The sequence below is a fragment of the Prochlorococcus marinus str. MIT 9314 genome, assembly GCF_000760035.1.
GTDB classification, from domain to species: domain Bacteria; phylum Cyanobacteriota; class Cyanobacteriia; order PCC-6307; family Cyanobiaceae; genus Prochlorococcus_A; species Prochlorococcus_A marinus_B.
This window is the reverse complement of sequence record NZ_JNAO01000008.1, coordinates 168282-221824: the sequence shown is the minus strand read 5'-3', so window position 1 is coordinate 221824 and position 53543 is coordinate 168282. Positions and strand designations below refer to the sequence as shown.

Below are 53543 nucleotides of genomic sequence, written 5' to 3'. Positions count from 1 at the left end.
AATTCTTCCTAGCTGTATTCCCAGTTGTTTGTGTATGGTTAACTTCAATGGGTATCTGCACAATGGCATTCAACCTTAACGGTTTCAACTTCAACCAGTCAGTTGTTGATGCAAACGGTAAGATTGTTCCTACATGGGGTGACGTTCTTAACAGAGCTAACCTAGGTATGGAAGTAATGCACGAGCGTAACGCTCACAACTTCCCACTTGATCTAGCAGCAGCTGAGTCTACAACAGTAGCTCTTTCAGCTCCAGCTATCGGTTAAGCTTAAAGTTCTTAAACTTACAAGCCCCCTTTTTGGGGGCTTTTTTTTGTTTAATTTTCAATTGGTTTTATATAATGTTTATATATAAATAAAACATTTGATATTTCTATGAGTAGTAGTTTTGGAAAAATTTTTCGTGTAAGTACTTTTGGAGAATCACATGGTGGTGCAGTGGGAGTTATCCTTGATGGATGTCCCCCTAAGTTAACAATAGATATAGATTTGATACAAAATGAATTAGATAGGCGCAGACCTGGCCAAAGTGACATTACAACACCCAGAAATGAAGAAGATAAAATTGAAATATTAAGTGGGATAAAGGAAGGGTTAACACTTGGAACTCCAATAGCAATGTTGGTAAGAAATAAGGATCAAAGACCAGGAGATTATAATAATTTGGAGCAGGTATTTAGACCTTCTCATGCAGATGGTACATATCATCTGAAATATGGAATTCAAGCAAGTTCTGGCGGTGGAAGAGCCTCTGCTAGAGAAACAATTGGGAGAGTAGCTGCTGGTGCTGTAGCAAAACAATTATTAAAAACCTTCTCTAACACTGAAATACTATCTTGGGTAAAGCGTATACATGATATTGATTCTGATATAAATAAAGAGAAGATTTCTCTCAAAAAAATAGATTCTAATATTGTTAGATGTCCTGATGAAAAGGTATCAACAGAAATGATCGAGAGAATTAAGGAATTAAAGCGTCAAGGAGACTCTTGCGGGGGTATTATTGAATGTTTAGTAAGAAATGTTCCCTCTGGTCTTGGAATGCCTGTTTTTGATAAATTAGAAGCTGATTTAGCAAAGGCTTTGATGTCTTTGCCTGCTACGAAAGGCTTTGAAATAGGTTCAGGTTTCTCTGGAACTTATTTAAAAGGAAGCGAACATAATGATGTCTTCATTAAATCTGCTGATATTAGAAAGTTAAGAACAATATCCAATAATTCAGGAGGTATACAGGGAGGAATAAGTAATGGCGAAAATATTGAGATGAAGATAGCTTTTAAACCTACGGCAACTATTGGGAAAGAACAGAAAACAGTGAATGCTGAAGGAAAAGAAGTTTTGATGAAAGCAAAAGGGAGACATGATCCATGTGTTCTACCAAGAGCAGTTCCTATGGTTGATGCTATGGTGGCTTTAGTACTTGCTGATCATTTATTACTCAATCAAGCTCAATGTGGCTTAATCGATAATTAGTAGTTTTGTTAAATAAATTATATTTATCTTTGATTTAATTATTTTTGAGCCATTCATATATTTTTGGATCAAATTTTTTTTTAATAATACCCTTATCTCCAATCACGATTGCTTTATATCCTAAAGATTTATAAGTTTTTACATCATTGATTGATAGGCCTCCAGCAGCAATGAAATCAATACTTTCAAAGTTGAGTATATCTATGGAACTAGCTTTACTTTTTATTGGATAAATTTTGATAATGTTGCAATTTAAATTTATCGCTTCCTCAAGATCTTTTAAATTTTTAATTCCGGGTATTAATAAAAAATTTTTTGACTTCGAATAATTAAAAAGATCTTTATCCCAAAATTTCATCATAGAAAAATTTAATCCAATTTTTAATGAATCTTCTATTGATTGCTTATTAACTATGGAGGCAGAGCCTAAATTAATTTGTGGAAAATTGAGTTTGATTTCGGATACAAAATCCAACCACTTTTCGTTGTTTGACCAACTTATTTCAATATTTTTTAATCCTAATTTTACTAAGCTACCTAATTCTTCAAAAAATGAATTTCTTATAGAAGTATTTGAGTAAATATTATCTTCCGGTTTTACGAGTAAAAAAAAAGATTCTTTTAGAAGCATGTCAGAAAAAGAATCTTCTTTTATATTCATTTAATATTTATTATTTAAACTAGATATAATTCGCTACTTTAACTTCTGACCGGTTGAGCAAGTCTTGGATATCTTCAGTGTCTATAGTTTCTCTTTCAATTAGCATTTGAGCCATTTCGTCAAGAACAGTTCTATTATCTGTTAATACTTTTGTAGCTCTCTTATAGGCAACATCAACAAGTTCTGAAACTTCTACATCAATTGTTGCGGCTGTGTCTTCAGAGAAGTCTCTTGTAGAACTCATATCTCTACCCAGAAACATTCCACCTTGAGATTGACCTAGAGCGACTGGACCTATTTTGTCACTCATACCGAATTTAGTGATCATTTGTCTTGCTACATTGGCAACTTGTTGTAAATCATTTGAAGCTCCGGTCGTTACCTCTTCTTCACCATAGACTATTTCTTCAGCAACTCTTCCACCAAGAGCTACAGCCATTTGATTTTGAAGGTAAGAACGAGAGTAAAGACCAGATTCCATTCTTTCTTCACTTGGAGTAAAGAAGGTTAGACCTCCAGCTTGTCCTCTTGGAATGATAGAAACTTTTGCTACTGGATCATAATCAGGCATTAATGCTCCAACGAGTGCATGACCAGCCTCGTGATAAGCAACTAATTCTTTTTTCTTGTCACTTATGACTCTATCTTTCTTTTCTGGGCCAGCCATAACTCTTTCAATGGCATCACCGACTTCATCGTTACTTACTTTATCTAAATCTTTTCTAGCTGCTAGTATTGCTGCTTCATTTAAAAGATTAGCTAAATCTGCACCGGTGAATCCTGGTGTTCTTCTAGCAACTTTATCTAAATCAACGTCTTTTGAAAGAGTTTTATCTTTCGCATGAACATTTAATATCTGCAATCTTCCAGCATAATCTGGTCTATCTACTGTTACCTGTCTATCGAATCTTCCAGGGCGCATTAAAGCTGAATCTAAAACATCTGGTCTGTTGGTGGCAGCAACTATTATTATTCCTGAATTGCCTTCAAAACCATCCATTTCGGTTAGTAGTTGATTTAATGTTTGTTCTCTTTCATCATTTCCTCCACCCATACCAGCACCTCTTTGTCTTCCAACTGCATCTATTTCGTCAATAAACACAATACATGGGGCATTCTTTTTAGCTTGTTCAAAAAGATCTCTAACTCTGCTAGCTCCAACACCTACAAACATCTCTACAAATTCTGAACCAGATATTGAGAAAAAAGGTACACCTGCTTCTCCAGCTACTGCTTTTGCTAACAATGTTTTTCCCGTACCAGGAGGGCCAACAAGAAGAACTCCTTTTGGAATTTTTGCTCCGACTGCAGTAAATCTATCTGGGCTCTTAAGAAAATCTACAACTTCTGTGAGTTCTAGTTTTGCACCTTCAACACCAGCAACATCTGAAAAGGTTACTTGTGTAGATGGTTCCATTTGCAGTCTAGCTTTGCTCTTGCCAAAACTCATCGCAGGGTTACCACCTCCAGCATTACCACTTTGGGATCTTCTGAAAAGAAAAAATAGGCCTCCAATCAAAAGTACTGGGAAAATTAAGCTACTTACAGCTTGTTGCCATGGATTGGATAATTTTGTAGGAGTTACAGCTATATCAACATTATTCTCAGTTAATATTTTTAATAAATCTTTGTCAGGGGCTAAATTGACCTCAGACCTGCTCCCATCATTTTCAACAACTTGAGCAGTGGCATTATCTGGAGATATTAGGACTCTACTGATTTCTTTATCTTGCACTGCCTCTATAAAATCACTATATCTCAAGGTCTTTGTAGAACTTTCGGTACTGGGTTTATCAAAAACTGAAGTACCAATGAAAATTACAGTAATAACAGCTAGGACATAAAGTCCTACGTTTCTCCAACGTTTGTTCACGATAAAAAATCTTTAATAAATCTATAATACTAATAATAAAACAATATTAGGAGCGTCTTAGAACATCTACTACACTTTTGAATGCAAACCATTCAGGAATTGGTTCGCCATTCCTCAATTTCTTTCTAAATTCAGTACCACTAAGTTTCATAATTTCATAATTATATTCTTTGGCTTCTTCAGCAGTAATATATCCTTTTTCCTTCGTATAAACTAAATTTTTTGAAGGAACAGTTTGCATCATCAATTCATCTGCACACTCATTAGCAAAATTTTGGGCGTCATATGGACCATAAAAATCTTCACCGGTTGATGACGACTTACAACCAGCCATGTCTCTACCAATAATAAAGTGGGTGCAGCCATAATTTCTTCTGATTATCATATGTTGAAGAGCTTCTCTTGGCCCTGCCATATGCATTGAATAGGGTAAAAAAGCCCATTTTATTCTTTCATCACATATTTCCTCTTCTAATTCTTTATAGGTCAAATATCTAACTTTTCCAGGGATATCATCTTGTTGAGTTGGCCCACAAGTTGGATGAACTAAAACAACTGAGTTAGAGGAGACATTCTCTGAAAGTAAGGCATTAGTAAATAATTCATAATGTGCTCTATGAATTGGATTTCTGCATTGAAATGCAACTACATCATGATTTGATGGCAGTGCAGATCTTACTTCTTCTGGGGTTTTGCAGGGGAATTCTCTAATTGGTAGTTCGAAACCATAAACTCTTCCTCCTATATAAAATCTCCCTCTCTCGTTAAAAATCATCTTAACCGCAGGATGATCTAAAGAATTAGTACCATAACAAAGTTCAGCTTCTAAGGATTTGTCAGGCTCCCATTTAGAGCTAACTTCTAAAACTGCTATTTTTTGTTTTTTAAAAGTAAGCAATATTGTCTCTCCGGCTTTTACTTTTTCATTATTTGAATCAAATACAATAGGCAAGCCAAAAAGCAACCCGTTTGTATTTCTATTATTTTTAATTACCGAATTGTAATTATTTTCATCCATAAAACCTTCCAAAGGAGAAAAAGCTCCAACCATCAAAAGTTCTACATCACATGCATTTCTATCGCTACATTCAAACTCATAAGTAGCTTTCGAGATAAGATCATTTTTAAGGTTTTTATCTTTGATAATTAAATTTTTTAATTCCCCTCCATAAGGCGGTATTAGTCCATTAATATCTGTTTTAGTTTTTTGTTGTAATTCCATTTTTTAAATTGATAAAGAAAAATTTTGAAAAAAAAAGAGGGGTTTTACCCCCTTTTTCTCTTGAGTAGGATTTATGCTTTTCTTCCGTAAAGCTCCCCAATTATTTTTACATCAAGAGGATCCTTTGAACCCATATCTGTATCTGAAGGTTGGATAGCTTCAAAAGTACCAGCAAATTCGTCTGTATCAGAATCTACATTGTTGATTGAAAGAGTAATAACGCCAGTACCATTTACATCAACTTTAATATTTTCTTTTGCAAGTTCTTCGTCATCTCCTCCTAATGCAACTAAACCTTGAGCATATTCAACACCAGTATTTTTAGCTCTTGCTTTAGGATCTAGAAAGTCACCAGTTCTGTAGTTAGGTGTAAATGTTGAACCACTAACCTCAGTGCCTGGCTCAATAGATGAAGGTAAATCAGCTGTGAGATCTTTTGCTGAGAATGCAAATGGCACTTCTAAACCGCCAGGTGTTAATACAGTAATAAGTTGAAAATCAATGCCACCCTTTTCAGTGAAAGTTCCTGAATCTATATCTCCATAAACTTCTGTCACTGTGGTGTTATTTCTGGGACTAATAATTTTTGTAGAAACAAATTCTGCAGCTTTTCGTTTTGTCCCTGGCACTTTTACATAAACTTCTGTTGGATGCATGCATATTCCTTTAAGGCTATCTCCATTCCCTAGAGATATTGATCCGACAAGAGATGAGTCTAATGTAGGGCAATCATTAGCTTTTCCTGTGTTAACAACATCTGTGAATTGTGCATTTCCTCTTTCAGAAAATGCAAATGTTTTAACAGGTACGAAAGCAAAAGTTATACAAATTGAAATAACAAAAGCTAAGAAAGAACGAATTCTCATAATTAAAGTTGCAGTAAAGTTCTGTGACGATAGATTAAAGGTCATCTAATAAGTTCAGTACGGATATTACAGGGGAAAGGACCATAAAAGACAGAACTATTAAATCCTCGAAACAACCCGTAGCTTTTTAGATTTTAAAAAACTGGAATTATTGTAAGCTATCACATTATTTTTAATGATTAAGATTACAAAAAAATACAAATAAAAAATGTTTTTTTATTTTTTTAATGAAATAATTTGGGTTATTAATTTATTTGCTAAATCAATTTTGGATGTTTTGTTAATGTAGTGTTCCATATTATTAGTATCGAATAGCCAACCTTCATTTTGTGCCAAAAAGCCAAATCCCTGACCTTCAAGATCAATTGGATTTGCGAATAGATAATCACAACCCTTTTGGATAATCTTTTCTTTAATTGTCATTCGTGCTTCTTCTATAGATCCTGTAAAAGCACAAAAGCCTACAAACACTTGGTTATCTTTTTTTGATTTACTAATTGTTTTTAAAATATCTGGGACTAGTTCAAAGTTTTGATTCAAATGAGCATTAATTTCATTTTTTGGAATTTTAGCTGAAGTATCAGAGGTTACCTTGAAATCAGATACTGCTGCATTCATGAAAAAATAATCGCAATTTGATATTTCATTGTTAAGTGCCCTAATTAAATCAACACTAGTTTCAATTTCATATCTTTTTATTCCATCAGTAAGATTCTTTTCGATTTTCAGAGGACCATGAACATATTTTACTTGTGCTCCTCTGAACCTTGCTACTTGAGAAAGAAGTAAGCCCATAGCTCCAGAACTTTTGTTAGTAATGTGTCTTGCCGCGTCAATTTTCTCTGAGGTACACCCTCCAGTTATTAAAATTTCTTTATTAAGTAAATCTTTGCGATATTCATTTTCTTTGAGCGAAGCTATAAATTCAAGAGCTAATTGGATTAGATCATTTGGAGGTATCTTGCCGATGCCGATAGCATCGCATGCTAAAAGGCCTTCACTTGGTTGCAAAGACAAAACATTTTCGAAATTCTGTAAATTCTCATAATTTTTTTGGACAGCTTTATTTAGCCACATTTGTGTATTCATTGCTGGTGCAACAATAATTGGCTTTATATTTGCTATTAAGATGCTTGGGATCAATCCCTCAGCATTTCCAGTTACCCATTTTGCTAATGTTGTCGCTGTTAAAGGGGCGATGATTAAAATATCAGCCCAATTACCTAGTTCTATGTGAAGAGGTGTTGATTGTCTGTCAGACCATTGATCATTTTCTAAAATGCAAGGGTTTCTACTTAAAATAGAAAGAGAAAGCGGCTTTATTAATTTTTCTGCATTTTTGGATAAAACGCATCTTATTTCATAATTTTCTTTCGCTAATTGGCTAACTAATAATGGAATTCTTACAGCTGCAATACTCCCCGTTATTAATAAAAGAACCTTTATTTTGGAGTCTTTACTTTTAGTTTTCATCGAAAGGTTCCTGATCGAGAAGATGGATGTAATTAGTTGTTAATTCAGGTCTATTGATTGCAAGAGCCCTTAGTAAGTGCCAGTCTTTTAAACCATCAAACGGAGTATTATAGTTATCTTCCTCTAGCCTTTTAGCGAGCTCAAGGGTCATTTCTTCATCAAAAGAATTTACTAGTTCCTCACTTATTTGATTTTCAGAAATGAATTTCATATCAAGAAAAGCCAATATATTCCAATAATAAAGCTTCAAGTAAATTATTTAAAATTGATATTAGTATTAAGTAAATATATTCAAGGATATGGAAATTTTAATTTCATAATCTTTTCAAATTGTTGTTAGGTAGTTTGTCTTCATTCTCAATCAAAAATATGCAATCTCTCCTTTTCAAAAATATTCTCTCCTAAGATGTTTATGTCAAATTTTATATCATGTCGCAAACTAAAAGGGAGAATGTCATTAGTCACATACGCTATTTAAGACAGGAGCTCAGAGAAATTCATTTAGGAATAAAAAAAGATGATCTTTTTCCAGAACCAAGCGAGTTAAGAGGATTAATGGCTCAGATGGAAGCATTGCTTGAATTAATAGAAAGAAATACTAAAATTCAATCAAACTCCGAAGCAGCTTAGTTTAATACAAAATGGTTGTTAAACCTCAAAAGACAAAATTTCAGCTAAAAATTGTGGAAAATATTCAGACATTAAGTATTTGGGCTAATAATCCATGGAGAAGATATTCAATTTCATTAATTACACTTTTAATTGGCTACTTCATTGGAAGTTCTCTTGGGATGGTAAGTGCTGTTGTGGAAATCATGGATCCTGTAGCTGCCTTCTTATCAGTAGTTTTTATCGAGATTTTAATAGCTCTAAGAAGAAATTTTAGATCTGAAAGGAAAAAGAAATTTTTAGTACTTTTATTAGATTCTTTAAGATTAGGATTATTTTATGGTTTCTTTACAGAAAGTCTTAAGTTGCTATAAATTTACTTGTTGTGTTTCTGTAATAGATAAAGCAAAGCCATTCTTATAGGGATACCATTTGCAACTTGATTATTAATTAAGCAATTAGGATATTGATCTACCACTTTGCTGCTAATTTCAATATCTCTGTTAATGGGACCGGGATGTAGAATTGGAATTTCTTTTTTATTTAAAGATAATTTCTCTGGGGTTAAGCCATAATCCAAACTATATGAATCAATGCTACTTAGTAAATTTTCCATCATTCTCTCTTTCTGGAGTCTTAAAACAATAATGGCATCTGCAATTTTTATTGATTCTTCCAATGATCTAGAAATTGTTATAGAACCTCTTGATTTAACAGGATCTTCTGTTTGATTTGGCGCGGGGGTTTTTAAAAAATTGATAAATTCATTAGGTATTAATGTCTTAGGACCACATAAGATTATATCGGCGCCGAATGCACTCAAAGCCCAAAGATTTGACCTGGCAACTCTTGAATGATTAACGTCGCCAATTATTAAAATTTTTTTGGAATTTAATACCTCTGGATTCAGTGTTTTTTGGGAAAAGAATTTTATCAATGTATAGATGTCAAGCAATCCTTGGCTGGGGTGACTATGTAATCCATCTCCTGCATTAAGAACCGAGGTCTTGGCATTTATTGCATCAAGTTTTTTTGCGATCTCAAAGGTTATGTAACTTGATGAATGTCTGATAACTAATGTATCTGCCCCCATAGCGGAATAAGTTATGGCTGTATCAATTATTGTTTCGCCTTTTGTTAAAGAGCTGGAGGATGGCGCAAACGTTTGGACATCAGCAGAAAGTCTTTTTGCTGCAAGCTCAAAACTATTTTTTGTTCTTGTACTAGCTTCAAAAAATAAAGACGTTACCAAAGTACCTTGTAAGGCCGGTATCTTTTTTGTTCCTGCATTCTTTAGTGCATCAAATCTATTAGCTAATTCAAATACTGACTCATAATCTTTAATTGAAAAATTAGCGAGTGTGTGGATATGTTTATGAGGCCAAATTTGCATTACGCTTAAAAAGATAAATGATTATTAAAATTTAGGTGTTCTGTCACCTTTTAATCTTTTACTTACACTCCTACTATTTTTGAGATACCAACGCCATTTTATATTTTTTGCCTTTGATATGCCAATTCTCGTAGTTTGAATAAGATCTTTTTCTTCCAGATTTGAGTCTCGTGGAGAAATCCATAAAGATTTGTTATTAAGAACTTCAAGTGAGTTAAATGAAATGTCTATACTGAATGTTTTTGTTACTAGGCCAGGTCCAGAAGCTAATCTTTCATTCTTATTAGAGATAAAAACTGCTCTTATCAAAACACCGCTCGCAAAATTTTCTTTATCAGTAACTACGTTTAAACAATGATGAATGCCATAAGATTTGTAAATATAAAATGTGCCAGGTTTGCCAAATAATGATTTGTTTGATTCAGTCATTTTGCGGTAGCCATGACAGGCCTCTTCTTCCTGTGAATAAGCTTCAGTTTCAACTATGACCCCTTTAACTTGATCTATCTCATTATTTTTTTTTGTGAGGTAACAGCCTATTAAATCAGGCGCAACAAGTTTAGAGTGCCGATAAAAAAAATTTTTTGGAAAGAATTCTTCTTCTATTTTTAAATATCTATCTAATAACATATTTAGCTGAGAAAAATAATTAAGGCTATTAATTTATATTGATTTTCAAAAAGATGTGATTATTTTTTTAAATTATTTGAAATTCAAAGGATATGTAAATAAGTTGTTCTTAATAAACTATTATTTAATAAGAAAGATATTAAATGTATGCCAAAAATAACTAAAGAGGAAGTAAAAAAAGTTGCTCATTTAGCGAGATTAGAACTGAACGAGAATGAAATTAATAATCACGCACAACAATTAGAAAAGATATTGGATTATATAAAACAACTTGAAAAAATTGATACAGATGATGTCCCCTGTACAACGAGAGCTATAGAAGTTGTAAATGTATTTAGGAAAGACGAAAAGAAAAATTCGGATTGTAATGAAGAACTTTTAGAATTGGGTCCATCTAGAGAAGATAAATATTTTAAAGTACCAAAAATTATTAATGAATGAGTAAGTTAGTTGCTTCCAATAAATGTTTTGTTGACTAGCTTTAATAAAAATTTTTTTATCTTAAAGCCTGGATATAAATTAATGATTTTTCTTATTTTTCCCCTCTTTTTGCTATGACTCCTTACACCTATTAATAAATCATAAATAAAGTTAAAAATGTCTTCTTTACTTTCAAATATACCAACCCTTTGAGGGGAGCCTTTTATATCCAATAAAGGCTTAGTTTTTTCATAAGCTATTTTGTATTCAAACCAAGGAATCGAAGGCCATAGATGATGAATGAGATGGTAATTTTGTCCCATTATTAATAAATTCATAAATTTGCCTGGATAAACTCGAGAATTTATCCATTTATTTCTTGATCGAAATGGTCTATGGGGTAAATAATCAAAAAATATTCCTAAAGTGACTCCTACCATTAATGCTGGGCCGAACCATAAATTATAAATTAAATTCATAAAGTCAAATTTCAAACCTGCCAAGATAATTGTCAGGAATATGGATCTTTCAATCCCCCATTGTAGTAATTCATATTTTCGCCAGAGTTTTCTTTGAAAGAAAAACACTTCATGATAAAAAAATCTTGGAGCAATTAGCCAAATTGGACCAAAAGTACTGACAATATGATCTGGATCATTTTTGGGGTGATTTACGTGAATATGATGTTGTAAGTGAACTCTCGTAAAAACTGGGAAGCTAAACCCTAATAGAATAGCTGAGCCATGGCCCATTGCTTGATTTATCCAGGGAACTGGATGAGCAGCTTTATGACAGGCATCATGAATAACAGTACCTTCAATATGTAATGCTAAAAAAGCAGTTGCTACAAGTAAAGGTAAGGGCCAAACACCTCTATACCATTGCCATATGCTAAGAAAAGCAAGAAAATAACCACCAAAAAATAAACCTAATGTTGGATTCCAAAAACTTGGCGGATCTACGTAATTTTTAATCTCTTTTTGCCAATTAAATGTTTTTGAAGAATTAGTATTTTTCGTTGTATTTTTACTGGTTAAGTTTGAAATCGTTTCTTTTATTCTTTAAATAATATAACTAATATTTTAAGATGATTGCATGCTTAAACATAAAAAATTTCTTTTAGGAGATTTTTAATTCAATTTTAATGTGTCAAATTAATCATCTTAAGAAAAAAAATTTTTAAAATAAACCTCTTTCAATTATTATTTTATTTGAGCGGTCGTGGCGGAATTGGTAGACGCGCGAGTTTTAGGTACTCGTATCTTCGGGTGTGGGAGTTCAAGTCTCCCCGACCGCACTTAAGGAAATTCTGATAGATAGTTTGTTTCTTGATATCAACTCTTATAATTTAGTTGAGCAGTTAATTTAATGAATAGTTTGATATTTTATTTGGGAACTTTTTATATTTTGGTTGGGACCATTTTTCTTACTGTACCTATAATTTATCTCGAGCTCGGCAAACCAAAAGACTTAATAAAAGCTTTTTTGAATTTATTAATAGGTTTGATATTAATAATTAAACATAAAACACTAGATGAATCATTTTTTGTAATTTTCCTTTTTTTAACAGTACTAGTTGTTTTTTATCTAGTAGAGCTTTTTTTATCTAGATGGTACCAATTGACAGATAACGAAAAGAAAAAATTAATTACCTTTTTGGAGTTTAAAAATAACTTTTTGAAAATATTAGAATCCATAAATTTGGTATTTTCTGATTTCACTAAACCTTCAAATTTTTTTAATTTTGGTAGCAATAATAAAAATACAACCCAAAAAAAGTGGGTAAGAAATGATAAAAATGATAATATAAAAGTCTGAAATAAAAATTGGTTATTTGAAACATCCCAAAAAAACTACAGGTCAATTAAGAAAGAATATAATGAAATAGATTTATTTAAATAATTCTTTTGATCACCAATATTTCTTATATCGTCGAATGAAATCTCAAAATAGCAAAGAACAAAAATCAGACTTTTCTTATAAAGAAACTTTAAATTTATTAAAAACTGACTTCTCAATGCGCGCCAATTCAGTTGTACGAGAACCTGAGATACAGAATTTTTGGGCTAATAATGATATTGATTTCCAATTAGGTTCAAACAATTCAGGCGAAATATTTACCTTACATGATGGCCCTCCTTATGCAAATGGAGCTCTTCATATGGGTCATGCACTTAATAAAGTTTTAAAAGACATAATTAATAAGTACAAAACCTTAAGAGGATTTAGGGTTCATTTCGTGCCAGGATGGGACTGTCATGGATTACCTATTGAATTAAAAGTTCTTCAGAATTTAAAATCTGATGAAAGAAAGAATCTTGACACTCTAAATTTAAGAAAAAAAGCAACAGATTATGCCCATATGCAAATTAATAATCAAAAGGAGGGTTTCAAAAGGTGGGGCATATGGGGAAATTGGGATAACCCTTACTTAACTCTTAAGAAAAGTTATGAATCTGCTCAGATTGGAGTATTTGGGAAAATGTTTTTAAATGGATACATATATCGAGGTCTTAAACCTGTGCATTGGAGTCCAAGCTCGAGGACTGCACTTGCAGAAGCAGAATTAGAATATCCGGATGAACATTATTCAAAAAGTATTTATGTTTCATTAAAAATCACAAAAATAGCTGAGGAAATTCTTTTAAATTTCAACCAAGAAAATCTTAATATCAAAAAAGATTTTTTTCAAAATAATTCTTTCATAACTATTTGGACCACTACTCCTTGGACCATACCTGCAAATGAAGCAGTTGCAGTAAATCCAAAAATAAAGTACGTTTTTGCTATCGATGAAGAGAAACGAAGTTACCTTTTTGCAAAGGATTTATCTTCTGAAATAAGTAAGAAATTTAATAAAGAATTCAAGGTGCTTTTAGAGGTTAAAGGTTCTGAATTGGAAAATATTGAATATCAACATCCTACTAAGGATAAAAATTGCAAAATCTTGATGGGGGGGGATTACATTACGACAGAATCAGGTACTGGAATCGTTCATACTGCACCCGGTCATGGGATAGATGACTTTAATGTGGGGCAAAAATATGATTTACCTATTACATGTGTTGTTGATGAAAAAGGGAACTTAAATGAATCTTCTGGACAATTTCAAGGATCTAATGTCCTGAAAGATGCCAATGATTTAATTATTGAATATTTAAAAGTAAATAATTTGCTTCTATTACAAGAAAATTATAAACATAGATATCCGTATGATTGGAGAACCAAAAAACCAACTATTTTTAGGGCAACAGAACAATGGTTTGCCTCTGTAAATGGCTTTAGATCATCTGCATTAAAGGCAATCGAAAATGTTGAATGGATGCCAGAGACTGGAAAGAAAAGAATTTATTCTATGGTTGTTGGGAGAGGAGATTGGTGTATTTCTAGACAAAGGTCATGGGGTGTACCTATTCCAGTTTTTTATAAAAAAAATGGTAATGATATTTTACTTAACAACGAGATAATTAATCATATTCAAGAACTTTTTAGTGAACATGGAGCAGATATTTGGTGGGATTGGGATGTTAAGAATCTTTTGCCTGAAAGTTATTCAAAAGAATCGGATCAATGGAAAAAAGGGACAGATACAATGGATGTCTGGTTCGATTCAGGATCCAGCTGGGCCGCAGTATGTGAACTGAGAAGTGAATTAAAGTATCCTGCAGATCTTTATTTAGAGGGATCAGATCAACATCGAGGATGGTTTCAGTCTTCTTTGCTAACATCTGTTGCAGTCAATAATAAACCTCCCTATAAGAAAGTTTTAACTCATGGTTTTGCACTTGATGAAAACGGAAGAAAAATGAGTAAATCTTTAGGAAATGTTGTTGACCCAAATATAATTATTAATGGAGGTAATAATAAAAAAACTGACCCTGCTTATGGTGCTGATGTTTTAAGGCTATGGGTAAGCTCTGTAGATTATTCAGTTGATGTTCCAATTGGTTCAAATATACTCAAGCAACTTTCAGACGTTTATAGAAAAGTTCGGAATACTGCAAGATATCTCCTAGGAAATATTCATGATTATGATCCTAAAATTGATAGTTTTGAAATTGATCAATTGCCGCTCTTAGATCAATGGATGTTAGGTAGATTAGTTGAGGTCACAGATCAAATTTCAAACGCTTATGAAAATTATGAATTTTCAAAATTTTTCCAAATCTTGCAAAGTTTTTGCGTTGTAGATCTATCAAATTTTTATTTGGATATTGCTAAAGATAGGTTATATGTAAGTTCTAAATCACAATTTAGGAGAAGATCTTGTCAGTTCGTCATGTCAAAAATTGTTGAAAATTTAGCCGTACTTATTTCTCCAGTCCTCTGTCATATGGCTGAAGATATTTGGCAAAATATTCCATATTCAACTAAAGAAAAATCAGTCTTTCAAAGGGGATGGCCAATATTTTCTCAGTCATGGAAAAATCAAACACTTAATGAGCACATTGCAAATTTAAGAAATTTAAGAGTTGAAATTAATAAGGCTATAGAAGGATGTAGGAACAAACAAATAATTGGAGCAGCTTTGGAAACTGAAGTTAATTATTTACCTGAAGATAAAGCTTTAAAAGATTCACTTACTTGGCTAAAAGAATTTGGCAATCAAGAAGTAGATTTATTTAGGGATTGGCTTATAGTATCAAACTTTCAATTGGTAACCGATTTGGTGGAGAATTCTCTGATTATAGATAACAATGCACTTGGTAAAATTCAAATCAACAAAGCTCAAGGTCAAAAATGTGATAGATGTTGGCATTATCAAAAAGAAACTTTTAATGGAATCCAAAATTCCAAATTATGCAAAAGATGTTCAAATATTATTAATTTTGAATTTACTTAAATCCAGTTTTTTTGATTCAAAAAGAAAAATGAGTTTTGATGTTCCCTTATAAAATTTTCTTCTGTTTCTTTGAAAGGTGCTTTATAAAGTTTAAAGTTTGTAATTATATAAGTAAGTGCTATTACTTTTTTTTCTGAATCTATTTCAATTGGATGAGTTGTTGAGCTACTGTAACCTCTGAAAATAATTATTTCTAATTGTTCTTTTTTATTTTTTTTTAGAATGAAACCCTCTAGTTTAAGTATCCTATCAGGTATCTCGGAACTTATTTTTTCAAGACTATTTATTAAATCAATTTTTGCCATTCTCTGAGAAGCAGGAGTTTCTTCCATTTTTAGGTAATTTGATTATTGACCATTGAATAAGGCCTAAAATATATATTAATAATGAAAATAATCCTAAGAATTTTGATATCGGCTGGGTAAAGTTGGCTCCAAAGAAAAAATTAAATAAATTTTTTATAATAATATATAAATTTGAAGAAGGCTGAAGCCATATTGCACACGCATCCGAATTAATAAAAGAAAAGCATTTGAAATTTTGTAAACTCTGAATAAAGAAATTGAGAGATATAAAAGTTATCGTCCATCTCCATATTTTTGTCGTTGTGGTTAGGGAATAAGAAAAATCATATTCTCTTAATTCATCATTAATATCGTTCCAAAACCAAACTGAAATTGTCATTAATAATGTTGAAATATTTGTTATCACAAGAGCATAATTATACTTTCCTATTAAAAGTAGAAGACTTATAAAAAATAAAAGGGATACTTTCCAATAAATTGATAGAAGTTTAATAACTGCTTTATTTCTTTTTTTAATTGACCAGAAGGATAGAGTAAAAGGAATACCAATAAGGAAAATTATTGAAAGTTGAAAGGATAGCCAAATAGAAAGTTGATTAAAAACGTTCAAAACTTTTTCTTTTTAAACACATAATAATTAAACATCAAACTATTACTTTTGAACTTACTATTGTCATAGTTATGAATATTATGCATCCTTATATTATTACTTAGGAATATGTTGATAATTGTATGAGACAGCATGTTAACCCCCTTAGTAGTAATTTCAATCAAATTGAGAGATTACCTTCTTTGAGCGAAATGTTTTGTGATTCTAAATCGAATCTTCATTTGGATATAGGTTGTGCTGCTGGGGAGTTTCTATTTGATTTAGCTTTAGTTAATACCAGCTGGAATTATTTAGGAATTGAAATCCGTGAGAAATTAGTCAAAAGTGCTAAATTAAAAGTGATTGAACGAGAAATCAAAAATCTATATTTTCTATTTGGTAATGCTAATAATATTTTGAATGATGTTCAAAGTGAATTTATTATCAAAAATCTAAAAAGTCTTTCTTTTAATTTTCCTGATCCATGGTTTAAAAAGAGACATTATAAAAGGCGTGTAATTCAGCCAGAATTTATTAACAATCTTTCAAATTCATTGCAAAAAGGGACCTTGATTTTTATAAAAACGGATGTAAAGGATTTATTCGATTATATGGATTACACCATATCAAGTAATTTTTGTTTTAAAACAATAGACAAAAAAGATATTAATTATTCCGAAAGTTTTAATCCAAATAAATTAAAAACTAACCGCGAAAAATATGTGATTGTTAATCAACTTGATATTTTTGAAAAGATTTATATAAAAATTTAATTCAATATTAATTTGTTATTTTATTAATTTCTAAAAAGAGTTTGTTTGTTATTTCGCTTGATAAAGAGTCAACTTTCTTAGGATTTTTGGCCTCAACTAGTACTCTCATAACGGGTTCTGTGCCACTAGGCCTTATATAAACTCTACAATTATCCGAATAAATTTCCTGAAAAAACGCTGTTGTTTGATCAATCAAGATTTTGGTTTTTGGATTTAATTTATTAATATTAAAATCTAGTTTGATGTTGGTTAGTTTTTGAGGATAAGGTTCGAAACTACTTTTAAGCCAGTCATTCAAATTAATATTTTTCTTTTTACAAAATTTAGAAATTTGAAGTGCAGTCAATATCCCATCTCCAGAAAAGTTATTAATTTTTGAAAGTATATGACCTGACTGCTCACCTCCTAAAACTGCTCCTTTTTCCTTAATTGCGTCATGCACATGTTTATCTCCTACATTAGTTCTAAATAAAACTCCACCAATTTTCTTCCAAGCGTTTTCAAAACCTAAGTTTGCCATTTGCGTTGATATTAGTAAGTTATTAGTGAGAATTTTTTGTTCCATAAGTTCTCTACCCCAAAGAAAAAGCATGTGATCTCCATCTAAAATATTGCCTTTTGAATCTATGCCAATTACTCTATCGGCATCTCCATCGAAGCTAAAACCCATATCTGCAGGACTTTCTTTCAATGCTTTTTTTAATGGTTCGAGGTTAGTAGAACCACAATTCATATTAATTTTCAAACCATTTTTAGAGTTATTGATAACTCTTACATCAGCACCAAGAGATTGAAAAATTTTTTTTGCGCATGTTGCGGCTGATCCATAGCATGTGTCTAATATTATTTTCAAACCGCTTAGATTTTCTCCACCCATTGTTTGGATTAGGCTTTTGATATAAATATCGATAAGATCATTATTTGTATTTTGGGGTATCACTTTTCTAGGAACTGAGATATTGAGATTTGAATCTTCAATTAATTTTTGAATTTTATTTTCAAAATATTCAGTAATTTTTTGACCATTATGATCAAAAATTTTTATGCCATTATATTCAGGCGGATTATGACTTGCAGATATCATAATCCCACTACTTAGGTTCTCTTGTTTTATTAAAAAAGGTATGGCTGGGGTAGGGCAGATTCCAAGATTTATAAATTTTTTACCACTATCGTTTATACCTTGAGTTATTGCTTGAAGCAGAATATCTCCACTAATTCTTGTATCTCTTCCTATTATTATTGGATTTTTATTCTCTAAGCTCGAACCTAGAGCATATCCTACTTTGTAGGCTAGTGAATAGGTTATCTCTTCATTAAATCTTCCTCTTATTCCATCAGTTCCAAAGATTGATTGCATAATTAGATTTCAGGAATTAAAGAAATTTTGACAATTATTTAGTTATTATCTTATCAGTTGATTAAAAGCTTATAGATTTAAATTCTCTTTATTTGTTTAACTTATTTAAGATGTTTTTAGTTAGTGATTTCTGAATAGTGCAATCTGAAAGTCGAGAGCAAATTTTAAAGGCCAATCTAAAAACAATACTTATTTTAAGTATATCTATTGTTGTCATTTCACTGTTTTTATTTAGAAATTTCTTGTTTAAATCAACTTATCTTCTAAAGAGTTTTGGAGAATTATCCGTTGACCCCGAAATAGCTTTAACAAATAATAAGCCTACATTTCTAGAATTTTACGCTGAGTGGTGTGAAGTTTGTAAAGAAATGGCTCCACAAGTTTCTGCTTTTAAAGATGAATACGAAAAAGATATTAATTTTGTTTTTTTAAATGTTGATAATCAAAAATGGGGTAACTATATCCAAAAGTTTGCTGTCAACGGGATTCCTCAAGTTAATCTTTTTGATAAAAAGGGTAATCTAATATCTACTTTTATTGGTAAACAAGATGAAATAAAAATAAGAGAATCCATTAATAATTTAAAAAAAGAAGAGAAACCATATGAGGAAATTATTAATGATGAATTTTCAAAAATGAAAGAAAATAAAAATAATGAAGTTAGTCCTCGAAGTCATGGATGATTTTTACCATTCTAAAGATTTTGATACGATGGGAAAACTTTGTTTAAAAATAGACTTGCAATTTTGGGCTATAGACTTGTGTTCTTTTTGGGTGCCGTGAGCTGATCTTAAATGAATGTAATGGATCCACGATCTGCATGATCCAGACATATAGATTCTTGTCGGAGTTGCTAATGGTAAAACAAATCTCGCACATTCTTTGGCAACGCCTTCAGCAAGTAAATCTTCATATAATTCTGAAGCAGCCTGAAAATGTAAACCAATTTTTTCATTGAATCTTTTTTTTAACTCATCAGGAAGGTCAGGAATTGAATTTTGTCTATTTTTAAAATCTTGACGCCTCAACTCTGGTAAGGGAATATTACCCAATTGAGAACTATCAGCATATCTCTGTGAAAATTCTTGGAAAGTAAATGATCTATGTCTTAAAATTTGCGCAGCGATTCCTCTGTTAGTTTCTATTTGTAAGGTCATAAATGATTGTTCAAAAACACTCCAATGTTCATTTTTAATGCAATAACTCAATAATTTCGAATAGTCTTCATTTTCCTGATTTTTTGGATTACTGACTCTTGCAATGTAAGCCATTGTTTTTTCTGCATCAGGAGTTAGCGAAATTAGTTCAACTTTACTCATTTTAGATCTTTGCAAGAGTTACTTTTTCTGGTTGGTTTTGATATTTGCCTCTTCTATCTTCATAGGTTGTAGAACATGGATCACCTTCAAAAAAGAGTAGTTGGCAAATACCCTCTTCAGCGTAAATCCTGCAATCTGCACCTGAACTATTACTAAACTCTAAAGTTAGATGACCTTCCCACCCTGCCTCTGCCGGCGTTGTATTAACAATAATCCCAAGTCGTGCATAAGTACTTTTGCCTATACAGATTACAGTAATATTTTCTGGCACTTTCATCTTTTCTAAAGCAACTCCTAAACCATAGGAGTGAGCAGGAAGAATAAAAAAGTCTCCATCCTTATCATGGTGAAGAACAGTTTTCTCTAAATTATTTGGATTAAACTTTTTGGGGTTCATCACAGTCCCAGGGATATGTCTGAAAATTAGGAATTCTTTAGATGAAAGTCTTAAATCATAGCCATAAGATGAACATCCGTAACTCAACACTGGTCGTTGTTTATTGTCAGGCTCAAGATGTCGCACCAAATTTGATTGAAAGGGTTTAATCATACCTTCCGAAGCTTTTTGATTTATCCAGAGATCATTTTTTAGCATTGTTTTATGAGCGAAGTTCGGTAATTTGGTTAGCCATTAATAAGAAATCTTTAGGTATATCTGTACCAGTAAGGATTACATCTCCTGAAATAAATCGGTTTTCAAGTGTTGAAATCAAATCATCTTTATCGATAATTTTCATGTCAATAGCTAAAAAAATTTCATCAAGTATTATTTGGTCATTCTCACCAGACTGTAGTTCTCTTTTACAAAAATTCCATAATTCAATGGTAGATTCATAAATAGATTTTTTTAAAGTTTTATTATTTTCAATTACTTCAGAATTATATTGATCAAAGGAATGTGATGATCTTACCCAGGTTAAATTACCGCATAGCTTTTCTGCATGATCAACTCCTTGGTTGACACCACCTTTCATGAATTGTATTAGTAGAACTTTCCTACCGAGAGCAGCATTTCTTAGAGAGTCTCTAATGATAGATGTGTAGCTCCCTCTATATGAAGATTGATAGATTTGAATTTGTCCGTTTTGTGGAAATTTCTTTAGGTTAATTCTGTTAGAAGTATTTGTTTTTACAGCATCAAGGTTACCTTTGGAATAGATATGGGATGAACTAATTACCATTATTTAGATTCTTTCTACATGCAGTATAATTAGAATCTAATAACGCTGCATATAGTGTAATTTAACTTAAAAAAGGTTTAAGCAACTTGAAAATAACTGAAAAAAGCTTGCTCATATTTTGATAAGAATTGAAAATTGTTACAGTTGATACAAGATATTTTAGGGTGTCTCCTTAAATTTTTTAATAGTAAAGATATTTATGATACCTGCTTCACGAGGATTCAACCGCTTTAGTTCGCAACAATCCGGACAAAGTAAAATTAACGCTGTTGGAGAACGTTTTCCAATCAATAGAACTTTAATGGAAGTTATTAAAGGTCTTGATGGTGCAAGCACAGAAATGGTTGAGAGATCTAAAACAATATTCTTCCCTGGTGACCCTGCTGAAAGAGTTTATCTTATAAGAAGAGGAGCAGTAAGATTGTCAAGAGTTTATGAGTCAGGTGAAGAAATAACTGTTGCTCTTTTAAGAGAAAATAGTCTCTTCGGTGTTTTATCTCTTCTTACAGGCCATAGATCCGATCGTTTTTACCATGCCATAGCATTCACAAGAGTTGAAATGATAACAGCACCTGCAAATTCTGTTTTAAGAGCTATAGAGGAAGATGCATCAGTAGGACTATTACTTTTACAGGGTCTTTCAAGTAGAATCCTGCAAACTGAAACAATGATAGAAACTCTTACACATAGAGATATGTCTTCTCGTTTAGTAAGTTTTTTAATGGTCCTTTGTAGAGACTTTGGAGTTGCAGGTGAAAAAGGTATTACGATAGATTTAAGACTTTCACATCAGGCAATTGCTGAAGCTATTGGTTCTACAAGAGTAACCATTACAAGATTATTGGGAGATTTAAAGGATTCAGGGCTTCTTAATATTGAGAGAAAAAAGATCACAGTGTTTGATCCAATTGCTCTTGCAAAAAGATTTAATTGATTCATCATAAATTATGATGTACTGAGTATATGCAAAAGTGTGGCTTGGATTTTAATTGTTTTTTTAATATTACTCGGGGGGTTAATTGCACCATTTGGGGATATTCTTGGAACAAGGATTGGTAAAGCAAGATTTAGTATCTTAAAATTAAGACCGAAAAAAACAGCAACTATAATAACTATTATTACTGGTGGATTTATTAGTTCAATATCGATAGGGCTATTGATTTTAGTAAGTGAAGAATTTAGACAAAGGCTTTTTGTTGATATTCCTTTTTTGCAAAAAACTTTAGATGAAAGTAAAAAGGCTTTAATCCCTTTACAGGAAGAACGAAAGGAACTTGAAGGTAAAATTATTCAAAAAGAAAAGGAGTTAAATCAATTAAAAAATAATATTAAAGAATTTAGGAGAGGAAATGTCGTTATTAAAAGAGGACAAACTTTATTTATTGCTGAGGTTGATTCCAGCTCAAATATAAAACTTGACTTAACAAAAATCTTTAATGAAGCTGATAAATTTGTTAGGAAAATTGTTATCCCAAATAATAAACAAGCAACAAATATTCTTTTGTGGAGACCCAGTGATATTACAAAAATTGAGACCATAGCTGCTAGCGGTGGTAACTGGGTTTTACTAATTAAATCAGCAACAAATGTTTTAAAAGGAGATAATTATGTTTTTGTATCTCCAGATTTATTAGAGAATAAATTTATAGTCAAAAAAGGTGATGTTATTACAAGTTCTATTCTGGGAGAAAGTGATTTAAATAGTAAATCAATAAATCTAAAAATTAAATCATTGCTTAGAGAAACAAGAGATGAAATTAAGTCAAAAGGATCACAAGTTAGTGAAATTAATACAAGTGGAAATTTTGTAAAAAAAATTAGAGACTTTCTTAAAGAAAATCAAAATATCAAATTTAAGTTGGAAGTAGTATCTTTAAGAGATAGTAAAACTGTAGAACCTATAGTTGTTGAAATTAATATTTTAAAGATTGCAGCTTAAATGTCTAGAGTAATAACTATTGATCCCGGAAAAAGTAAATGTGGCTTAGTGTTAGCAGAAATAAGTGAAAAAAAAGTTTACAAAGCGATAATTCTTAAAAGTGAATTACTTGGTAATTATGTCAGAAATTTAATTACCGCTGAGGACATATCACAAATTATTATTGGAAATGGGACAACCAATAGAGAGATCAGAGAAAAACTAGATTTTTTTAAAAAAGAAATAATAACTTTTGAAGAAAAGAATACTACCTACAGGGCTAAAGCAAGATATTTCGAACTGTTTCCTATCAGTGGTCTCAGGTTTTTAATTCCAAGAGAGGTTTTTATCCTTAATAAAAACCTTGATGCGATATCAGCTTTGATAATTTTAGAGGATTATTGCAAAATGAAGTTTACTTTAAATCAAAATGTAGATTTTAAAACTTGGCTGAAATAGTGAACTTATACTCATTCCCTGTTTCTAGTTCATAATCTTTTTTCAGTAAAAATTTCAATAAGGCATTCTCAATTAATGCTCTTCCTAAAGGAGGATTGACCTTTAAAAGACCTTTATTAAAGGAGTATGTAAAAGTCCATTTAAATTGACTAGCTTCCACAACCCCCTGAATTTGCTTTTTTGAGAAGCAATATTCCTTAACACTTACATTTGCAATAGTTTCAGGTTTTGAACGCATTTCTTAAGGTTGGTTTTTGTCAAAAGAATTTAATTCGTTAATTATATGTTCTTCTTTTTTAGTATTTAGTTGTTCAAGAGATTCGATTACTCTCTTGTACACTTTATCTAATATTGATTTTTCTTCGATAGAGATATCTCCTAATACATGTGAAATGGTATTGAAATTATTTTTTCCTTCTATTAAGGGAGGTGGCCCAATACCAATTCTTATTCTCCTAAAATTTTGTGTCTGCAATTGTTCAATAATGCTTTTAAGCCCGTTATGTCCCCCTGAGCTTCCTTTTCTTCTAAATCTTATTTTTCCTAGGGGAAGATCTTTATCATCGACTATTATGAAAATCTGATCTAAATTGATTTTGTACCAATCAACTATAGCTCGGACAGCATCACCACTGTTATTCATAAACGTATTTGGTAAGAATAATCTGAAAGTAGAATCATTGATTCGAAATTCTGAACAGGAACTTTTAAGCTTATCTTTTAGTAAAAAATTTGAATTATATTTTTTCGAGAGATGTTGAAGCAGTAAAAAACCTATGTTATGTCTGCTTTTTGAGTATTTTTTACCAGGATTTCCTAATCCAATTAAAAATATTTCTTTCATTGTTTATTTCTAAATCTCTTTTTTTTGAGAATTATGAATATATACAAACTATAACTAATTAATACAAACAAAAATTAAAAAAGATTGTTTGGCAATTTTCACATCAACCAAATAACTTTTTGAGAAAATCTAAAAAATTTAGTTTCCGTTCCAATCTACTGAGAAACCCTGTAGTAGAAGGGATTGGTTATAAATTTGTAGAAGAATAACTAAGAAAACCAAGAGTAGTAGACCAATTACTGTCATTACGGGAACTGCTCCCCAACCAGGTACTACTTTCCCTTGACCTGAATTGCCAATTGCTTTTAAAAGACTTCCTAATGCTGTTTTTTGACCCATGTTAAATTCACAAAATCGGATATTATTTCGCTATTGTATAAGAACTTATACATAAATTGTTTACAAACTTAGCAAAATTGATGCAAACTTTATCATCGGCTCCGGATCCTGCAGTTTCTATAGCTGTAACAATTCTGGCTTTACTTTTAGCTTTGACTGGCTTTGGTCTTTGGACTGCCTTTGGACCTAAAGCAGCAAAGCTTACTGATCCTTGGGATGATCATGATGATTAATTAATCTCGAAAGTATTTCAAAATTTTCCAAAAATACAAAAAGTAAACAATTAACCATAGTTTAAATATAAATTTAATAGGATATTAATCTGTCAGCTTTAGTAATTCCATGCTCGCCTTAAAAATTTCTGTTTACACTATTGTCTTTTTCTTTGTTGGAATATTTCTTTTTGGATTTTTAGCAAGTGACCCAACAAGAACGCCAAACAGAAAAGACCTAGAAAGTCCTCAAGATTAATCTCGTAATTAAACTTTAAATTGATTTCTGGAATTTCAAAAAAAATAATATTTTTCTCTTTTATTTTTATTAATTTCCTACAGCCATCAAAATCAGCTGAATTTGCAAAAATTAATAAAAATATCAATAATCAAAATACCAAAATTCTTTGGTCAAATATCCTTAGCAAAAAAATTGAATCAAGTAATTCAACAAGTTTTAATGATGAAGATTACTATGCTAGTCCATTAAAGAAAAATGTTGATTCTTTTTTAGTTGCAAAAGCCGAAAAGCAACAAGAGTTAATAATCCAATCTGATAAACAGTCTGAAATAAATGATGTTATCTACGCAGAGGGTAATGTATCTGTTTCTTTTAGAGGAAAACTGCTTAGAGCTGATAATTTAATATACGACAAGTTAAATAAAAAAATTAATGCGAAAGGAAATATAGTCTTGGTATTAGGTGATCAACTCTTTAAAGTTTCACAATTAGAATACAGTTTTATTAGTCAAAAAGGTTATTTATTAGATGTAAAGGGTAGTATTAATACTAATAATTTGATTGATGATTTATCTTCAAATTTCAGCTTATTAGACTCTAAAAAGATAGAAAGTTTGTTTGAATTTAAAAAAAAGGAAGTTTTAAATACTCCAGGCGAGATTAAAAATTGGTTATTTTTTACTGATAAAATATCTATAGATGGCCAAAAATGGGAAAGCGAGAAGGCTGTATTTAGTAATGATTTACTTGAATCGAAACAGGTCAAATTAGCCATTAATTCATTAAAAGTTATTTCTGAAGCAGAGAAATTACGCTTTAAGTCATCAATAAACTATTTAATATTTGAAGAAAAAGTTTCAATTCCATTTTGGCTTGGAGATAGAACTTTAACAAAGTCTGGTGAATTCTTCGACTTTGAAAACAGGTGGAATTTAGGATATGAAAACTTAGATAAGGATGGGTATTTTATTGGTAGGAAATTTAACTCTATAGATATTGCTGATGATTTTGTTCTTGATTTAGAGCCGCAATTTCTAATTCAGAGGTCATTAAAAGGGTATACAAATAGTTTTGTAAAGAAGGACGAATCAATAACTTCAAATAGGGTTAAGAGAAATACAAGTTTTGAAGATTATTTTGCTCTAAATTCCCAGATAAAAGGCCCAATAAAAAATTGGGACTTAGAAATAGATAAGAAGTTAAATTCTCTTGATTTTGATAAATTTCCAGATGCATTTAGATTTAAAACTGAATTGAGTAAAGAAATTGATTTTTTAGATTCAAAATGGGAAAAAAGTTTTTATGGAATTTATAGAGAGAGGGTCTGGAATGGTTCATTAGGTGAAGCAGAAATTTACTCAGGTTATGGTTCAAAATTACAAAAACAAAATACTTGGATTGTTGATGGCATTAAAAAGTCAGAATTTTTATCTTTTGGTTTGGCGAACATAACAGCAGAGGCTTTGAATACTAAAAAATTGCTTACTAATCTAAAAGGTAATTTGTTTTATTCAATTGATCAGAAATTTCCAATTGGTTTTGAAGATCCTAAAAAGAAATCCATTGATATTTCATATAAGTACATTCCTGAACCAATAACAAACGGCTTAAGTATTAATACAAGATTGGAAGCATTATATTCTTTCTACGAAAATGGAGATCATCAAGAATATTTAGGGCTAGGTATAGGACCAGAATTAATATTTGGTAATTTTCAAAATAAAACTTTTGACTATACTCGTATAAGTCTTTTACCTTTATATAAATTTAATAGCGGTAAAAGTATTTTTAAGTTTGATCAGAATTATGAGGACTTAACCTTAGATATTTCTTTTGATCAGCAATTATATGGACCTATTATTCTCAAGAGTTTTGGGCTTTTGAACCTTACAAGTGATTCAAATGATTATGGTGAATTTATAGATTCTAAAATCTCTTTAAATTGGAAAAAAAGGTCCTATGAATTTGGTATTTTTTATCAACCTCATACTAAAGCAGGGGGTATTTCTTTTAGTCTCTATGGATTTAAATAGCTATAAAAAATTAGTATTAAATTTGATATAGGGTAATTGGTTTAATTTATTTTCTATTAAATTTTTATTATCAAGAAGTGTTGAAGTTGCATCCCATTCCCCTGATAAAAACATTTTTCTTGAGCTTTCTTTAATCTCAAGATTTAAACTTAAATCTTTCGCTTTTGCTAATGATTTTTTAAGATCAATTTCTAAGAATAAAAATTTATTATCCTTGTTATTTTGAATCTCTTGGATTGATTTTTTCGGTAGAGTAAAACATGGAATTCCTATTGCAATACAATTACTATAAAAAATATCGGCGAAACTCTCTCCTATTATTGCTCTTATACCCCATCTCATAAGTGCTTGAGGGGCATGCTCTCTGCTAGAACCACATCCAAAATTGCTATTAACAATTAGTATTGTGGCATTTTTGTTTTCCTCTAGATCAAAAGGATGCTGTCCTTTTAAAGTTGCTCTATCATCCTCGAAAACAGATTCACCTAATGAATCAAAGTTTACACACTTTAAAAAACGCGCAGGAATTATTCGATCTGTATCAATGTCGTTACCAATCAAGGATATACATTGGCCTTTTATTTGTATGATTTTTCCAATTGGTGGGGTAAAAAAGGATTTCATTCGTTGATAAATTCTCTAACGTCACTGACTTTGCCATTAATTGCAGCAGCAGCAACCATTGCTGGACTCATGAGTAGAGTTCTCCCGCTAGGAGATCCTTGTCTTCCTTTGAAATTTCTATTACTAGAACTAGCACTAATTTGATTACCTACTAGCTTATCTGAATTCATTGCTAAACACATTGAGCAGCCTGGTTCTCTCCATTGAAACCCAGAATCCTTAAATATCTGATCAAGACCTTCTTGTTTCGCTTCATTGGCTACTTTTTCTGAACCAGGAACTACAAATGCTTTTACATTCTTAGATACTTTTTTGTCTTTTAATACTTTAGCTGCAACTCTTAAGTCACTTATTCGCCCATTTGTGCAACTGCCTATGAAACAAACCTCTACCGGTATATCTTTTATTGATTGTCCTGGCTTGAAACTCATATATTCATAAGCCTCTTCAGCAACTAATTTGTCATTTGGGGATAATTCATCTAAAAGGGGGATTTGTTGATTAATACCTATACTTTGGCCTGGAGTAATCCCCCAAGTAACTGTTGGTTCTATTTTAGAGGCATCTATTTTTATTACATCATCATAAATTGAGTCTTCATCGCTTTTTAATGATTTCCACCATCTGAGAGCTTTTTCCCAATACTCATTTTTTGGTGCACATAATTTATCTCTCATGTAACTAAATGTCTTTTCATCAGGGTTTATGTAGCCGCATCGAGCTCCTCCTTCAATAGACATATTGCATATAGTCATTCTTTCTTCCATTGATAATACATTGATTGCAGGCCCTGCGAACTCATATGCAAAACCAACCCCAGCCTTTACACCGAGTTTATTTATAATATGAAGTACTAAATCCTTAGCATATACCCCATTAGATAATTGATTTTCGCACCAGATTTGCCTTACCTTTAATTTATTCATGGCTATGGTTTGGGTTGCAAGAACATCTCTTACTTGGCTTGTACCTATCCCAAAAGCAATTGACCCAAAAGCTCCATGAGTTGAAGTATGTGAATCTCCACAAGCGATTGTCATACCTGGTTGAGTTAGCCCCAATTCTGGAGCTACTACATGAACTATTCCTTGACTTCCACTACCAATATTAAAAAATTTTATTTTATGCTGTAAGCAGTTCTTTTCAAGTGTTTCAATCATTTGCTCTGCAAGATTATCTTTGAAAGGTCTGCTTTGATTATCTGTTGGCACAATGTGATCAACTGTAGCCACAGTTCTACTAGGAAATTTTACTGTTAAATTTTTGTCTTTTAAAGCGCCAAATGCTTGAGGACTTGTCACTTCATGGATTAAGTGAAGACCTATAAAAATTTGATCTGAGCCACCTGGAAGACTGGAAACTTTGTGTAAATCCCAAACTTTATCAAATAAGGTATCTTTACTCAATTTGTAAAAAAAACTACGTACTATTTGATAATAAGATTAATCTGAGGCTGTTCAAACACACATTTACACTTAGTGTTTGAATTTCAATTCTGTTTCGGGTTGAGTTAAATATTTTTTTTATATTAGTTATATGATTATTCGGTCCTGAAATTGAGATATAGACTAGTCCAACTGGTTTATCTGGACTGCCTCCATTAGGACCAGCTATTCCACTAATAGCTATTGCCCAATCTGCGCCTAATTTCTCTTTTACATTAATTGCCATAGCCTCACAAACTTCTTCAGAAACTGCTCCATATTTTGTAAGCTTTTCTTTAGAAATATTTAATAATGAATTTTTTAGCTCATTACTATAGGAAATAATACTACCTTGAAAAACTTGAGATGAACCTGATATTGAAGTTAGAGATGAAGATAGAAGACCTCCTGTACAGGATTCAGCAAAAACAATAGTTTCGTTCCTCTTAGCTAACTCTTTTATTAAAACGATTGGCAAAGTATCATTATCCTCTCCAAAAATAAACTTTGAAAAATCTTTTTTTAATTTTTCTTTTACAGGGTTAATTATATTTTTTGCTTCTAGGTCATTCTTTGCTCGCGCGGTTATCCTGATCTTAACCTCTCCTAAGTTTGCATATGGAGCAACCGTTGGGTTTTTAAGATTTAATAGATCATTAATTTTTTCTGCAACGCTAGATTCTCCAATTCCTGCAAATTTAAGAGTATTTGAAAAAAAGGAATAACTATCTGAGAATTTGGTTTTAATGAAATCATAAGCAGTCTCTTCCCACATAGTTTTCATCTCGCTAGGAACTCCAGGGAAAGTAAGAATAGTAAATCCTTTTATTGGTTCCCAAATCATTCCTGGGGCAGTGCCTCTAGGGTTATTAATTATTTGAGCATTTTTTGGGAAGAAACATTGTTTCCTCAAGCTAGAGGAATCGTCTTTGAGCTTTGAGTTTGGAAGTTTTTGTTTAATTTCATCCCATAAGTGTGGTCTTTCAAAAAGAGATACATTAAAAGATTTGGCTATTGCTTCAGTAGTTAAGTCATCTGGCGTGGGGCCCAATCCACCTGTTGTAATTAGAAGATTACTTCTTTTCGATATTTCTTGAATCACTTTTATAATTCGATCACAATTATCACCTACAGTTGATTGCCTAAAGTGATTTAAGCCTAATAGCGACAACTGTTCAGAAATCCATTGAGCATTCGTGTTTATGATATTTCCTAAAAGTAGCTCTGTTCCAATAGAAAGAATTTCAACTCCCTTGGAATTAGGACTCATTTAATTGATGCTTCAAGTTTGCCTTCATAAAGAGGAAAACGATTACATAAGTTTAATACTCTTTCTTTACATTGACTTTCAATCAGTGAATCGTTTGGGTTAAGTAATCTATCAGCAATAATTTCGCCAACTTCAACAAAAGCATTCTCATTAAAGCCTCTAGTAGTTAAAGCAGCAGTACCCAACCTTAGCCCGCTGGTTACAAAAGGTGATTCGGGGTCAAATGGAACAGTATTTTTATTAGCAGTGATATTCACTTCACTTACGAGCAAGTCAGCAATTTTACCAGTCATATTGATACTTCTTAAATCAAGTAAAACAATATGATTATCGGTGCCTCCACTAACGATATCAATACCTCTATTTATTAAAGTTGAAGCTAGAACTTTGGCATTTTTTATTACTTGTTGGGAATAATTAACAAAATCTGGCTGTAATGCTTCTCCAAATGCAACTGCTTTAGCTGCAATAATGTGTTCTAAGGGCCCCCCCTGAGTCCCTGGGAAAACAGATTTATCAAATTTCTTTCCAAATTCTGCATCTTTACACAAGATTAGTCCTCCTCTAGGCCCTCTTAATGTCTTATGAGTAGTTGTAGTTACTACATCACAATAAGGTATTGGATTTGGATGAAGTTTACTTGCGACAAGACCTGCGATGTGTGCAATATCAGCCATTAAGAATGCACCAACTTCATCTGCAATTTTTCTAAATGATTCAAAATCAATTGTTCTTGGATAAGCTGAATATCCGCATATGATCAATTTTGGTTTTGTATCAAGTGCTATCTCTCTTATTTCATCAAAATTTAATTCACTAGTTTCTTTGTTTACACCATAGTGAACTGCATTAAACCACTTACCACTCATATTTACTGGAGATCCATGAGTTAGGTGTCCACCATGAGATAAATCCATCCCCAGGATTGTGTCGCCAGGTTTAAGTAAACTTAGGAAAACAGCAGCATTTGCCTGCGCTCCACTATGGGGTTGAACATTAGCCCAATTTGCATTAAATAATTTTTTCGCCCTTTGAATAGCCAATTCTTCTATTTCATCAACAAATTCACACCCCCCGTAATATCTTTTTTGAGGTAATCCCTCAGCGTATTTATTTGTAAGGACTGATCCTTGAGCCTGCATGACAGCAATTGATGCAAAATTTTCGCTTGCGATCAACTCAAGATGAGTTTCCTGTCTATTTTTTTCAGAGTTAATAAAATCGCATATTACTGGATCACTTTCATTAAGATTTTGGAGGATATTCATTGAATTTGATAACTAATAAACATAATATAGACGATATTTTTTAGAAAAATATAAAAAGAATATTTCATAATTTTAAACGCGCCTGGAGAGATTCGAACTCCCGACACCCTGATCCGTAGTCAGGTGCTCTAATCCACTGAGCTACAGGCGCATAATTATGTAATATCTCTGTTGCAGGGTCTCTTAGTCAACTAGATTTCAGGTAAAATATCTATTATTAACAATCTAATTATTAATATGCCTATAAAGTGGTACGGAAATGGTGATTTAGAAGATCCCATCTATAAACATTTTTCTCGAATAGTAAATTTTGTAATTCACTGCATGATATTTACTGCGATAGTAAGTGGCACTTGGCTTTTAAAAGAAATTAAATATGAAATCACTTTTTTTAATAACTTTGCAATTTTCTGGTCAATTCTTTTAGCCTCCCATTTACTATTTGTAATTATGAAAAAACCTAAAGATACTTCAAAACAATCAACTTAATTAATTTTTAATTTATGGACTCTCAGATAAGAATAAGTGATCTAGAAAATATTATTTCAGAAAAGGTTTTTATAAAAATAGAAAAGTGGAATTTATATCTTGGAGATGCTGGCCTAGCTAGAAATCTTGCTATTGAATGCATCAGCAATAAAGATCAAGGCCCATTGGAGGCTGCGAAAATAAGTTTGAAAGCAATAAATGTAAAAGTAGGGGATGGTGTTAACAGTATTCCACTGATCAATTTAATAACTAACTCACAAATTCTAGAATTAGAGGAGATTTTGGAAAGTTTTTTTGAAAACTAAATCTTTTTTTTATAAAATTTAATATTATTTACTTTCAGACATTTTGTAAGAAAATAATAGATTACAAAAAAAGTTAGAGATCCAAATATTAATAATAAAAATTCTCCGAGATTTGACTTGAAGTTATTTGTAGTTCTAAGAATAGTAAAACAAAGGGTGCTATCTATAAATGCCGCTAATGACATAAGGATGATTTTCCTTAATAAATCTAAGTTGGGCAAGTGGATATTTTCATTTCTCAGGTTAAAAGAAAGCAAAACACAAACTATAAAGTTGACTATTACTGAAGATAAAATTATTCCTACAACTCCGAAATTATATGGAGAAAGATTCCCAAAATTATTAATTGGGGCACCAATTAAAAACCAATCAAAAAAAATATTTAACATTATCCCTGCAAATGACGACTTGAAAGGGAAGTTTGTTTTTTCTATTGAATAGTAAGTTCTTACTAATAAATCTCTATAAAGATAAAATGGTATGCCAACTGAATAAGCAATTAATATATTTTTTACTTTTAAAGCCGCTGAATAATCAAAAGATCCTCTCTGAAAAACTAACTCTACTATTTGATTATTAAATGTTATAAAAATTGCGGTTAAAAAAATAGTTGTCAAGAAACAGTACTCAATTCCAGAAATCAATTTTTTTTGGAGGCCTATATACTCTTTATCACTTCTCAATTTAGAAAATTTTGGAAGTAATGGCAAAATCAAAGAGTTAGATAATATGCCTAATGGGGCTTGTATCAGAAAGTTTCCGTAAGCTAGTCCCGATGCTGCTCCTTGAAAACTTGAAGCGAAAAACATATCGATAAAAACATTAATTTGACTGAGACCTGATGAGATAGATGCTGGAATAATTAGTTTGAAAATTCTCCTCTCTTCATCACAAAATAATTGGAAGTTTGACTTTAATCTCAAAAGACCGATTTTATTTATTTCCGAAATTTGAACAACAAACTGAATTAAAGTTCCGGTCAAAGTTGCAAAAGCTAGTAATCCCGTATAAGTAAAGAAATGAGAATATGTATTTTCTTTGTTGAAAATCCAACTTAATAAAATAAAAAAAATAGTAGTTAGGCTTGTTATCGCTGGACTTATACTTGATAAAAAGAATCTTCTTTGGGAATTTAAGGCGCCATAGCTTAAACCTATGAATCCGGACAAGGGAATACAAGGTGTAAGTATTTTTAATTGGTAAATGGCGATTGATTTGGCTTCGTAACTTAAATTGGGGGCTAATAATTCAATTAATAAACTGGAATTTAAATATATCAATATAGCTAAACCAATTAATAATATTGAAAGTTTTATGCTTACTTGAGTTAAAACAATCCCCCCTTTTTTTTTATTAAGGGGAGTTAGAACTGCAACGACTGCGTTATGTAAGGGACCATTAATCCCTCCAATGATTATTAGCAAAAAACCTGGAATTATATAGGCATAATTAAATGCGTCGTATATTACCCCAACTCCAAAAGCAGCAGCTATAAATATTTGTCTTATACATCCCGCTAATTTACTTAGACTAGTACCAAATGAAATTGAAAAAACATTATTTTTTAAAAATGAATGCATTTGGATTTGTCTAAATTTTTCAAGAAGTTTAAGTTTCAATTATATTTGATTTTTAACTAACGACATATTTATGAATGTTCGGATAATTGAATTTGATCCATTAATTGAAGGAGTATTAATCAAGAGGTATAAAAGGTTTCTTGCAGATATAAAATTAGAGAGCGGAGAGGTGGTAACTGCTCATTGTGCCAACACAGGCCCAATGAAGGGACTTTTGAGTGAGGGGGCAAAGGTAAGAATAAGTGTTTCCCCTTCTCCAAAAAGAAAATTACCGTTTACTTGGGAACAGATATGTGTTTTAAATGCAAAAAATGAGGAGGTATGGGTTGGTATCAATACTCTATTCGCAAATAAGTTAATCAAAAAGGTTATTGAGAAAAATTTGCTCGACGAAATAATTGGAGAAATAGAGACAATTAAATCTGAAGTTCCTTATGGAAAAGATAAAAAAAGCAGAATTGACTTTTTTTTAACTCCAAAATCTTCAAATCCTGATAAACGTAACATTTACGTAGAGGTTAAAAATACGACTTGGATTAGAGAAAATGTAGCTCTATTCCCTGATACAGTAACGAAAAGAGGCCAAAAGCATCTCATAGAATTAAAGGAATTAATTCCTGAAAGTAAAAGTGTATTAGTTCTTTGTATTACAAGAAAAGACGCTTGTTTTTTTGCCCCCGGAGATCAGGCAGATCCCTTATACGGCAATCTTTTTAGAGAATCTTTAAGTGCAGGAATGATCACGATTCCTTGTTCTTTTGAATTTCATAAAGATCACATATCATGGAGAGGAATTCAACCTTTGAAATAAATAAAATCTTGATATTTTGAAACTTCTAAAAATAAATTTTTTTAATGTAACAAATAAATTTTTGAGGTGCAACTATAAAAATGGTATCAACAACTACTAGACACCGATAAGTTTTTTGAATAAATTTAAATTTGAAAGGAAACAGTAAAACTGTTTTTTTGCAGCTCTAATTTTTTTTTATGACCACTGCTTTGCAAACGCCTCAAAGGCGCTCTAGGTCCAAACTTCAAGATGCAAGTCTTGTGAATGGACCTATGCTCCTTTTGAGGAGTATTCGAGGATTTAGTTCAAACCGCTCAATGTTGTGGCTTGCAACTGTTCCCCTAGCTTTGTTTGGTTTAGGTATTTTTAATCTTTCAGCTCACGCAGCTGATTTACCTGAGTTGAATGCAGCTTTTCTTGCTAACAATCTATGGCTTTTGATCGCTACTATTCTAGTGATCTTTATGAACGCCGGTTTCGCTATGGTTGAGGCAGGTATGTGCCGTTCTAAGAACGCTGTTAACATTCTTGCTAAAAACCTCTTTGTATTTGCTCTAGCTGTAACTTCTTATTGGTTTATCGGCTATTCATTAATGTACGGAGGAAGTGTTGCCGACGGTTGGCTTTATTTTGGCGGCTTATTTTTTGATCCAACAGTTACTGCAGATATGGTAACTGATGCTGGATTAGTCCCAACTGTTGATTTCTTGTTCCAGTCTGCTTTTGCAGGAACTGCGGCAACAATCGTTTCCGGTCTTGTTGCTGAAAGAGTTAAATTTGGAGAATTTGTTGTTTTTGCCGTTGTATTAACTGCATTTATATATCCAATTGCTGGTAGCTGGAAATGGAATGGTGGTTGGCTTGATTCTTTAGGTTTTGTTGATTTTGCTGGTTCTTCAATTGTTCACTCAGTTGGAGCATGGGCGGGTCTTGTAGGAGCTATGCTTCTTGGACCAAGAATTGGCAAATACTCTGATGGGAAACCACAGGCTATGCCAGGACACAATATGGCTATAGCTACTCTAGGTGCATTAGTCCTATGGATAGGTTGGTACGGATTTAACCCCGGTTCTCAACTTGCTATGGATCAATGGGTTCCATATGTTGCTGTAACAACTACTTTAGCAGCAGCAGCAGGAGCTATTGGTGCAACTATTGTTTCAACTTTAACTTCTGGTAAGCCTGATCTTACAATGATAATTAACGGTATCCTTGCTGGTTTAGTTAGTATCACTGCTGGTTGTGGTGATATGACTCTTGCTGGCGCCTGGTTCGCAGGACTAGTTGGCGGAATTATTGTTGTATTTTCTGTTGCAGCACTTGATGCCGCTGAGATCGATGATCCTGTAGGTGCATTCTCTGTTCACGGAGTTTGTGGTGTATGGGGTACTGTAGTTATCGGTCTTTGGGGTACAGCTGTACAAGGTGATGGAGCAGGTATGGGATTGTTCAATGGTGGAGGCATTACTCTTCTCCTAGTTCAAGCTCTTGGTGCCGCAGCTTATGCTATTTGGACACTAGTTACTTGCTGGATTGCCTGGTCTGTAATTGGAGGATTATTCGGTGGAATCCGAGTATCTGAAGAGGAAGAGACACAAGGCTTAGATATAGGAGAGCATGGAATGGAAGCATATCCAGACTTTGCATCTGCTAAATAATCTAACAAAAAATTGATTTAAGAAACCTGACTTATGTCAGGTTTCTTTTTTTTTACGAAAAATTATTTAAAACGTTGTAATATAAAAAAATGGATACTCAAGCTTTTAGAAGATCTCTTCATCATTCTGATAGATACAATAGAAGGGGTTTCGATTCTCCAACAAAAAGAGCCCAAGCGTTAGAAGAAGCTTACCAAAGTGATTTAATAAGTTCTATTAGGGATAATGGTTTTACTTACACTAAAGGCAGACTAAATATTAAGTTAGCCCAAGCTTTCGGTTTCTGTTGGGGAGTTGAAAGAGCTGTGGCGATGGCCTATGAAACGAGAAGACATTACCCAAATGAGAATATTTGGATAACAAACGAAATAATTCATAATCCCTCGGTTAATGATCATTTAAGAAAAATGAATGTAAAATTCATTTCAGCTAAAAATGGAATAAAAGACTTTTCTTTAGTGTCTAATGGTGATGTTGTTATACTTCCTGCTTTCGGAGCTACTGTTCAAGAAATGAAACTCTTGCATGAGAAGGGTTGTCATATTATTGATACAACCTGTCCATGGGTTTCTAAGGTTTGGCATACAGTTGAAAAACATAAAAAACATGTTTTCACATCTATTATTCATGGAAAATTTAAGCATGAAGAAACTCTCGCAACAAGTTCATTTGCGGGAAAATATTTAGTTGTGCTTGATTTAGAAGAAGCAAACTACGTATCTGAATATATTCACGGAAGAGGTAATAGAAATGAGTTTATGAACAAATTTGCTAAGGCTTGTTCTAATGGATTTGATCCTGATAAAGATTTAGATAGAGTGGGAGTTGCAAATCAGACAACTATGCTTAAGAGCGAGACTGAGGAAATTGGAAAGGTTTTTGAAAGGACGATGTTAAAAAAATTTGGACCAGAAAACTTAAATAGTCACTTTTTAGCTTTCAATACTATTTGTGATGCAACTGAAGAAAGGCAAGATGCAATGTTCTCTTTGGTTGATGAAGACCTTGATATTCTAGTAGTTATTGGAGGCTTCAATTCTTCCAATACTACTCACCTACAAGAAATAGCAATTACTAAAAATATTTCTTCTTTTCACATTGATACGCCAGAGAGGATATCAGTGAATGAAAACTCAATATTTCATAAACCATTAGGATCAGAATTAGAACTTAAAAAAAATTTTCTACCTAGTGGAAAAATTAATGTTGGAATTACCTCAGGTGCATCCACTCCTGATAAGGTCGTTGCAGATGTTATTGAAAAGTTAATTGATATTGCTTCTTGAATTAGTTATTCAGTTACAAATTTGCTTAGTTTTTTTAATTTATTGTTCAGATAATTCCAAAAGATCTACTTTATTAACTAGAATAATGAAAAATTTATGAAGTATGGAAGACAAAGCACAAGCTAATGAGGTTCAAACTGCAAGTATGAATAGAACTAAAGCGCCCCAAAAAGTTGAAGTTGTAGTTGCCAACTCATCTTCAGGATCAGAAGTAAATATCCTTGGGGAACTATCGATTTTTGTTTTAAGAATAGGTTTTTGTGCTTTGATGATCCATCATGGCTTGGAGAAACTTCAGGATCCGCAGGGTTTTGCTGAGTTTGTAGTTGGTAAGTACTTCCCATTTTTGCCAGGTGATCCTGTTATTTGGACTTTTGGAGCAGCAATTACTCAATTGGTATGCCCAGCAGGATTGGCTTTAGGTATTTTTGCAAGGCTTTCTTCTCTAGGTCTATTCTCTACCATGGCATTTGCAGTTTATTTTCATCTCCTTGATACAGGACTTGAAGGTTTTCCTTTGGCAGTGGTTGAAGGTCATAATTATGCTTTCGAATTGTCTTTTATATATGGTGCTATTTCTCTCTACTTTCTATGTGCAGGCCCAGGAAGGCTATCTTTATTCAGAAAAACAAACAAGATTACATATTATCCAAAATCAACATAATTTAATGTAAAAAGTGTCTTTTTTGCGTAAATACCATTGAGATTCCTTTCAAATTACACATATCAACACTTTCTTGGTCTCTTAGACTTCCTCCAGGTTGAATAATAGCCTTTATTCCATATTCATTAGCTAGTTCTACAGTATCTGCAAATGGGAAAAACCCATCGCTGGCCAAGACTGCATCAGTACATAATCTTCCAGCTGCTTCTAATGCAATTTTTGCTGCTCCCACTCTATTCATTTGTCCAGCTCCAATACCAATAGTTTTTTGGTCTTTCGCAATAACAATGGCATTAGATTTCACGTGTTTACAAATTTTCCATGCAAAATTTAGATCTAAGTTAATTTGATTATTCGGATTTTTATTGGTTACTGAAATCCAATTTTCAGTTTTTTCTTCACAATCATCAGTGTCTTGTATGAGTAATCCTCCCATTATTGATTTAGTAGAAGTTTGATCCTTTTTTGGAAGTTTATCTTTTGAAAACTTTAAAATTCTTAAATTCTTTTTAACTTTTAAAATTTCTAAAGCTTCCTCATCAAAAGATGGAGCAACGACACACTCTAAGAAAATATCTTTGAGGTGAATTGCGGTTGCACTATCAACATTTGAATTAAAAGCAACTATTCCTCCAAATGCACTAACAGAGTCGCATTCCAAAGCATTCAAAAATGCTTGAGAAGCTGAATTACTTATAGAGGCACCACATGGATTATTGTGTTTTAGAATAACAGAAGCGAAAATGTCGGTTGTAAGTTCATCTTTTTCTGTGTAGCCAAATTCTAAAACTGTTGAAAGTGCTGCTTCTAAATCTAATAGATTGTTATAACTTAATTCTTTACCTTGTAATTGTTCTGCTGAGTTCCAGCCAATGTTACTTAAACCATACCAAAAAGCTTTTTGATGTGGATTCTCCCCATATCTTAAGGTTTTGATTAGTGGATAAGATTCAATATATTTGGAAGATTGTAAACCTCTTTCTTTTCTTATCCAATTAGATATTGCAGAGTCATAGTCTGCTGTATGTTGAAAAGCTTCAAGGGCTAATTTTGCTTTATATGAGTCCTTTAATGCACCTTTTTTACTTTCTTCAAGAAAATTTTGATACTGACTAGGATCAACTAAAACGGAAACATCTTTATGATTTTTAGCTGCAGAACGAATCATTGATGGTCCTCCAATATCGATATTTTCAATAGCATCTTCCCATTTAGCTCCTTGATCTACTGTTTTTTTGAAAGGATATAAATTTACAACTACTAAGTCAATAAATTCAAGATTGTTAGCTTCTATATCTTTTTTATGTTCCTCATCAGTTCTTTTAGCTAATATTCCCCCGTGTATTTTTGGATGTAAAGTTTTAACTCTTCCTCCAAGAATTTCTGGAGAATTAGTAAAATCTGCAACTTTAATAACTGGAATTTTTGCTTCCATAAGATATTTTGCAGTGCCTCCACTTGATAGAATTTTATAATTAAATTGCTCTACCAATTCCTTACAAAATGGGATTATATTTTTTTTATCAGAGACACTTACTAAAGCTAATGGTGACATTATGGGAAAGTTTACTTACTTAAGAATATAAACATGAAATATGCTATCAATCATGAATTTGTCTCGATTAGCTCTCAAACTGCAACTCATAGAATTATTTTGATGCATGGTTGGGGAGCTGATTCAGATGATCTTTTAGCATTTGGAGAGGAGATGACTGAAGAAATAAATCTTGATTTTGAGGTAATTTCTTTGAGGGCTTCTGGATTACATCCAAGTGGTCAGGGAAGACAATGGTATGGACTATACCCACATGATTGGAATGGAGCTGAGATTGAAGTAAATAAACTTTTAGTTACATTAAAAAAGTTTGATACTGATCAGATTCCATTAAGAAAAACAATTTTGTTGGGGTTCTCTCAGGGGGCGGCAATGGCAATTGATGCAGGATTTAAATTAAATTTTGGATTAATTGTTGCTTGTAGTGGTTATCCGCATCCAAACTGGGAGCCAGGAGAAAAATGCTCACCATTGATTATTAGTCATGGTTTATTCGATAACGTCGTGCCTATAGATGCTTCTAGGACTATTTATGAAAAGGTAAAGAGCAAGTCTTCTAAATTTTGTGAATTATTAGAATTCGATGGATTTCATCAAATTGATTCAAATTTAATTAATTTTATAAGTTCAAATATAAGTAATATTTTTTAAACAAAAGCGTATTCGTATTCTTCAATCTCTTCCCAATCATCTGCAGTAAGTTCTAGACCTTCGAATATTTTTTCTTCACCAATTCCTTCAACTACAACTTTTAGTGATGGAAATAGAAAATGATTTTCTTCAGCATATTGGGCGCTGAATAACCCTTTTTCACCCCAAAAAAACCTATCGGTTGTATGTTCATTCCTTCTCACATTGAAAACTGAAGGTGCAGAAAGACCATTTTCGGCTATGAATCTTCTTGCTGCTGTAACTGGTTTATGTTTACCGGTTTCGATATGATAAATAGGTACATGTGCCATTACTCTTTGTCCAGCCAATCTTCTTCTGCTGATTCTTTTTCTTTTTTTTGACATTGATTGGTACTCCTGAAATTATTAATGTGATTAGTCTTATTAATTGTTACTAATCTTATATATGTGATTTAAAATTCACTTCAAATTACATAGAGGACCCATCAACCCCTGATGTAGCTTAAAATATGATTAAATATTCATATTTAAGGCTGGCTAAAGTCAGACCTATTTATACATCTTAATACTTTTTTCATATTTTACAAGCCCTTTTTCAAGTTTTTTTTTTATAAATTCCTCAAAAATTTCATTAATTATGAATCTTTCAAAAAAATTTGAAGAACTGATTATAAAACAGCTAGAGAGTTTTGGTTGCTCAATGGGCGTAACTAATTTAGTTATGTATCTTGCTACAGCTAAGCAAGGAACTAAAGCATCTTTTGAAATGATTGGTCAATGGCCGCAAATTGATAGGCTTCTTACATCAATAGAAGATGATCCTTCACTAAAAGTTTCATCGCCTAATAGAAGATGGTACCCGCTTCAAGAAAACGATATTCTACTTGGTGTTCTTAGGGTAGAAACAGATTTGAGAGGGGGGAATTGGCCAGTATCACTTGATTCTAGATTAAAAGCGCTTTCAATATCTCTAGCTAAATGCGTCTCTATCGAATTAGAACGTCAAAATAAAAATGAAGAAATCAATTATTTAAAAAATCAGGTTAATGTCATCGTCCATCAATTAAGGAATCCGTTGGCTGCTATTAGGACATATGCAAAATTACTAATAAAAAGACTTGGTTCAGATGATGATTCTATTGAAATAGTCGAACGCATGATAATAGAGCAAAAACAAATTAATCAATATATGGATTCTTTTGCGCAATTAAATTCATCTATGCAACTTCCTTTGGAAATTGGAGAGGAAAGATTATTATTACCACCAAATTTAGATAATAAAAAGGTAATAACTGTTCAAAGTTTATTGAGGCCAATATTAGAAAGGGGTAAAGCTAATGCGGACTTAGAGAATAGAGATTGGACTGAACCTTCTCTTTGGCCAGATTGGACTATTTCGCCATTAAAGGCAGAATATGCTGTAATTGCTGAAATTGTGGCCAATTTATTAGAAAATGCGTTTAAATATGCCCAAAAAGATGCTGAAATTGGACTCGCAATTATGAATAATGGACTTTGTATATTTGATAATGGTAAAAAAATAACCAAAAATGAAAACAAGAAAATTTTTGAAAAAGGTTTTAGAGGATCTGCCGCTAAGAAGAAGGACGGCACTGGTGTAGGACTTTTTTTGGCGAGGAAACTGGCAAAACATATTGGAGGAGATTTGAGATTGCTGGAAGAAAACTCGATTGATAATACTGAGAAATTAAAAAATCTTAAGAAGAAAAATATTTTCTATTTAGAACTACCTATAAAAGAATTGCATGTATAAACAACATGCCAGTTTCAACTAGTACAACACTTGCACCACACGCATCTCCATTGAAGCCTCCAATTTTATTGCCAAGTATGTTTGGGATAGAATAGCTCAGAAAAATACCAATCAAAATAAGAATTAAAAATTTCATTAATATTGCTTGGGATGTAATTGAAAATAATTGGTAAATAATGAAAATTAAAAGAAAAAAAATGGAGATCAAAGATTCTTTTTTAAATCCATTCCAATACTTTTTGTGGCTAATAGATTTTTTCTTGTAACTCATATATTTAAATTTTTCTATAAAAAATAAATTTGAAAATCTTCCCCAAAATAAGCATATAGGTAAAACAAAAATTATTAGGTTTTGAATTTTCAGTATGCAAGCAATTTGAATTAAAGTTATAAAAACTAAAGCTTGAACGCCAAAGGAACCAACTTTACTGTCTTTCATGGCTTTTAAACGTTTCTTTTTACCTGCAAAAATACCATCGAAAGTATCCATTAAACCATCAATGTGTAGACCACCAGTAATTAAATATCCTGAAGCCAAACAAATTAATGCAGATGCATAAATTGACCAAGAGTTTGTTCTAAAAAAAAGAAAGATATAACTCTGTATTGTTCCAATCAAAAATCCTAACGGCGGAGCAAATTGTGCAATATTTTTAAATTCGGGATTAATTAAAGGTATCTTTGGAAATGTCGTATAGAAAATCCAAGATCCTGCCAAATTTTTTATTAAATATTTTTTGATGAGATAAAAATAGATTCAATATTAAATAATAGAGTAGATTAATAAAAAAGGATCAAAAAATTTTATAAATTATCGTGTTTGAATTTGAAATTACATCGAATTGCAGTAATACAGCGGCAAGAACTGGTATATTTCATACACCAAATGGTCAGGTAAACACACCGAAATTTATGCCTGTGGGTACTTTGGCAACGGTTAAAGGAATTTCATCTAAGCAGTTAACCTCTACAGGATCAGAAATGATTCTCTCAAATACCTTTCATCTTCATTTACAACCTGGAGAAAAACTAGTTAAAGAATCTGGTGGAATACATAAGTTCATGAATTGGCCAAAGCCTATTCTTACTGATTCAGGAGGATATCAAGTGTTTAGTCTGGCCAAATTAAATAATATTTCTGATAAAGGAGTGGAATTTAAAAATCCAAGAGATGGTAGTCATGTATTTTTATCACCTGAAAAAGTAATACAGATTCAAATGGATCTTGGATCGGATGTTGCGATGGCTTTTGATCATTGTCCTCCGCATACAGCTAATGAAAATGATATTGAGGACTCTTTACAAAGAACTCATTCATGGTTGCAAAAATGTGTTGAGAATCATAAGAAATCTAATCAAGCATTATTCGGTATAGTTCAAGGTGGTAAGTATCCGAGATTGAGAGAATATAGCGCAAAATATACAAGTTCTTTTGATCTGCCTGGAATAGCAGTGGGAGGTGTAAGTGTTGGCGAGGCAGTGGAAGAAATACATAGTGTAATTGATTACGTCCCAAAATTCTTGCCAATAAATAAACCAAGATATTTAATGGGAATTGGCTCTTTAAGAGAAATTTCTTTAGCTGTTGCTAATGGATTCGATATATTTGACTGTGTTTTGCCTACAAGACTAGGAAGACATGGCACTGCATTTTTTAATGATGAAAGATTGAATTTGCGAAATGCTCGATTTAAAAATGACTTTTCTCCAATTGACAAAACTTGTAAATGCGAGACATGTAAATCCTATTCTCGAGCATATTTGCATCATCTAATTAGAAATGACGAAATATTAGGCCTAACCCTCATAAGTTTGCATAATATTGCTCATTTAATAAGATTTACCGATGCAATTTCTACTGCAATTAGAGATAATTGTTTTACAAATGATTTCGCTCCTTGGAAAACATCCTCTATTGCTCACTATACGTGGTAACGTCTTATCATAATTAATTAAATTATCAAAAAAGGTGCTCATTCTATTTAATACATTCGCTGAATTGCCCGAGGCTTACAAGGCTTTTGCTCCAACTGTTGATGTTCTTCCACTTATTCCTTTATTTTTCTTTTTATTGGTATTTGTTTGGCAAGCTGCGGTTGGATTTAAATAAAATTCTTTTGGTTTAGATTATTTTTATTAGAAGGGATTTTCAAGTAAAATCGCATCTCCAGAATTATCTACAGCACTTTCTATAAAATCAGCAATTTTTAATGCCCTTGAGGCTTGCTCACCATCTACCTCAGGTATTTCTTTGCCCTGAACGCATTTAAGAAAATGCTCCAGTTCTGCATATAGAGGTTCAATGGAGGTTGTGCTAACTTCTTCGACATATCCATCATTTCTGTAAACTAATTCTCCATGCTCTGCTGTGTATGATTCATGAGACTTTCGATGGATTTGTAAAGAATGATTTAAGAAATCAGTTTCTACTAGGCCATTTTGGCAGTGAGCACTTAAACTTCTAATTTTTTTGTGACTCATTTTGCTTGCAGTTAGGCTTGCGATAACATTATTTTTAAAAACTAAAGTAGCATTGACATAATCTATTAATCCTTGGCTATTTCTTCCTCCAACTGCCGCTAATTTTTGTATTTTTGAGTTTACAAGCTCCAAAATAAGATCAATGTCATGAATCATTAAATCCATTACTACAGATACATCATTTGCTCTGTCTGCATGAGGACTGTGCCTCCTTGCTTCTAAAACAACAATTTCTTCATTATTTACTATTTTATTTAATTCTCTAAAAGCAGGATTAAATCTTTCAATATGCCCAACTTGTAATAGACAGTTACTTGCATTAGCGGCCTCTATTAAAGATTTTGCTTCTAACTCGTTAGCTGCAATTGGTTTTTCAATGAGAACGTTAGCACCTCCCTTGAGACAATCTAGTCCTACTTTTTGATGAAGTAGTGTAGGGACAGCGATACAGATAGCATCAACTTTTGGAATTAGGTCCTTATAATCTTTGAACCATTCACATTGAAATTGCTCAATAGCTAATTTACCTCTCTCCTCATTTGGATCTGCCACTCCAATGAGATTTGCATCTTTGAGTAAACTTAGTACTCGAGCATGATGCCAGCCCATATTTCCTATCCCTATGACGCCAACCTTTACGGATGATGAGGTTGGTTGCATAATTTCAGATCCATATATTCATTATCATTATCCTCTATGGGGAGTCACATTTAGCTATTGGGAAGAATTATTTTAACACGATCAATTTTTGGACCTGACATAGAAATAACTTCAAATTTAATGTTATTAAAATCTAAAACGTCTCCAATTTTTGGAACCATTTGAAATTTTTCTAACATAAATCCAGCGAGGGTATGATAATCATTACCTTCTGGAATAGAACATCCTATTTTTTTATTGATTTCAACAATTTCTGATTTTCCAGCTATTGACCATTTTTTAGAGAAATTATCTAACATTCTCATGTCTAAATAAATTCTATTATTAAGCATTTCCTCTCCAACTATTTCGCCATTTAGATCAGCTGCAGTTATAAGTCCCTCAGTCCCACCGTGTTCATCAACTACTAGTAAGAATGGATTGTAGTCTCTTACTATTGGAAATATTTCTGCTAATGAACATGTTTCAATTATTTTGGTTACTGGTAAAAGAAAGGGCTCTAATAATGTATCCGCTTCCATTTCACCTTTTGATATTGGCTTAGCTAGATAACGCAAATCTAATACACCTAATACATCATCTAAAGACTCGCCAATCACAAAGAAGCGAGCATGTCGAGTTTTATCTACTTGTTTCATAAGTTCTGAAAAGGTTATATTTTTTGGCAAAGTTACCATTTCAGATCTTGGAATCATCACCTCTTTAACCTGTGTATCTTTTAAAGCAAAAACTCCTTCAAGAATATTCTTCTCATCTGGTTTTAAACCTGTTACGTTATCTGTTTCTATAAGAGTTTCTAATTCTCCAGCAGATAAGCCCGAGTTTAAAGAATCCCACTTGTTATTTAAATTGAACAAGCCTAAACAGGCGCTAGCAAAGAATTCTATTGTTTTCACTATAGGATTCATAGCTTTTCTCACGGCATCGAATATTGTAGTTAACCTTAAGGCGGCAGATTCTGGATTGTTAATTACTAAAGCTTTTGGAATTAGTCCAGAAACAAGAGTAACAACTAAAACAACAAATAAAAATAATAGAAGATCATAAAATCTATTTGGCAGAACATTTCTTTTCCAATAATCGTTAGCCAGGTTATTGCTGAGCCATCCAATTGCAATTAATGAAATTGTTACACCAAATTGAGAAGCAATTAAGGAAGATCTAAATCGCTTCTGAATTTTTAAAATTGAAAATGCGCCTTTCTTTTTTTCTTCTATTAATCTTAAAACTTTACTTGGCCTTATTAATAAAAAAGAGAGTTCACTCGCTGCAAAAAAAGCTGGAAAAAATAAAAGAAATAAAAGTAGAGTTATTTTCATTCAATGACAAATGAATAATGGGGGTGGCGAGGATCGAACTCGCCTTAGCCAAATTATGAGTTTGGTGCATTCACCAGATTGCTACACCCCCAATGAGATTTGTAAATTTAATTACTTTAAATTTAAATATACAATATAAAAATAATATTTCAAAAAACACCTCATTAGGAAGTTTTTGTGAGATTTCTTTTTTTTCTTCTAATCTTTAAATATAAATTAAACTTTTACTAATGGACAAATTTTCGGATAATTATGATTTAAATAAAGCAAAATTGTTAAAACAGTTAATTGAAAAATCTTACAAGAAAGGAAACTTCACTTTATCTTCAGGAAAAAAAAGCAGTCATTACTTGAACTGTAAACCAGTGTCATTAAATGGCGAAGGCTTAAGCTTAATAAGTGAATTATTTTTAGATTTAAAAGACTCAAGGTCAAAAGCTGTAGCAGGATTGACATTAGGTGCAGACCCTTTAGTAAGTGGATTAATTGTTAAAGCAGCTTTGAATGGACTAGAGCTTGATGGTTTAATAATTAGGAAAGAAATCAAAAAATATGGTACCAAAGCTGGAATAGAGGGCCCTATATTAGAAGAAGGAACTTTGGTAACTGTCTTAGAGGATGTGGTTACAACTGCTGGTTCAGTAATAAAAGCTATAAAAAAATTACGAGAAAATAATTATGTTGTTGAGGAAGTTTTGTCTATAGTTGATAGGCAAGAAGGAGGATTAGAAGCCCTCGAAGATGAAAATGTTAAATTAAAGAGTCTTTTTACAATAAAAGACTTTTTATAATTATTTCAAAATGCAAGATACAAAGAAAAAGTTTTGGCTTGAAAAATTTGATTGTTTTTCAATTACTGGAAAAGATGCCAGAAAATTTTTGAATGGAATAACAACTGGTAATATTCTTAATTCAGAAAATAAAGTAATCAAAACTTGTTGGTTAACTCCAAATGGAGTTCTAAGGTCATTAATTGAAATTATTTTTTTTGAAAGAAGCTTAAAAGTAATTATCTTGGCGGGTAACACAAATGAAATAATTGATTACTTTAATCAAATTATTTTTCCAGCGGACGATGTACTTCTGAGTGAGCCTTCCATGATAAATAGAATTCAGGAAATTGATGAATCTAGTTCATGGAGAACTTACCAGCCTATTTTCTTCATAACAGAAGATAAAGAATTTGAAATATATAAAAATAAACTAAATTTACTAAATCCCAATGATTTAAAACTTTGGAAGATTAATCAGGCAATACCCTCATTAGAAATGGAAATAAACGGAAAAAATAATCCTCTTGAGCTTGGATTACAAGATCTTATAGATTTTAATAAAGGTTGTTATTTAGGACAAGAAACAATGTCAAAAATAAATAATGTTTCTTCTTTAAAACAGGAAATAAGAATTTGGAAATCAATTGAATCTAATTTGAATTTAGACTTAGAAGATAAAAATTTATATATAAATTCTGCCAAGGATATTTCTGTGGGCAAAATAACTAGTTTTTTTAAATCAGATTGTCAAATAAAAGGTCTAGCTATGATAAAAAGAAAATATTTAGAGGAAGAAAGTTATTTTTTTTCAGCAATTTTTGGAAAAATTATTATAAATAAATCTGTAGGATCAATTTTTCTTTAATCGATTTTTTATTAAATATTCTGCAATTTGTAGAGTAGCAAAACAATCATCTTTGTTATATTGGATAATTTTCTTTAAAAATATTTGGTTTTCTGTAATTTGATATTGAATCCACCAATAAAGTGCTTTCGAGCCACTTACATTTTTCTGCGCCCATTCAAATCCAAGCCAATTAGAAATAGTTTTTAAGCCATAGTTTTTTAGTGGTAATATCCAAGACTTTCTTATTAAGGTATGTAAGTCAACAAATCTGGAAGAAAGTGAATTAATTTCTTCAAAACTAAAATTTAGTTCTTTAGCAATATTTATTATTGATATTTTTTCGGTTTCTCCGTAATGCAAAACTGGCCATTCCTTTTGTGAAAAAAGTATTTCAAAAATTTGCCTGTAATATTCTCCTTTATTGTTTTTAAGATTTAAGATTGGTTCATAAATAAGATCTTCTTTTTTTATAGACAAATTATTTACTTTTAAAAATCCATATAAAAAATCATGCTTTTCATCTGGATTTGACTCAATATCAAATATATAAAATCCCGAACATATTTTTTCTAATAGATCTTCCGTATTATTTTTATTAGAAATGTAATATGGTTCTCCAGAGATATATGCTTGTGCTTGCTTTACAAATATGGATGCTTTTTCATATTTCTGATCTTTGAATTTAGATAATTTCTCTCCAAGTTGTTTTTCGCTACAGGAGGCTAATGTTTGGGTATTAGTTATTCCGTTTGCTTTGAGTAACGAGGCCGTTTTGGACCCTATTCCATCTATATCTGTTAGATATCCATTTTCTTTTGCTTCTTTGTCACAAAATTTTTGCCAGGAACAAATAGTACATTTTTTTCTATCTTGAGTTATTTCTGGTATAGATCCCTCCAAGCATTCATTCAAATTTAATAAAACATTTAAAACTTTTTTTCTTAATTTTTTATTTAAATAAATTTCTTCAACTTTTACTTTTTTATAAAAAGTTGAAATTACTAATCCTTTCTCAATTTTAGATTCTTGAAAAGATTCCAAAAGCATAGAACAAAAAGCTAAGTCGTATAAATGTTCTTTAGTTGTTTTGTGGCCTAACTTATAAACAGCAGGTAAATATTTATATTGTCCCCATTTACTTTTACCTTTAGTCTTTAAAAGTAATTGTGGAAGTATCTCTGCTTTTATATTTTGGAAAAGGTTCCCTTTGATTTTTAATCCAATTACCCCTTGATAACCATTTTCACAGGCTTTTAATCCTGTATATATTTCACCATTACAAAATTCAGAAAAAATTTGAAACTGATTAATTTTATCTATAGCTTTATGGGGAGACCAAACTTCATAAGATTTTTTACCCTTAAAATCGAGCCATGCTTTTCTTTTACATCTTGTAAAACTTTTTAAATGAAGAGAATTCAAATTATTTTTTAAGGGCGGTTTTAAAATTTACACATATAAATTAGTATAGATAATTAAAAGAAATCAAGGTAATTTGAAATTTGAGAGCTGATAAATTAAATAAAATAAAATTTGGAACTGATGGTTGGAGAGGAATTATTGGTTTTGACTTTAACCTGTCAAATCTTTCAAGAGTTGTTGTCGCTGCATGTCAGGAGTTGCATTATCAATACTATAAAGAAGTTAATTCAAAGAAAATTATTATTGGATATGATCGTAGATTTATGGCTTGTGAATTCGCCAAGCAAGTAGTGCCTTTTGTAAGGGGATGTGGTTTCGAACCGATCTTATCTGATAGCTTTGTTACAACACCCTCTTGTAGTTTCTATGCCAAAGAAGTCGGTTGTCTCGGTGCGTTAGTAATTACAGCAAGTCATAATCCATATAATTGGCTAGGTCTGAAAATAAAGAGCTTTAATGGATGTTCTGTTGACGAATCTTTTACAACTGAAGTTGAAAAAAGATTAATGCTTGGAAATTCAATTGAAGAAATAGATGGTGTTAATCAATTGGTAGATATTAAGAAATTTCACTTAGATAGAATTAAATCCCTTTTTGATATTGACTATATTTCCAAGACATTAAAGAAAATGAATTTGAGAATTTTTGTAGATTCTATGCATGGTGCAGCTGCAAATTGTATGGCTGAGATTTTTGCTTCTAATGATTTAGAAGTTATTTCAGAAATCAGGGAAGATGCTGATCCTTTTTTTGGAGGAAAACCTCCTGAACCTCTTTTGAATTATGCAGATGATCTAAAACAAACACTGATGAAAAATTCAACAAGTGAAGTGAAAACTTTAGGAATTATATTTGATGGTGATGGTGATAGAATTGCGGCAATTGATGAAAAAGGAAGATACTCTAGTACACAAGATTTACTCCCATACTTTATTAGCTATTTGGGCGAAATTAAAAATAATTCTTATCCAGTTTTAAAGACTGTTAGTGGTTCAGATATTATTAAAAATATATCAGAGAGTCAAAATAGAGATGTTTTTGAACTTCCAGTTGGCTTTAAATATATTGCTGAAAAAATGATTAAAGAAAAAATATTTATTGGAGGAGAAGAATCTGGGGGAGTTGGTTTTGGTGACTTTATGCCTGAAAGAGATGCTCTATATGCAGCGATGGTTTTATTAAATGGAATTGCTGAAAAATCTCAATATTTATATGAAACCTTAGATAAAATTCAAGAAGATTTTGGGCCAAGTTTTTATAAAAGAATTGATATTAAATTCCCAAATCAGTCAGAAAAAAATAACGTAAAAGAATTTATTATAGATAATATTCCTGAGAATATTAATAATCACAAGTTAAAAAGTATCTCAAAGATCGATGGAATAAAGTTGAGAATTGATAAAAATTTTTGGCTTCTTTTTAGGTTTTCAGGAACGGAACCTCTTTTAAGGTTATATTGTGAAGCACCAAAAGAATCTTATCTAATTGAGGTATTAGAGTGGGGTCAAGAATTTATAAATTTGGCAGGAAAATAAGGATGAAAAATTTATTTTTAGCGAGTAAGAATAAAGGTAAAATTGAAGAATATAAAAAATTGCTTGCTGGAGTTAATTGTAAATTGTTACTCCAGCCAGAATCATTAGAAGTTGAAGAGGATGGACTGACATTTAGAGATAATGCAATTAAAAAAGCGAGTGAAGTTTCGAGAAAAACGAATAATTTTTCAATAGCAGATGATTCAGGCATTTGTATTGAAGCACTAGGTGGTAAGCCTGGCATTTACTCATCTAGATATGCAGAAAATGATCAGCAGAGAATTGAACGAGTATTAAGAGAACTTGATGGTGTTCAAAATAGAAGTGCTTTCTTTATTGCTAATATTTGTGTTTGTTCCCCAAATGGTGAAGTGATTATTGAATCTGATGCCAAATGTCATGGCAATATTATTTTAAACCCAAGAGGAAAAAGTGGTTTTGGGTATGACCCAATTTTTGAGGAGAGTTCTACCAAATTAACTTTCGCAGAAATGAATAATGATATTAAAGACTCTTGTAGTCATAGAGGTAAAGCATTAAAAAAAATTATTCCAGATTTAATTGAAATTTTTTCTTAAATTCAATTAACCCAAGATCCATGAAGGCCATGAGGAATTGAAATGGGTAATTCATAAATAGCTAATTCTTTTAAGTCTTTTGCGTCTAATATTACTAAATCGCTTCCTCTCCTTTCTCCGTTCCATAGAAGTAAAAATAAAAATCCCTCATCTTCTTCTGAAGAGTTTTCTGATGGAACCATAATTGGTTCACTAACAAATCCACTTGGACCTGCTAACCAAAAAATCTCTTCCTTAGAAGTTAAATTTATTTTTTTTATTGCTTGAAGTGGAGCGTTCCCCAGCTTTTGAGATGTGCTTGCCATCCAACTATAAGTTGCTTTTAATCCTAAGTTTTTAGGATTAACAACAGCAAATTCACAACATTGTTCACTGAAAGTTTCAAGTTCACAAGTTTTTGTCTTTAGATTGATAATTGATCTTTTCAGTTTTCCTTCTGGATATTTATCAAAATCAATATCCCTAAAATTCTCGTCTGGACCAACTGATGGGAAATCATCATAAAAAATACTATCTAATACGATTTTGGAATCTTTTTCAAATGCGTTTACATGATGAAAAACGAATCCTTCTGGAGCATCTATTGTTAAAGGAGGCTGTCCTCTAAACAATCCACTTTCTCTGGGGATAATGAAAAACTTTGCCTTTTTATTTGGGTTTGACTTTAGACATTGTGCTGCTCCTCTTTGACCCATTACAAATGGAAGAGGATTGAAATCAATAGCATTCTGTAAAAATATTGCCCAATTAGTTGTAATTGCGAAATCATGAAGGAATGCAAAGCCATTAAAGGTATCTTTTCTGTCAAAAATGAGCTCTCCAGAATTTGTACCAGCATTATCAAATTCCATTAATCTAATGGTACTTTTTGGCCCGGTTTGTACTCCAAAGGTTACTAAAAGTTCTGAAGATGCATTTGAGTTTAGGTCTGTTTTGGGATGAGCACTGAATGCTTCGTTAGGCTTGAGTACTCCTTTTAATGTTGTTAAACCAATAGTTTCAAGACTATCAGGATCCATTGCATGTGGACCTGCTGCTTCCCATAATGCGAGAATTTCATCTCCTAATTTAATGACATGTGTATTAGCGATATTCTTGAATTTTAGATCTAATGCATTATTTAAAATTCCTCCATTTTTTTGTGTTCCAAAAACACCTCTATAAATAAATTTATCTATTTTTTCTTCTTCCAAATAGCCTTTAGTTTTAACAAATCTATTTGTTAAGAATGGCTGACCATTTTCGAATTTTATGGATGTTATCATCCCATCACCATCAAATGGATGATGAACCCATTGTCCACCTCTCTCTAATATTCCTGGTCCATTTCTTAATAGTGTTCCATTTAAATTTTTAATATTATTACCTTTACTAATTTTTAGAGGCTCTTTAGTTAGCTCATTTTTTACATTTTGATAAGCACTTGACCAATCTTGTTTTTTAAAAATATTGAATTTATTAATTTTTTTATCTTGTAAATTAGTCACAACAAAATAATCACTTTATCTATTTTCGCCAAAAATCAACAGAATTGTGGCTGATTCGAAAAAATTCCTATTTTATTGTTTTTC

Annotated in this window: 59 protein-coding genes, 3 tRNA genes and 1 pseudogene (1 of these 63 only partly in view); 30 read left to right on the top strand and 33 right to left on the bottom strand. The window is 31.8% G+C overall.

Going from position 1 to position 53543, the window contains the following annotated elements; translation table 11 throughout:
• Both EU98_RS04520 and aroC read left to right on the top strand, forming a co-directional pair.
• Positions 1-266 (top strand): annotated as a pseudogene (locus EU98_RS04520) (photosystem II q(b) protein); the annotation flags it as partial.
• A 108-nt stretch (positions 267-374) separates the two neighbouring features.
• The gene (gene aroC / locus EU98_RS04525; protein WP_032515717.1) at positions 375-1472 is read left to right on the top strand and encodes a chorismate synthase; all 1098 of its coding nucleotides are present in this window, start codon (positions 375-377) and stop codon (positions 1470-1472) included.
• A 34-nt stretch (positions 1473-1506) separates the two neighbouring features.
• Here the strand turns inward: aroC and EU98_RS04530 are convergent, their stop codons facing one another.
• The 6 genes from EU98_RS04530 to isiD all read right to left on the bottom strand — a co-directional run bounded on the left by EU98_RS04530 (position 1507) and on the right by isiD (position 7778).
• Positions 1507-2133: a bifunctional 4-hydroxy-2-oxoglutarate aldolase/2-dehydro-3-deoxy-phosphogluconate aldolase gene (locus EU98_RS04530; protein ID WP_032515716.1), complete on the bottom strand. Its 627-nt coding sequence runs from the start codon at positions 2131-2133 to the stop codon at positions 1507-1509.
• A gap of 19 nt (positions 2134-2152) precedes the next feature.
• Positions 2153-4006 (bottom strand): ATP-dependent zinc metalloprotease FtsH, encoded by a 1854-nt coding sequence (gene ftsH, locus EU98_RS04535; protein ID WP_032515715.1) that lies wholly within the window; start codon positions 4004-4006, stop codon positions 2153-2155.
• 46 nt (positions 4007-4052) lie between these two features.
• Positions 4053-5228, bottom strand: coding sequence for a sulfate adenylyltransferase (gene sat, locus EU98_RS04540; protein ID WP_032515714.1), 1176 nt, complete (start codon positions 5226-5228; stop codon positions 4053-4055).
• A gap of 71 nt (positions 5229-5299) precedes the next feature.
• Positions 5300-6094 carry a photosystem II manganese-stabilizing polypeptide gene (locus tag EU98_RS04545; protein ID WP_025890347.1) on the bottom strand — a complete coding sequence of 265 codons (795 nt, stop codon included), beginning with the start codon at positions 6092-6094 and terminating at the stop codon, positions 5300-5302.
• A gap of 216 nt (positions 6095-6310) precedes the next feature.
• A complete protein-coding gene (gene coaBC, locus EU98_RS04550) occupies positions 6311-7567 on the bottom strand; it encodes a bifunctional phosphopantothenoylcysteine decarboxylase/phosphopantothenate--cysteine ligase CoaBC (RefSeq protein ID WP_032515713.1) in 1257 nt (418 codons plus the stop codon).
• Entirely contained in the window at positions 7557-7778 is a 222-nt protein-coding gene (gene isiD, locus EU98_RS04555; protein ID WP_032515737.1) for a protein IsiD, read from the bottom strand. Before isiD ends, coaBC begins: the two co-directional genes overlap by 11 nt.
• A 218-nt stretch (positions 7779-7996) precedes the next feature.
• On the opposite strand from isiD, the gene EU98_RS04560 reads away from it, so the two are divergent.
• Positions 7997-8197 (top strand): hypothetical protein, encoded by a 201-nt coding sequence (locus tag EU98_RS04560; protein ID WP_032515712.1) that lies wholly within the window; start codon positions 7997-7999, stop codon positions 8195-8197.
• Positions 8198-8208: 11 nt separating this feature from the next.
• Entirely contained in the window at positions 8209-8550 is a 342-nt protein-coding gene (locus EU98_RS04565) for a DUF565 domain-containing protein (protein WP_032515711.1), read from the top strand.
• Between the two features lie 2 nt (positions 8551-8552).
• On the opposite strand, the gene EU98_RS04570 is transcribed toward EU98_RS04565, so the two are convergent.
• Positions 8553-9569, bottom strand: a complete 1017-nt coding sequence (locus EU98_RS04570; RefSeq protein WP_032515710.1) for an aspartate carbamoyltransferase catalytic subunit — start codon at positions 9567-9569, stop codon at positions 8553-8555.
• Between the two features lie 24 nt (positions 9570-9593).
• Positions 9594-10199 (bottom strand): DNA-3-methyladenine glycosylase, encoded by a 606-nt coding sequence (locus EU98_RS0108940; protein WP_072165452.1) that lies wholly within the window; start codon positions 10197-10199, stop codon positions 9594-9596.
• 147 nt (positions 10200-10346) lie between these two features.
• Here EU98_RS0108940 and gatC point away from each other — a divergent pair, with 147 nt between their 5' ends.
• Positions 10347-10640, top strand: coding sequence for an Asp-tRNA(Asn)/Glu-tRNA(Gln) amidotransferase subunit GatC (gene gatC, locus EU98_RS04575; protein WP_032515709.1), 294 nt, complete (start codon positions 10347-10349; stop codon positions 10638-10640).
• A 5-nt stretch (positions 10641-10645) separates the two neighbouring features.
• On the opposite strand, the gene EU98_RS04580 is transcribed toward gatC, so the two are convergent.
• The gene (locus EU98_RS04580) at positions 10646-11593 is read right to left on the bottom strand and encodes a fatty acid desaturase (RefSeq protein WP_241466390.1); all 948 of its coding nucleotides are present in this window, start codon (positions 11591-11593) and stop codon (positions 10646-10648) included.
• Positions 11594-11834: 241 nt separating this feature from the next.
• Here EU98_RS04580 and EU98_RS04585 point away from each other — a divergent pair.
• From EU98_RS04585 to ileS, 3 genes are all read left to right on the top strand, one after another.
• Positions 11835-11916 (top strand) — tRNA-Leu (locus tag EU98_RS04585).
• A gap of 71 nt (positions 11917-11987) precedes the next feature.
• Entirely contained in the window at positions 11988-12437 is a 450-nt protein-coding gene (locus EU98_RS0108935; RefSeq protein ID WP_032515707.1) for a hypothetical protein, read from the top strand.
• A 118-nt stretch (positions 12438-12555) separates the two neighbouring features.
• Entirely contained in the window at positions 12556-15462 is a 2907-nt protein-coding gene (gene ileS, locus EU98_RS04590; RefSeq protein WP_032515706.1) for an isoleucine--tRNA ligase, read from the top strand.
• On the opposite strand, the gene EU98_RS04595 is transcribed toward ileS, so the two are convergent.
• Together EU98_RS04595 and EU98_RS0108930 are read right to left on the bottom strand one after the other, a co-directional pair.
• Positions 15459-15794 (bottom strand): hypothetical protein, encoded by a 336-nt coding sequence (locus EU98_RS04595; RefSeq protein WP_032515705.1) that lies wholly within the window; start codon positions 15792-15794, stop codon positions 15459-15461. The genes ileS and EU98_RS04595 overlap by 4 nt on opposite strands.
• A complete protein-coding gene (locus EU98_RS0108930; RefSeq protein ID WP_032515704.1) occupies positions 15754-16377 on the bottom strand; it encodes a DUF3177 family protein in 624 nt (207 codons plus the stop codon). The genes EU98_RS04595 and EU98_RS0108930 overlap by 41 nt, the downstream gene beginning before the upstream one ends.
• A gap of 122 nt (positions 16378-16499) precedes the next feature.
• On the opposite strand from EU98_RS0108930, the gene trmB reads away from it, so the two are divergent.
• Complete coding sequence (trmB, locus tag EU98_RS04600; protein WP_032515703.1) at positions 16500-17129, top strand: tRNA (guanosine(46)-N7)-methyltransferase TrmB; 630 nt, start codon at positions 16500-16502, stop codon at positions 17127-17129.
• A 7-nt stretch (positions 17130-17136) separates the two neighbouring features.
• Here the strand turns inward: trmB and EU98_RS04605 are convergent, their stop codons facing one another.
• The gene (locus tag EU98_RS04605; RefSeq protein WP_032515702.1) at positions 17137-18489 is read right to left on the bottom strand and encodes a phosphoglucosamine mutase; all 1353 of its coding nucleotides are present in this window, start codon (positions 18487-18489) and stop codon (positions 17137-17139) included.
• Positions 18490-18626: 137 nt separating this feature from the next.
• Between EU98_RS04605 and EU98_RS04610 the strand changes: the two genes are divergently transcribed.
• Positions 18627-19172 carry a thioredoxin domain-containing protein gene (locus EU98_RS04610; RefSeq protein WP_032515701.1) on the top strand — a complete coding sequence of 182 codons (546 nt, stop codon included), beginning with the start codon at positions 18627-18629 and terminating at the stop codon, positions 19170-19172.
• Between the two features lie 3 nt (positions 19173-19175).
• Here EU98_RS04610 and thyX read toward each other — a convergent pair whose 3' ends face one another.
• From thyX to EU98_RS0108925, 3 genes are read right to left on the bottom strand one after another with little or no spacing between them, the layout of a single operon-like run.
• Positions 19176-19808 (bottom strand): FAD-dependent thymidylate synthase, encoded by a 633-nt coding sequence (gene thyX, locus EU98_RS04615; RefSeq protein WP_032515700.1) that lies wholly within the window; start codon positions 19806-19808, stop codon positions 19176-19178.
• Between the two features lies 1 nt (position 19809).
• The gene (dcd, locus tag EU98_RS04620) at positions 19810-20403 is read right to left on the bottom strand and encodes a dCTP deaminase (RefSeq protein WP_032515699.1); all 594 of its coding nucleotides are present in this window, start codon (positions 20401-20403) and stop codon (positions 19810-19812) included.
• A gap of 4 nt (positions 20404-20407) precedes the next feature.
• The gene (locus EU98_RS0108925; protein WP_032515698.1) at positions 20408-20989 is read right to left on the bottom strand and encodes a cob(I)yrinic acid a,c-diamide adenosyltransferase; all 582 of its coding nucleotides are present in this window, start codon (positions 20987-20989) and stop codon (positions 20408-20410) included.
• 199 nt (positions 20990-21188) lie between these two features.
• On the opposite strand from EU98_RS0108925, the gene ntcA reads away from it, so the two are divergent.
• The 3 genes from ntcA to EU98_RS04635 are packed head-to-tail and all read left to right on the top strand — an operon-like array spanning position 21189 to position 23366.
• Positions 21189-21923: a global nitrogen regulator NtcA gene (ntcA, locus tag EU98_RS04625; protein WP_032515697.1), complete on the top strand. Its 735-nt coding sequence runs from the start codon at positions 21189-21191 to the stop codon at positions 21921-21923.
• 39 nt (positions 21924-21962) lie between these two features.
• Positions 21963-22928, top strand: a complete 966-nt coding sequence (locus EU98_RS04630) for a DUF3084 domain-containing protein (RefSeq protein WP_032515696.1) — start codon at positions 21963-21965, stop codon at positions 22926-22928.
• On the top strand, positions 22929-23366 hold the full coding sequence (locus tag EU98_RS04635) for a hypothetical protein (protein ID WP_032515695.1): 438 nt from the start codon (positions 22929-22931) through the stop codon (positions 23364-23366). It begins immediately after the preceding gene.
• Here the strand turns inward: EU98_RS04635 and EU98_RS04640 are convergent.
• The 3 genes from EU98_RS04640 to psbH all read right to left on the bottom strand — a co-directional run bounded on the left by EU98_RS04640 (position 23347) and on the right by psbH (position 24549).
• The gene (locus EU98_RS04640) at positions 23347-23604 is read right to left on the bottom strand and encodes a DUF3146 family protein (protein WP_025892612.1); all 258 of its coding nucleotides are present in this window, start codon (positions 23602-23604) and stop codon (positions 23347-23349) included. The genes EU98_RS04635 and EU98_RS04640 overlap by 20 nt on opposite strands.
• Before the next feature lie 3 nt (positions 23605-23607).
• The gene (gene pth, locus EU98_RS04645; protein WP_032515694.1) at positions 23608-24210 is read right to left on the bottom strand and encodes an aminoacyl-tRNA hydrolase; all 603 of its coding nucleotides are present in this window, start codon (positions 24208-24210) and stop codon (positions 23608-23610) included.
• A gap of 138 nt (positions 24211-24348) precedes the next feature.
• Entirely contained in the window at positions 24349-24549 is a 201-nt protein-coding gene (psbH, locus tag EU98_RS04650; RefSeq protein ID WP_002805661.1) for a photosystem II reaction center phosphoprotein PsbH, read from the bottom strand.
• A gap of 80 nt (positions 24550-24629) precedes the next feature.
• Between psbH and psbN the strand changes: the two genes are divergently transcribed.
• The 3 genes from psbN (at position 24630) to EU98_RS04665 (ending at position 27035) form a co-directional block, all read left to right on the top strand.
• Positions 24630-24782, top strand: a complete 153-nt coding sequence (gene psbN / locus EU98_RS04655; RefSeq protein WP_011817745.1) for a photosystem II reaction center protein PsbN — start codon at positions 24630-24632, stop codon at positions 24780-24782.
• A 109-nt stretch (positions 24783-24891) separates the two neighbouring features.
• Positions 24892-25020 carry a photosystem II reaction center protein I gene (locus EU98_RS04660; RefSeq protein ID WP_002805124.1) on the top strand — a complete coding sequence of 43 codons (129 nt, stop codon included), beginning with the start codon at positions 24892-24894 and terminating at the stop codon, positions 25018-25020.
• Between the two features lie 20 nt (positions 25021-25040).
• Positions 25041-27035, top strand: a complete 1995-nt coding sequence (locus EU98_RS04665; protein WP_032515692.1) for a DUF3769 domain-containing protein — start codon at positions 25041-25043, stop codon at positions 27033-27035.
• Here EU98_RS04665 and leuD read toward each other — a convergent pair whose 3' ends face one another.
• From leuD to EU98_RS04690, 5 genes are all read right to left on the bottom strand, one after another.
• On the bottom strand, positions 27036-27659 hold the full coding sequence (gene leuD, locus EU98_RS04670; protein WP_032515690.1) for a 3-isopropylmalate dehydratase small subunit: 624 nt from the start codon (positions 27657-27659) through the stop codon (positions 27036-27038).
• Positions 27656-29065, bottom strand: coding sequence for a 3-isopropylmalate dehydratase large subunit (leuC, locus tag EU98_RS04675; RefSeq protein WP_032515688.1), 1410 nt, complete (start codon positions 29063-29065; stop codon positions 27656-27658). Before leuC ends, leuD begins: the two co-directional genes overlap by 4 nt.
• Positions 29066-29078: 13 nt before the next feature.
• Complete coding sequence (locus tag EU98_RS04680; protein WP_032515687.1) at positions 29079-30353, bottom strand: competence/damage-inducible protein A; 1275 nt, start codon at positions 30351-30353, stop codon at positions 29079-29081.
• Positions 30350-31621 (bottom strand): serine hydroxymethyltransferase, encoded by a 1272-nt coding sequence (gene glyA, locus EU98_RS04685; protein ID WP_032515686.1) that lies wholly within the window; start codon positions 31619-31621, stop codon positions 30350-30352. Before glyA ends, EU98_RS04680 begins: the two co-directional genes overlap by 4 nt.
• Before the next feature lie 77 nt (positions 31622-31698).
• Positions 31699-31772: transfer RNA gene (locus tag EU98_RS04690), tRNA-Arg, on the bottom strand.
• Positions 31773-31858: 86 nt separating this feature from the next.
• On the opposite strand from EU98_RS04690, the gene EU98_RS0108920 reads away from it, so the two are divergent.
• Together EU98_RS0108920 and EU98_RS04695 are read left to right on the top strand one after the other, a co-directional pair.
• Positions 31859-32110 (top strand): hypothetical protein, encoded by a 252-nt coding sequence (locus EU98_RS0108920; protein ID WP_032515685.1) that lies wholly within the window; start codon positions 31859-31861, stop codon positions 32108-32110.
• A 14-nt stretch (positions 32111-32124) separates the two neighbouring features.
• Positions 32125-32415: a DUF3181 family protein gene (locus EU98_RS04695; protein WP_025938014.1), complete on the top strand. Its 291-nt coding sequence runs from the start codon at positions 32125-32127 to the stop codon at positions 32413-32415.
• On the opposite strand, the gene murJ is transcribed toward EU98_RS04695, so the two are convergent.
• Positions 32412-33995, bottom strand: coding sequence for a murein biosynthesis integral membrane protein MurJ (murJ, locus tag EU98_RS04700; RefSeq protein ID WP_032515735.1), 1584 nt, complete (start codon positions 33993-33995; stop codon positions 32412-32414). The genes EU98_RS04695 and murJ overlap by 4 nt on opposite strands.
• A 70-nt stretch (positions 33996-34065) precedes the next feature.
• Here murJ and sfsA point away from each other — a divergent pair, with 70 nt between their 5' ends.
• The 4 genes from sfsA (at position 34066) to EU98_RS04720 (ending at position 38396) form a co-directional block, all read left to right on the top strand.
• Positions 34066-34806 carry a DNA/RNA nuclease SfsA gene (sfsA, locus tag EU98_RS04705; protein ID WP_032515684.1) on the top strand — a complete coding sequence of 247 codons (741 nt, stop codon included), beginning with the start codon at positions 34066-34068 and terminating at the stop codon, positions 34804-34806.
• A 179-nt stretch (positions 34807-34985) separates the two neighbouring features.
• Positions 34986-36446, top strand: a complete 1461-nt coding sequence (locus EU98_RS04710; protein ID WP_011862304.1) for an ammonium transporter — start codon at positions 34986-34988, stop codon at positions 36444-36446.
• 89 nt (positions 36447-36535) lie between these two features.
• Positions 36536-37732 (top strand): 4-hydroxy-3-methylbut-2-enyl diphosphate reductase, encoded by a 1197-nt coding sequence (locus EU98_RS04715; RefSeq protein WP_032515683.1) that lies wholly within the window; start codon positions 36536-36538, stop codon positions 37730-37732.
• 103 nt (positions 37733-37835) lie between these two features.
• Positions 37836-38396: a DoxX family protein gene (locus tag EU98_RS04720; protein ID WP_032515682.1), complete on the top strand. Its 561-nt coding sequence runs from the start codon at positions 37836-37838 to the stop codon at positions 38394-38396.
• Position 38397: 1 nt separating this feature from the next.
• Here EU98_RS04720 and purH read toward each other — a convergent pair whose 3' ends face one another.
• Complete coding sequence (purH, locus tag EU98_RS04725) at positions 38398-39951, bottom strand: bifunctional phosphoribosylaminoimidazolecarboxamide formyltransferase/IMP cyclohydrolase (protein ID WP_032515681.1); 1554 nt, start codon at positions 39949-39951, stop codon at positions 38398-38400.
• A 33-nt stretch (positions 39952-39984) separates the two neighbouring features.
• Here purH and EU98_RS04730 point away from each other — a divergent pair, with 33 nt between their 5' ends.
• Entirely contained in the window at positions 39985-40602 is a 618-nt protein-coding gene (locus EU98_RS04730; RefSeq protein WP_032515680.1) for an alpha/beta hydrolase, read from the top strand.
• Here EU98_RS04730 and EU98_RS04735 read toward each other — a convergent pair.
• Positions 40599-40967, bottom strand: coding sequence for a DUF3155 domain-containing protein (locus EU98_RS04735; protein WP_011817760.1), 369 nt, complete (start codon positions 40965-40967; stop codon positions 40599-40601). The two genes, EU98_RS04730 and EU98_RS04735, sit on opposite strands and share 4 nt — an antisense overlap.
• A gap of 253 nt (positions 40968-41220) precedes the next feature.
• Here EU98_RS04735 and EU98_RS04740 point away from each other — a divergent pair, with 253 nt between their 5' ends.
• A complete protein-coding gene (locus EU98_RS04740; RefSeq protein WP_032515679.1) occupies positions 41221-42357 on the top strand; it encodes a sensor histidine kinase in 1137 nt (378 codons plus the stop codon).
• Here the strand turns inward: EU98_RS04740 and EU98_RS04745 are convergent.
• Positions 42335-43075: an adenosylcobinamide-GDP ribazoletransferase gene (locus tag EU98_RS04745; RefSeq protein ID WP_032515678.1), complete on the bottom strand. Its 741-nt coding sequence runs from the start codon at positions 43073-43075 to the stop codon at positions 42335-42337. The genes EU98_RS04740 and EU98_RS04745 overlap by 23 nt on opposite strands.
• A 98-nt stretch (positions 43076-43173) precedes the next feature.
• Between EU98_RS04745 and tgt the strand changes: the two genes are divergently transcribed.
• Together tgt and EU98_RS04755 are read left to right on the top strand one after the other, a co-directional pair.
• Positions 43174-44292: a tRNA guanosine(34) transglycosylase Tgt gene (gene tgt / locus EU98_RS04750; protein ID WP_032515677.1), complete on the top strand. Its 1119-nt coding sequence runs from the start codon at positions 43174-43176 to the stop codon at positions 44290-44292.
• 34 nt (positions 44293-44326) lie between these two features.
• Positions 44327-44467 carry a photosystem II reaction center protein K gene (locus tag EU98_RS04755; RefSeq protein ID WP_011375837.1) on the top strand — a complete coding sequence of 47 codons (141 nt, stop codon included), beginning with the start codon at positions 44327-44329 and terminating at the stop codon, positions 44465-44467.
• Between the two features lie 26 nt (positions 44468-44493).
• On the opposite strand, the gene EU98_RS04760 is transcribed toward EU98_RS04755, so the two are convergent.
• The 3 genes from EU98_RS04760 to EU98_RS0108915 all read right to left on the bottom strand — a co-directional run bounded on the left by EU98_RS04760 (position 44494) and on the right by EU98_RS0108915 (position 46908).
• Entirely contained in the window at positions 44494-45498 is a 1005-nt protein-coding gene (locus EU98_RS04760) for a Gfo/Idh/MocA family protein (RefSeq protein ID WP_032515676.1), read from the bottom strand.
• Positions 45499-45548: 50 nt separating this feature from the next.
• The gene (locus EU98_RS04765) at positions 45549-46817 is read right to left on the bottom strand and encodes a hemolysin family protein (protein WP_032515675.1); all 1269 of its coding nucleotides are present in this window, start codon (positions 46815-46817) and stop codon (positions 45549-45551) included.
• An 18-nt stretch (positions 46818-46835) separates the two neighbouring features.
• Positions 46836-46908 (bottom strand) — tRNA-Ile (locus tag EU98_RS0108915).
• A 139-nt stretch (positions 46909-47047) separates the two neighbouring features.
• On the opposite strand from EU98_RS0108915, the gene pyrE reads away from it, so the two are divergent.
• The gene (pyrE, locus tag EU98_RS04770) at positions 47048-47608 is read left to right on the top strand and encodes an orotate phosphoribosyltransferase (RefSeq protein ID WP_032515674.1); all 561 of its coding nucleotides are present in this window, start codon (positions 47048-47050) and stop codon (positions 47606-47608) included.
• Positions 47609-47618: 10 nt separating this feature from the next.
• Positions 47619-48455 (top strand): folate-binding protein YgfZ, encoded by an 837-nt coding sequence (locus EU98_RS04775; RefSeq protein ID WP_032515673.1) that lies wholly within the window; start codon positions 47619-47621, stop codon positions 48453-48455.
• On the opposite strand, the gene EU98_RS04780 is transcribed toward EU98_RS04775, so the two are convergent.
• A complete protein-coding gene (locus EU98_RS04780; protein ID WP_032515672.1) occupies positions 48441-49859 on the bottom strand; it encodes a TM0106 family RecB-like putative nuclease in 1419 nt (472 codons plus the stop codon). The two genes, EU98_RS04775 and EU98_RS04780, sit on opposite strands and share 15 nt — an antisense overlap.
• Before the next feature lie 80 nt (positions 49860-49939).
• Between EU98_RS04780 and EU98_RS04785 the strand changes: the two genes are divergently transcribed.
• Together EU98_RS04785 and rdgB are read left to right on the top strand one after the other, a co-directional pair.
• On the top strand, positions 49940-51394 hold the full coding sequence (locus EU98_RS04785; RefSeq protein WP_032515671.1) for a phosphoglucomutase/phosphomannomutase family protein: 1455 nt from the start codon (positions 49940-49942) through the stop codon (positions 51392-51394).
• A 2-nt stretch (positions 51395-51396) separates the two neighbouring features.
• Positions 51397-51972, top strand: a complete 576-nt coding sequence (rdgB, locus tag EU98_RS04790) for an RdgB/HAM1 family non-canonical purine NTP pyrophosphatase (RefSeq protein ID WP_032515670.1) — start codon at positions 51397-51399, stop codon at positions 51970-51972.
• Positions 51973-51974: 2 nt separating this feature from the next.
• On the opposite strand, the gene EU98_RS04795 is transcribed toward rdgB, so the two are convergent.
• Both EU98_RS04795 and hisB read right to left on the bottom strand, forming a co-directional pair.
• A complete protein-coding gene (locus EU98_RS04795) occupies positions 51975-53459 on the bottom strand; it encodes a carotenoid oxygenase family protein (RefSeq protein WP_032515669.1) in 1485 nt (494 codons plus the stop codon).
• 72 nt (positions 53460-53531) lie between these two features.
• Positions 53532-53543, bottom strand: the final stretch of a protein-coding gene (gene hisB, locus EU98_RS04800; RefSeq protein WP_025953397.1) for an imidazoleglycerol-phosphate dehydratase HisB. Its footprint extends 594 nt past the window's final position; only the last 12 of its 606 coding nucleotides appear in the window; its start codon lies beyond the right edge, outside the window — the gene reads right to left on this strand; its stop codon occupies positions 53532-53534.

Excerpts from the sequence above, each read along its gene's own strand:
- aroC (WP_032515717.1), top strand. The coding sequence starts at position 375 with ATGAGTAGTAGTTTTGGAAAAATTTTTCGTGTAAGTACTTTTGGAGAA.
- EU98_RS04530 (WP_032515716.1), bottom strand. The coding sequence starts at position 2,133 with ATGAATATAAAAGAAGATTCTTTTTCTGACATGCTTCTAAAAGAATCT.
- sat (WP_032515714.1), bottom strand. The coding sequence starts at position 5,228 with ATGGAATTACAACAAAAAACTAAAACAGATATTAATGGACTAATACCG.
- EU98_RS04545 (WP_025890347.1), bottom strand. The coding sequence starts at position 6,094 with ATGAGAATTCGTTCTTTCTTAGCTTTTGTTATTTCAATTTGTATAACT.
- coaBC (WP_032515713.1), bottom strand. The coding sequence starts at position 7,567 with ATGAAAACTAAAAGTAAAGACTCCAAAATAAAGGTTCTTTTATTAATA.
- isiD (WP_032515737.1), bottom strand. The coding sequence starts at position 7,778 with ATGAAATTCATTTCTGAAAATCAAATAAGTGAGGAACTAGTAAATTCT.
- EU98_RS04560 (WP_032515712.1), top strand. The coding sequence starts at position 7,997 with ATGTCGCAAACTAAAAGGGAGAATGTCATTAGTCACATACGCTATTTA.
- EU98_RS04565 (WP_032515711.1), top strand. The coding sequence starts at position 8,209 with ATGGTTGTTAAACCTCAAAAGACAAAATTTCAGCTAAAAATTGTGGAA.
- EU98_RS04570 (WP_032515710.1), bottom strand. The coding sequence starts at position 9,569 with ATGCAAATTTGGCCTCATAAACATATCCACACACTCGCTAATTTTTCA.
- EU98_RS0108940 (WP_072165452.1), bottom strand. The coding sequence starts at position 10,199 with ATGTTATTAGATAGATATTTAAAAATAGAAGAAGAATTCTTTCCAAAA.
- gatC (WP_032515709.1), top strand. The coding sequence starts at position 10,347 with ATGCCAAAAATAACTAAAGAGGAAGTAAAAAAAGTTGCTCATTTAGCG.
- EU98_RS0108935 (WP_032515707.1), top strand. The coding sequence starts at position 11,988 with ATGAATAGTTTGATATTTTATTTGGGAACTTTTTATATTTTGGTTGGG.
- ileS (WP_032515706.1), top strand. The coding sequence starts at position 12,556 with ATGAAATCTCAAAATAGCAAAGAACAAAAATCAGACTTTTCTTATAAA.
- EU98_RS04595 (WP_032515705.1), bottom strand. The coding sequence starts at position 15,794 with ATGGAAGAAACTCCTGCTTCTCAGAGAATGGCAAAAATTGATTTAATA.
- trmB (WP_032515703.1), top strand. The coding sequence starts at position 16,500 with ATGAGACAGCATGTTAACCCCCTTAGTAGTAATTTCAATCAAATTGAG.
- EU98_RS04605 (WP_032515702.1), bottom strand. The coding sequence starts at position 18,489 with ATGCAATCAATCTTTGGAACTGATGGAATAAGAGGAAGATTTAATGAA.
- thyX (WP_032515700.1), bottom strand. The coding sequence starts at position 19,808 with ATGAGTAAAGTTGAACTAATTTCGCTAACTCCTGATGCAGAAAAAACA.
- dcd (WP_032515699.1), bottom strand. The coding sequence starts at position 20,403 with ATGCTAAAAAATGATCTCTGGATAAATCAAAAAGCTTCGGAAGGTATG.
- EU98_RS0108925 (WP_032515698.1), bottom strand. The coding sequence starts at position 20,989 with ATGGTAATTAGTTCATCCCATATCTATTCCAAAGGTAACCTTGATGCT.
- ntcA (WP_032515697.1), top strand. The coding sequence starts at position 21,189 with ATGATACCTGCTTCACGAGGATTCAACCGCTTTAGTTCGCAACAATCC.
- EU98_RS04635 (WP_032515695.1), top strand. The coding sequence starts at position 22,929 with ATGTCTAGAGTAATAACTATTGATCCCGGAAAAAGTAAATGTGGCTTA.
- EU98_RS04640 (WP_025892612.1), bottom strand. The coding sequence starts at position 23,604 with ATGCGTTCAAAACCTGAAACTATTGCAAATGTAAGTGTTAAGGAATAT.
- pth (WP_032515694.1), bottom strand. The coding sequence starts at position 24,210 with ATGAAAGAAATATTTTTAATTGGATTAGGAAATCCTGGTAAAAAATAC.
- psbH (WP_002805661.1), bottom strand. The coding sequence starts at position 24,549 with ATGGGTCAAAAAACAGCATTAGGAAGTCTTTTAAAAGCAATTGGCAAT.
- psbN (WP_011817745.1), top strand. The coding sequence starts at position 24,630 with ATGCAAACTTTATCATCGGCTCCGGATCCTGCAGTTTCTATAGCTGTA.
- EU98_RS04660 (WP_002805124.1), top strand. The coding sequence starts at position 24,892 with ATGCTCGCCTTAAAAATTTCTGTTTACACTATTGTCTTTTTCTTTGTT.
- leuD (WP_032515690.1), bottom strand. The coding sequence starts at position 27,659 with ATGAAATCCTTTTTTACCCCACCAATTGGAAAAATCATACAAATAAAA.
- EU98_RS04680 (WP_032515687.1), bottom strand. The coding sequence starts at position 30,353 with ATGAGTCCTAATTCCAAGGGAGTTGAAATTCTTTCTATTGGAACAGAG.
- glyA (WP_032515686.1), bottom strand. The coding sequence starts at position 31,621 with ATGAATATCCTCCAAAATCTTAATGAAAGTGATCCAGTAATATGCGAT.
- EU98_RS0108920 (WP_032515685.1), top strand. The coding sequence starts at position 31,859 with ATGCCTATAAAGTGGTACGGAAATGGTGATTTAGAAGATCCCATCTAT.
- EU98_RS04695 (WP_025938014.1), top strand. The coding sequence starts at position 32,125 with ATGGACTCTCAGATAAGAATAAGTGATCTAGAAAATATTATTTCAGAA.
- murJ (WP_032515735.1), bottom strand. The coding sequence starts at position 33,995 with ATGCATTCATTTTTAAAAAATAATGTTTTTTCAATTTCATTTGGTACT.
- sfsA (WP_032515684.1), top strand. The coding sequence starts at position 34,066 with ATGAATGTTCGGATAATTGAATTTGATCCATTAATTGAAGGAGTATTA.
- EU98_RS04710 (WP_011862304.1), top strand. The coding sequence starts at position 34,986 with ATGACCACTGCTTTGCAAACGCCTCAAAGGCGCTCTAGGTCCAAACTT.
- EU98_RS04715 (WP_032515683.1), top strand. The coding sequence starts at position 36,536 with ATGGATACTCAAGCTTTTAGAAGATCTCTTCATCATTCTGATAGATAC.
- EU98_RS04720 (WP_032515682.1), top strand. The coding sequence starts at position 37,836 with ATGGAAGACAAAGCACAAGCTAATGAGGTTCAAACTGCAAGTATGAAT.
- purH (WP_032515681.1), bottom strand. The coding sequence starts at position 39,951 with ATGTCACCATTAGCTTTAGTAAGTGTCTCTGATAAAAAAAATATAATC.
- EU98_RS04730 (WP_032515680.1), top strand. The coding sequence starts at position 39,985 with ATGAAATATGCTATCAATCATGAATTTGTCTCGATTAGCTCTCAAACT.
- EU98_RS04735 (WP_011817760.1), bottom strand. The coding sequence starts at position 40,967 with ATGTCAAAAAAAAGAAAAAGAATCAGCAGAAGAAGATTGGCTGGACAA.
- EU98_RS04740 (WP_032515679.1), top strand. The coding sequence starts at position 41,221 with ATGAATCTTTCAAAAAAATTTGAAGAACTGATTATAAAACAGCTAGAG.
- EU98_RS04760 (WP_032515676.1), bottom strand. The coding sequence starts at position 45,498 with ATGCAACCAACCTCATCATCCGTAAAGGTTGGCGTCATAGGGATAGGA.
- EU98_RS04765 (WP_032515675.1), bottom strand. The coding sequence starts at position 46,817 with ATGAAAATAACTCTACTTTTATTTCTTTTATTTTTTCCAGCTTTTTTT.
- pyrE (WP_032515674.1), top strand. The coding sequence starts at position 47,048 with ATGGACAAATTTTCGGATAATTATGATTTAAATAAAGCAAAATTGTTA.
- EU98_RS04775 (WP_032515673.1), top strand. The coding sequence starts at position 47,619 with ATGCAAGATACAAAGAAAAAGTTTTGGCTTGAAAAATTTGATTGTTTT.
- rdgB (WP_032515670.1), top strand. The coding sequence starts at position 51,397 with ATGAAAAATTTATTTTTAGCGAGTAAGAATAAAGGTAAAATTGAAGAA.